46 protein-coding genes are annotated in these 57514 nt (G+C 71.5%); 17 read left to right on the top strand and 29 right to left on the bottom strand.

The annotated features are described in order from the left end of the window. The first annotated feature begins 47 nt into the window (after window positions 1-47). Both AB0M95_RS24130 and AB0M95_RS24125 read left to right on the top strand, forming a co-directional pair. Entirely contained in the window at window positions 48-887 is an 840-nt protein-coding gene (locus AB0M95_RS24130) for a transporter substrate-binding domain-containing protein (protein WP_363768583.1), read from the top strand. Between the two features lie 38 nt (window positions 888-925). Next, window positions 926-2845, top strand: a complete 1920-nt coding sequence (locus tag AB0M95_RS24125) for a prolyl oligopeptidase family serine peptidase (RefSeq protein ID WP_363768580.1) — start codon at window positions 926-928, stop codon at window positions 2843-2845. Window positions 2846-2866: 21 nt separating this feature from the next. Here AB0M95_RS24125 and AB0M95_RS24120 read toward each other — a convergent pair whose 3' ends face one another. Next, window positions 2867-3832, bottom strand: a complete 966-nt coding sequence (locus tag AB0M95_RS24120; protein ID WP_363768578.1) for a TIGR03557 family F420-dependent LLM class oxidoreductase — start codon at window positions 3830-3832, stop codon at window positions 2867-2869. A gap of 462 nt (window positions 3833-4294) precedes the next feature. Between AB0M95_RS24120 and rny the strand changes: the two genes are divergently transcribed. Next, a complete protein-coding gene (gene rny, locus AB0M95_RS24115) occupies window positions 4295-5914 on the top strand; it encodes a ribonuclease Y (protein WP_363768575.1) in 1620 nt (539 codons plus the stop codon). Window positions 5915-5950: 36 nt separating this feature from the next. On the opposite strand, the gene AB0M95_RS24110 is transcribed toward rny, so the two are convergent. Genes AB0M95_RS24110 through AB0M95_RS24085 form a run of 6 tightly spaced genes read right to left on the bottom strand, consistent with a single transcriptional unit; the run spans window position 5951 to window position 13286 of the window. Then, window positions 5951-7801, bottom strand: coding sequence for a prolyl oligopeptidase family serine peptidase (locus AB0M95_RS24110; protein ID WP_363768573.1), 1851 nt, complete (start codon window positions 7799-7801; stop codon window positions 5951-5953). A gap of 15 nt (window positions 7802-7816) precedes the next feature. Next, complete coding sequence (locus AB0M95_RS24105) at window positions 7817-8785, bottom strand: oligopeptide/dipeptide ABC transporter ATP-binding protein (protein WP_363768571.1); 969 nt, start codon at window positions 8783-8785, stop codon at window positions 7817-7819. Beyond that, window positions 8782-9768, bottom strand: coding sequence for an ABC transporter ATP-binding protein (locus tag AB0M95_RS24100; protein WP_363768568.1), 987 nt, complete (start codon window positions 9766-9768; stop codon window positions 8782-8784). The genes AB0M95_RS24105 and AB0M95_RS24100 overlap by 4 nt, the downstream gene beginning before the upstream one ends. Beyond that, a complete protein-coding gene (locus AB0M95_RS24095; protein ID WP_363768565.1) occupies window positions 9768-10619 on the bottom strand; it encodes an ABC transporter permease in 852 nt (283 codons plus the stop codon). The genes AB0M95_RS24100 and AB0M95_RS24095 overlap by 1 nt, the downstream gene beginning before the upstream one ends. Continuing rightward, on the bottom strand, window positions 10616-11584 hold the full coding sequence (locus tag AB0M95_RS24090) for an ABC transporter permease (protein ID WP_363768562.1): 969 nt from the start codon (window positions 11582-11584) through the stop codon (window positions 10616-10618). The genes AB0M95_RS24095 and AB0M95_RS24090 overlap by 4 nt, the downstream gene beginning before the upstream one ends. Window positions 11585-11594: 10 nt before the next feature. Next, window positions 11595-13286 carry a peptide ABC transporter substrate-binding protein gene (locus AB0M95_RS24085; RefSeq protein WP_363768559.1) on the bottom strand — a complete coding sequence of 564 codons (1692 nt, stop codon included), beginning with the start codon at window positions 13284-13286 and terminating at the stop codon, window positions 11595-11597. 178 nt (window positions 13287-13464) lie between these two features. On the opposite strand from AB0M95_RS24085, the gene AB0M95_RS24080 reads away from it, so the two are divergent. Then, entirely contained in the window at window positions 13465-14199 is a 735-nt protein-coding gene (locus AB0M95_RS24080) for a TetR/AcrR family transcriptional regulator (protein WP_363768556.1), read from the top strand. Here AB0M95_RS24080 and AB0M95_RS24075 read toward each other — a convergent pair. The 6 genes from AB0M95_RS24075 to AB0M95_RS24050 all read right to left on the bottom strand — a co-directional run bounded on the left by AB0M95_RS24075 (window position 14174) and on the right by AB0M95_RS24050 (window position 21025). Further along, window positions 14174-15256, bottom strand: a complete 1083-nt coding sequence (locus AB0M95_RS24075; protein ID WP_363768553.1) for a M20 family metallopeptidase — start codon at window positions 15254-15256, stop codon at window positions 14174-14176. The two genes, AB0M95_RS24080 and AB0M95_RS24075, sit on opposite strands and share 26 nt — an antisense overlap. After that, entirely contained in the window at window positions 15253-16134 is an 882-nt protein-coding gene (locus tag AB0M95_RS24070; protein ID WP_363768550.1) for an alpha/beta hydrolase, read from the bottom strand. The genes AB0M95_RS24075 and AB0M95_RS24070 overlap by 4 nt, the downstream gene beginning before the upstream one ends. Then, window positions 16131-17189, bottom strand: a complete 1059-nt coding sequence (locus tag AB0M95_RS24065; protein WP_363768548.1) for a tartrate dehydrogenase — start codon at window positions 17187-17189, stop codon at window positions 16131-16133. Before AB0M95_RS24065 ends, AB0M95_RS24070 begins: the two co-directional genes overlap by 4 nt. 634 nt (window positions 17190-17823) lie before the next feature. Continuing rightward, entirely contained in the window at window positions 17824-18483 is a 660-nt protein-coding gene (recX, locus tag AB0M95_RS24060) for a recombination regulator RecX (RefSeq protein WP_363768545.1), read from the bottom strand. Window positions 18484-19503: 1020 nt separating this feature from the next. Next, window positions 19504-20634, bottom strand: a complete 1131-nt coding sequence (gene recA / locus AB0M95_RS24055) for a recombinase RecA (protein WP_363768543.1) — start codon at window positions 20632-20634, stop codon at window positions 19504-19506. 196 nt (window positions 20635-20830) lie between these two features. Beyond that, entirely contained in the window at window positions 20831-21025 is a 195-nt protein-coding gene (locus AB0M95_RS24050; RefSeq protein WP_358517505.1) for a DUF3046 domain-containing protein, read from the bottom strand. 220 nt (window positions 21026-21245) lie between these two features. Between AB0M95_RS24050 and AB0M95_RS24045 the strand changes: the two genes are divergently transcribed. Further along, complete coding sequence (locus tag AB0M95_RS24045) at window positions 21246-25919, top strand: ATP-dependent helicase (RefSeq protein ID WP_363768539.1); 4674 nt, start codon at window positions 21246-21248, stop codon at window positions 25917-25919. 41 nt (window positions 25920-25960) lie between these two features. Here AB0M95_RS24045 and AB0M95_RS24040 read toward each other — a convergent pair whose 3' ends face one another. Together AB0M95_RS24040 and AB0M95_RS24035 are read right to left on the bottom strand one after the other, a co-directional pair. Continuing rightward, window positions 25961-26578 (bottom strand): M15 family metallopeptidase, encoded by a 618-nt coding sequence (locus AB0M95_RS24040; protein ID WP_363768536.1) that lies wholly within the window; start codon window positions 26576-26578, stop codon window positions 25961-25963. A gap of 208 nt (window positions 26579-26786) precedes the next feature. Further along, window positions 26787-28235 (bottom strand): ROK family protein, encoded by a 1449-nt coding sequence (locus tag AB0M95_RS24035; RefSeq protein WP_363768533.1) that lies wholly within the window; start codon window positions 28233-28235, stop codon window positions 26787-26789. A gap of 217 nt (window positions 28236-28452) precedes the next feature. Here AB0M95_RS24035 and AB0M95_RS24030 point away from each other — a divergent pair, with 217 nt between their 5' ends. The 4 genes from AB0M95_RS24030 to AB0M95_RS24015 are packed head-to-tail and all read left to right on the top strand — an operon-like array spanning window position 28453 to window position 33187. Next, entirely contained in the window at window positions 28453-29790 is a 1338-nt protein-coding gene (locus AB0M95_RS24030; RefSeq protein ID WP_363768530.1) for an extracellular solute-binding protein, read from the top strand. Further along, complete coding sequence (locus AB0M95_RS24025) at window positions 29790-30812, top strand: sugar ABC transporter permease (protein ID WP_363768527.1); 1023 nt, start codon at window positions 29790-29792, stop codon at window positions 30810-30812. The genes AB0M95_RS24030 and AB0M95_RS24025 overlap by 1 nt, the downstream gene beginning before the upstream one ends. Then, window positions 30809-31660, top strand: a complete 852-nt coding sequence (locus tag AB0M95_RS24020) for a carbohydrate ABC transporter permease (protein ID WP_358517494.1) — start codon at window positions 30809-30811, stop codon at window positions 31658-31660. Before AB0M95_RS24025 ends, AB0M95_RS24020 begins: the two co-directional genes overlap by 4 nt. 45 nt (window positions 31661-31705) lie before the next feature. Further along, entirely contained in the window at window positions 31706-33187 is a 1482-nt protein-coding gene (locus AB0M95_RS24015) for a glycoside hydrolase family 3 protein (RefSeq protein WP_363768524.1), read from the top strand. A gap of 93 nt (window positions 33188-33280) precedes the next feature. Here the strand turns inward: AB0M95_RS24015 and AB0M95_RS24010 are convergent, their stop codons facing one another. Beyond that, a complete protein-coding gene (locus tag AB0M95_RS24010) occupies window positions 33281-34954 on the bottom strand; it encodes a substrate-binding domain-containing protein (RefSeq protein ID WP_363768521.1) in 1674 nt (557 codons plus the stop codon). 181 nt (window positions 34955-35135) lie between these two features. Beyond that, window positions 35136-36314 carry an ROK family transcriptional regulator gene (locus AB0M95_RS24005; protein ID WP_358517488.1) on the bottom strand — a complete coding sequence of 393 codons (1179 nt, stop codon included), beginning with the start codon at window positions 36312-36314 and terminating at the stop codon, window positions 35136-35138. Between the two features lie 390 nt (window positions 36315-36704). Here AB0M95_RS24005 and AB0M95_RS24000 point away from each other — a divergent pair, with 390 nt between their 5' ends. Together AB0M95_RS24000 and AB0M95_RS23995 are read left to right on the top strand one after the other, a co-directional pair. Beyond that, on the top strand, window positions 36705-37154 hold the full coding sequence (locus tag AB0M95_RS24000) for an Rrf2 family transcriptional regulator (protein ID WP_114027184.1): 450 nt from the start codon (window positions 36705-36707) through the stop codon (window positions 37152-37154). A gap of 7 nt (window positions 37155-37161) precedes the next feature. Then, window positions 37162-37956, top strand: coding sequence for a DNA-formamidopyrimidine glycosylase family protein (locus AB0M95_RS23995; protein ID WP_363768517.1), 795 nt, complete (start codon window positions 37162-37164; stop codon window positions 37954-37956). 110 nt (window positions 37957-38066) lie between these two features. On the opposite strand, the gene AB0M95_RS23990 is transcribed toward AB0M95_RS23995, so the two are convergent. The 6 genes from AB0M95_RS23990 to AB0M95_RS23965 all read right to left on the bottom strand — a co-directional run bounded on the left by AB0M95_RS23990 (window position 38067) and on the right by AB0M95_RS23965 (window position 44808). After that, window positions 38067-38432, bottom strand: coding sequence for a helix-turn-helix transcriptional regulator (locus AB0M95_RS23990; protein ID WP_114027182.1), 366 nt, complete (start codon window positions 38430-38432; stop codon window positions 38067-38069). Window positions 38433-38685: 253 nt separating this feature from the next. Next, window positions 38686-39183 (bottom strand): nicotinamide-nucleotide amidohydrolase family protein, encoded by a 498-nt coding sequence (locus tag AB0M95_RS23985; protein WP_363768514.1) that lies wholly within the window; start codon window positions 39181-39183, stop codon window positions 38686-38688. Then, entirely contained in the window at window positions 39180-39785 is a 606-nt protein-coding gene (gene pgsA, locus AB0M95_RS23980) for a CDP-diacylglycerol--glycerol-3-phosphate 3-phosphatidyltransferase (RefSeq protein ID WP_358517481.1), read from the bottom strand. Before pgsA ends, AB0M95_RS23985 begins: the two co-directional genes overlap by 4 nt. Continuing rightward, the gene (gene rimO, locus AB0M95_RS23975) at window positions 39782-41191 is read right to left on the bottom strand and encodes a 30S ribosomal protein S12 methylthiotransferase RimO (protein ID WP_363768510.1); all 1410 of its coding nucleotides are present in this window, start codon (window positions 41189-41191) and stop codon (window positions 39782-39784) included. The genes pgsA and rimO overlap by 4 nt, the downstream gene beginning before the upstream one ends. A gap of 215 nt (window positions 41192-41406) precedes the next feature. Beyond that, the gene (locus AB0M95_RS23970) at window positions 41407-42147 is read right to left on the bottom strand and encodes a RodZ domain-containing protein (RefSeq protein ID WP_358517477.1); all 741 of its coding nucleotides are present in this window, start codon (window positions 42145-42147) and stop codon (window positions 41407-41409) included. Between the two features lie 99 nt (window positions 42148-42246). Continuing rightward, window positions 42247-44808, bottom strand: a complete 2562-nt coding sequence (locus tag AB0M95_RS23965; RefSeq protein WP_363768506.1) for a DNA translocase FtsK — start codon at window positions 44806-44808, stop codon at window positions 42247-42249. Between the two features lie 226 nt (window positions 44809-45034). Here AB0M95_RS23965 and AB0M95_RS23960 point away from each other — a divergent pair, with 226 nt between their 5' ends. Next, window positions 45035-45994, top strand: a complete 960-nt coding sequence (locus AB0M95_RS23960; RefSeq protein ID WP_363768503.1) for a sugar kinase — start codon at window positions 45035-45037, stop codon at window positions 45992-45994. Here the strand turns inward: AB0M95_RS23960 and AB0M95_RS23955 are convergent. The 4 genes from AB0M95_RS23955 to dapA all read right to left on the bottom strand — a co-directional run bounded on the left by AB0M95_RS23955 (window position 45984) and on the right by dapA (window position 50345). Further along, complete coding sequence (locus tag AB0M95_RS23955; RefSeq protein ID WP_363768500.1) at window positions 45984-46748, bottom strand: IclR family transcriptional regulator; 765 nt, start codon at window positions 46746-46748, stop codon at window positions 45984-45986. The genes AB0M95_RS23960 and AB0M95_RS23955 overlap by 11 nt on opposite strands. 127 nt (window positions 46749-46875) lie before the next feature. Continuing rightward, window positions 46876-47433: a DUF402 domain-containing protein gene (locus AB0M95_RS23950; RefSeq protein WP_358517470.1), complete on the bottom strand. Its 558-nt coding sequence runs from the start codon at window positions 47431-47433 to the stop codon at window positions 46876-46878. A 50-nt stretch (window positions 47434-47483) separates the two neighbouring features. After that, window positions 47484-49169 carry a ribonuclease J gene (locus tag AB0M95_RS23945; protein ID WP_363768497.1) on the bottom strand — a complete coding sequence of 562 codons (1686 nt, stop codon included), beginning with the start codon at window positions 49167-49169 and terminating at the stop codon, window positions 47484-47486. 261 nt (window positions 49170-49430) lie between these two features. Beyond that, window positions 49431-50345, bottom strand: coding sequence for a 4-hydroxy-tetrahydrodipicolinate synthase (gene dapA, locus AB0M95_RS23940; RefSeq protein ID WP_358517466.1), 915 nt, complete (start codon window positions 50343-50345; stop codon window positions 49431-49433). A 492-nt stretch (window positions 50346-50837) separates the two neighbouring features. Here dapA and AB0M95_RS23935 point away from each other — a divergent pair, with 492 nt between their 5' ends. Then, window positions 50838-51581, top strand: coding sequence for a GntR family transcriptional regulator (locus AB0M95_RS23935; protein ID WP_363768493.1), 744 nt, complete (start codon window positions 50838-50840; stop codon window positions 51579-51581). Window positions 51582-51906: 325 nt separating this feature from the next. On the opposite strand, the gene AB0M95_RS23930 is transcribed toward AB0M95_RS23935, so the two are convergent. Then, window positions 51907-52785, bottom strand: a complete 879-nt coding sequence (locus tag AB0M95_RS23930) for a DMT family transporter (RefSeq protein WP_363768490.1) — start codon at window positions 52783-52785, stop codon at window positions 51907-51909. 211 nt (window positions 52786-52996) lie between these two features. Between AB0M95_RS23930 and AB0M95_RS23925 the strand changes: the two genes are divergently transcribed. The 4 genes from AB0M95_RS23925 to AB0M95_RS23910 all read left to right on the top strand — a co-directional run bounded on the left by AB0M95_RS23925 (window position 52997) and on the right by AB0M95_RS23910 (window position 57004). Further along, a complete protein-coding gene (locus AB0M95_RS23925) occupies window positions 52997-54403 on the top strand; it encodes a PLP-dependent aminotransferase family protein (RefSeq protein ID WP_363768488.1) in 1407 nt (468 codons plus the stop codon). A gap of 181 nt (window positions 54404-54584) precedes the next feature. Beyond that, entirely contained in the window at window positions 54585-55241 is a 657-nt protein-coding gene (locus tag AB0M95_RS23920; protein ID WP_363768485.1) for a CGNR zinc finger domain-containing protein, read from the top strand. A gap of 168 nt (window positions 55242-55409) precedes the next feature. After that, window positions 55410-55994 (top strand): GNAT family N-acetyltransferase, encoded by a 585-nt coding sequence (locus AB0M95_RS23915; protein ID WP_363768482.1) that lies wholly within the window; start codon window positions 55410-55412, stop codon window positions 55992-55994. A gap of 140 nt (window positions 55995-56134) precedes the next feature. Beyond that, a complete protein-coding gene (locus AB0M95_RS23910) occupies window positions 56135-57004 on the top strand; it encodes a 1,4-dihydroxy-2-naphthoate polyprenyltransferase (RefSeq protein ID WP_363768479.1) in 870 nt (289 codons plus the stop codon). A 237-nt stretch (window positions 57005-57241) separates the two neighbouring features. On the opposite strand, the gene AB0M95_RS23905 is transcribed toward AB0M95_RS23910, so the two are convergent. Further along, window positions 57242-57514, bottom strand: a 273-nt coding sequence (locus AB0M95_RS23905; protein WP_363768476.1) for a zinc ribbon domain-containing protein, incomplete at its 5' end; no start/stop codon positions are given.

Here is a 57514-nt window from a genome sequence, read left to right as displayed (position 1 = left end):
CGCCTTATCGCGGGCGGGTGCGCGGCCGGGCGGCTCTAATACTGCGAATGAGCAGGACGCGGCCCCTCCCGCCACCGGCCACCCGCCGCCGGCCCGGCGCCGGGCCGTCAGGAGCGCTGCCGGCGGGGCTCGTGGCGGCGCTCATCGCGGCGCCGGCCCTCCTCGCGGGCTGCGGAGGCGGCCACGGCACGCTCGTGATCGGCGTGCACCCCGGACGTCCCGGGCTTGCCGATCTGTCGCCCTCCGGCGGCTACGCGGGCTTCGAGATCGAGGTCGCTGGCTACGTCGCGCGGCGGCTCGGCTACCGGGACGACCAGGTGCGCTACGTGACCGTCCCGGCCTCCCCGCCCGCCGACCTCAGCATGGGAGAACCCCTGCCCGCGGACGGCCCCGGCCCGGCGTCCGTCGCGGGGCCCTATCTGGTCTCCGGCGAGGACATCCTCGCGGGCGCGGGCGACATGTCCGTCCGCCGCCTGCGTGACCTCACCCAGAAGCGGGTCTGCACGGCCTCCCCCAGCCCCCTGGTGGCCCGGTTCGGCTCGGCCTGGCAGCGCGCCTTCCTGACCGTCTCGACGCTGGAGGAGTGCGCCCGGCGGCTCGCCTCCGGGCGGGTGCACGCGGTCACCGGCGAGGCGGCGGTCCTCGCCGGGTTCGCCGCCCGCTCGCCGGAGGCCGTCCGGCTGGTCGGGCACACCTTCGCGCGGCAGGCGTACGGCATCGCGGTCGCTCGGGACGACCTTCGCGCGGGCGTGGACGACGCCCTGCGCGCGATGTTCGACGACGGCGCCTGGCGGCGCGCGGTGATCCGCCATCTCGGCGCGCTCGCCGGGAAATATCCCTCCCCGCCCGCTTTGCGCACCCACCCGGGAACACGAGCGGCTCCGTAGCGACCACACCGCGTCTCGTTTTCCGGCAGGATTCGGCTATGCCCCCCGAGCGCATGTCCGGGCGCCCCGTTCCTCCGTTCGGTGCCTGGCCCTCGCCCATCTCCACCGCCGAGGTCGTCCGGTCCGGCGTGCGGCCCGGTAACCCGACGGTCATCGGCGACGAGATGTGGTGGGAGGAGGAACGGCCCACCGAAGGCGGCAGGCGCACCATCGTCCACCGCGACGCGGGCGGCACGTGCCGAGAGCTGCTGCCCGCGCCCTGGGACGCGCGCACCCGCGTCCACGAGTACGGAGGCCGCTCGTACGCCGTGACGCCCGAGGGCGACGTCGTGTTCGCCGAGCACGCCGACCAGCGGCTGTACCTGCTGCCCGCCGGCGGCGGGGCGCCCCGCCCGATCACCCCCGAGCCCGACGTCGCGCGCGGGCTGCGCTACGCCGACCTGACCGTCCACGCGGGCGTGGTGTGGTGCGTCCAGGAACGCCACGGCGGCGACGGCAAGGTGGCCCGGTCGATCGTGTCGATCCCGCTGCCCGGCGGTGGCGAGCCCTGGCAGCGGGTCACGGGCAGCGACTTCTACGCCTCCCCCACGCCCTCTCCGGACGGCGAGCACCTCGCGTACATCTGCTGGGACCACCCGCGCATGCCTTGGATCGGCACCGAGCTGCGCGTCACCAGGCTCGCCGACGGCGAGTCGTGGCGCGTCATGGGCGGCCCCGCCGAGTCGGTGCTGGCGCCCCGGTGGAACGGGCCCGGCCACCTCTACCTGCTGACCGACCGCTCCGGGTGGTGGAACCTGGAGGAGGCCGGCCTGGACGGCTCGTCCTCGCGCGCGCTGTTCCCCGCCGAGGAGGAGTTCGCCTGGGCGCCCCAGCAGCTCGGCGCCGCGCCGTACGCCGTCCTCGCCGACGGGCGGCTCGCGGTCGTGCACGGGCGCGGCGACCTGCGGCTCGGCGTCCTCGACCCCCGCACGGGCGAGATGACGCACCCGCCGCAGCCCTACGACGGCTGGGAGCCGTCCCTCGGCGCCGACGGCTCCACGGTGTGCGGCATCGCCTACTCCGCGACGGTGTCCCGGTCGGTGGTGCGGGTCGACGTCGGCACCGGCACCTCCGAGAACACCGGCGAGAACACCGCCGAGAGCCTGCGCAGCGACATCGGCGAGCCGCCCGACGCGGCCTACCTGCCGGTGCCCCTGCCCGTCGAGATCCACAGCCGGTTCGGGCGCCGCGTGCACGCCTACGTCTACTCCCCCGCCAACCCTGCGGTGACCCTCGGCGAGGTCGCGCCGCCGTACGTCGTGTTCGCGCACGGCGGCCCGGCCGCGCACGGCGTGACCGCCCTCGACCCGCACAAGGCGTTCCTCACCAGCCGCGGCATCGGCGTGATCGACGTGAACTACGGCGGGTCCACCGGCTACGGGCGCGCCTACCGCGACCGGCTGAAGGGGCGCTGGGGCGCCGTCGACGTCGAGGACGTGATCGCCGCCGCCGAGTGGCTGCTCTCCGCCGGGCTCGCCGACCCCGAGCGCATCGCGATCCGCGGCGCGGGCGCCGGCGGCTGGACGGCCATGGCGGCCTGCTGCGCCACCGGGCTGTTCTGCGGCGGCGTCTCGATCGCGGGCGTCAGCGCTCTCGCGCCGCTGGCCGCCACGACGCACGACTTCGAGTCCCGGTACGTCGAATGGCTGGTCGGCCCGGAGAACGCCGCGCTGTACGCCACGCGGGAGCCGTTGTCCCGGGCGGGCCAGATCGACTGCCCGATGCTGCTGATGCAGGGCCAGGACGACCTCGTGGTGCCGCCGGCGCAGGCCGAGGAGTTCGTGGCGGTGCTCAACGAGCGCGGCGTCCCGTGCACCTACCTGTCCTTCGAAGGCGAGGGGCACGGTTTCGGCCGCGCCGAGACCAGGAGCGCCGCCCTCGCCGCCGAGCTGGCGTTCTACCAGCAGATCTTCCGGTAACCCGTCGCGGGTCCTGGGCCGTCACAGATCGCGGAGCGCCGGGAGGAGTTCCTTCTCCGCCCAGGTGAGGAACTCCTGCTGGTGCTCGGCGCCGATCTGCACCAGCGCGACGTGCGTGAAGCCCGCGTCGATGAACTTCTTCACGGCCTCCACCACCTTGTCCGGGTCGTCGCCGCAGGGCACCTGGGACGCGACGTCGTCCGGGCGGACGAACTTCGCGTACGACGCGAAGTTCACCGGAGCCGGTAGCTCAGAGAGCACCTTCCAGTCCGCGGCGAACCACCTCCACAGCCGGTGGGCCCGCTCCTTGGCCGCCTCGACGTCGGTGTCGTAGGAGACCGCGACCTGGCCGTAGACGGGCTTCCCCTCGCCGCCGGTGGCGTGGAAGCGGTCGACCAGGTGGGCGTCGGGATGGACCGCGATCAGCGCGTCGCCGTACTCCGCGGCGAGGTCGGCCGACTGCGGCCCGGAGGCCGCGATGCCGACCGGCACCGGCTCGTCCGGGAGGTCGTACAGCTTGGCCGAGTCGACGGTGTAGTGGTCGCCCCGGTAGCTGATGTAGTCCCCGGAGAACAACGCCTGGATGATCTCGACGGCCTCGCCGAACATCTCGTGGCGGATGTTCACCGGGGGCCAGCCCCGGCCGACGACGTGCTCGTTCAGGTTCTCACCCGCGCCGAGTCCCAGCGTGAAACGTCCGTCCGACAGCGCGCCCATCGTGGCGGCCTTCTGGGCCACCACGGCCGGGTGGTAACGCATGATCGGGCAGGTGACGTAGGTCATCAGCGGGATGCGCTCGGTGGCGTGGGCTACCGCGCCCAGCACCGACCAGGCGTAGGACGAGTGGCCCATCTCCTCGAGCCACGGGAAGTAGTGGTCGGACATGGCCTCGTAGTCGAACCCCGCGCGCTCGGCGCTGACGGCGTCATCGACCAGCCGCCGGGTGGGAGTCTGCTCGCACATGAGCGTGTAACCGATCTCTGCCATGGCGCCCCCATACCCTCGCGCCCGGCGAACGTGCCGTGCCTGGCGAAAAATATCCGAACCGGGCGTGTACCGAGAGGCTGGGGCGAAGCACCGCCCGAGTGGCGTTAAGCAGACTTTTCGCCCCCTGTGCGACATAGTGGGATTCATCGGGCGCGATGTCGGTGGCGGCGGACCTCGTCCAGCCGGGCCTAGGGTACAAAACTGGCTTGACGGGCGGACTTTGCTTGCTCGTTACCTCTCTGACGCTTAATCTCGACCACAGTGAGGAGCTACTCCGCGCAGTGCGGATTGCCATAACGGTGTTCGACGGACGATTTAGACCGATCACACCCAGCGGCCGGATGCCTTCGTGTCCGGGCGTTGGACATATTTGTCTGACAAGAATCGCCCGCTCGGGCGAGTCCGTGCCGCGTGTGTGGCCCTCGCGTGCTCAAGCTCGCGACGCGAGGAGGGTTGGCGCGCATGGATTCGACGATCGTGATCATGCTGGCGGTAGCCGTTGTCCTGCTGGCGCTCATCGCGATCGTCGCCCTGGTCGTGCTGATACGCCGCATCGGCGGCGACCGCACCGGCAGGCGCGGCCCGACCGCCGAGCAGCTCGCGGACGTCCACGCCGAGCTTGAACAGGCGCGGCGCGAAGGGCTGGAGATCCGCGTCAAGGCCGAGACCGACGCCGGTGAGATGGTCGGCAAGGCCGAGGCGGCCGCCGAGAACGCCCTGCGCATGCGCAAGGAGGTCGAGGACGAGTCCCGCGTCCTCAAGACCGAGCTCAAGGAGCTCAGGTCCGACCTGGAGCGCCGGGAGCACCGCCTCGCCGAGCGCGAGGAGCGGCTCGACGAGGAGACCCGCAGGCAGGCCGAGACCGCCAGAAAGCTCACCGAGGCCGAGACCGAGCTCACCGGGCGGCGCGCCGAGCTCGACCACGTCGAGGACCAGCGCCGCGAGATCCTGGAGCGCGTCGCCGGCCTGACCGCCGACCAGGCCAAGGCCGAGCTGGTCACGACCATCGAGAACCAGGCCAAGCGCGAGGCCGCGCTGATCGTCAGGGAGATCGAGAGCGAGGCTCGCAAGGAAGGCGAGAAGCGCGCCACCAAGATCGTCACCTTGGCCGTGCAGCGCGTCGCCACCGAGCAGACCGCCGAGTCCGTGGTGAGCGTGCTCCATCTGCCCGGCGACGAGATGAAAGGCCGCATCATCGGCCGCGAGGGCCGCAACATCCGCGCCTTCGAGTCGACCACCGGCGTCAACCTGATCATCGACGACACGCCCGAAGCGGTGCTCCTGTCCTGCTTCGACCCGGTCCGGCGGGAGACCGCCCGGCTGACCCTCGAAAAGCTCGTCCTCGACGGCCGCATCCACCCGCAGCGCATCGAGGAGGCGTACGAGCGCAGCAAGGAGGAGGTCAAGGACCTCTGCGTGCGTGCCGGCGAGGACGCGCTGGTCGAGCTCGCCATCACCGACATGCACCCCGAGCTGATCATGCTGCTCGGCCAGCTCCGCTACCGCACCTCCTACGGGCAGAACGTCCTCAAGCACCTCGTCGAGTCGGCGCACATCGCCGGCATCATGGCCTCCGAGCTGCGCCTAGACCCGATGATGCTCAAGCGCTGCACGGTCCTGCACGACATCGGCAAGGCGCTCACCCACGAGGTCGAGGGCAGCCACGCCCTGATCGGCGCCGAGATCGCCCGCCGGTACGGCGAGCACGAGGACGTCGTCCACGCCATCGAGGCGCACCACAACGAGGTGGAGGTCCGCACGGTCGAGGCGGTGCTCACCCAGGCCGCCGACGCCATCAGCGGCAGCCGCCCGGGAGCCCGCCGCGAGTCCCTGGAGGCGTACGTCAAGCGGCTGGAGCGGCTGGAGGAGATCGCCCAGTCCTACGACGGCGTCGAGAAGGTCTTCGCCATGCAGGCCGGCCGCGAGATCAGGGTCATGGTCCGCCCCGAGGCGATCGACGACATCCAGGCCCAGGTCATCGCCCGCGACGTCGCCAAGCAGGTAGAAGAGGAACTGACCTACCCCGGCCAAATCCGCATCACCGTGGTAAGAGAATCCCGCGCCACCGAATTCGCCCGCTGACTCCTCCGCCGCCATCCACCTTGAGGTCTGCCGTGGTCACCCGGCCGGAGGGGGTGTCACGGGGCCGGTGGACCAGCGTTCGCCCCGCAGCGCCGACCGCACCAGGCCCAGCATGCGCCGCTGGTCGGCGATGGCATGGTCCCTGCTGCTGGTCTCGTGGCCGCCGATGAACCAGTCGAGGACGACGTCGCCACCGGCGCGCTCGACGGCCAGGGCGTAGTCGTGGACCTGACGCGCCGGGCAGCGGGTGTCGTGGGTGGCGTGGCTGATCCAGACGGGCGCGCGGACGTCGCCGACGTAGGTGATGGGAGAGGCCCTCCGGTACGCGTCGGGCATTTCGTCGGGGGAGCCGCCGATGAAGTACCGGCACGCCCGCCGCTGCGCGGGGTTCATGTCGTCGTAGGCGGCGAGCCAGTCGGCCATCGGCACGAAGGCCAGCGCGCCCGCGAACAGGTGGGGCCGGCGGCCCATCGCCAGCAGCGACAGGTAGCCGCCGTAGGAGACGCCCGTGACGAAGACCTGGTCCCTGGCGGCGATCCCCTCGGCCACCAGGCACTCGACGGCGGCATCCACATCCTCCAGTTCCCGGTCGCCGAGCGACGGGCGGAACCCCTCGCGGAAGTCGCGGCCGAAGGTGACCGAGCCGCGGTAGTTCAGCGCCGCGTAGCCGATGCCCTCGTCGAGCCAGGCCTGCGCCTGCGGGTTGTACCGGTCGACCGTCACCATGTTGGGGCCGCCGTGCAGGTAGAGGACGACCGGTCCGGGGGCGGTGGCGCCGGGCGGCGCGCAGGTCCACAGCTGTAGCGGCGTGCCGTCGGCGGAACGGATTGTGCGCGAGACGGCGCGGACACCGGCGGAGGCGGTGTCGGATCGCAGCACCGTGGTGGTGGCGCCGGCCCGATCGACGCCCAGGACGGTCAGGGGGACGTCGAAGCGCTGGCGCAGCAGCCGGATGCCGTCCGCGCCGTAGTGGGAGGCCCAGATGTTCAGGTGCGTCGCGGCGACGTCAGGTTCGAAGTAGGCGCCCGAGGGGTGGTCGACGGGTGTCACCTCCCCGGTGTGGACATCGAGTTCGAGCATGCGGTGGACGCCGCCGTCCACGTGCGCGAGCAGCACGCGCGCCGCGTCGTCGGACCAGTCCAGAGGCACGACGTCGCCGGTCAGGTGCGCGGCGTCGAGGTCCAGACGGCTCCCGTCGAGGGGGTTCCAGACGCAGGGCCGGGCGAACCCGGTCCGCTCCGTCGAGACGAGCACGCGCGGGTCGCCGGGCACGGGGGAGAAGCGCACCGCGCGCACGGGGCCGTCCACGCCGTCGGACAGGAACGCCAGGACGTTCCCGGAGGCGGTGTCGAGTACGGTCACCCCGAAGCGCCGCACGCTCGGGTTGTGGTCGGTGGTGTCGACGCTCGCCAGCGTCCCGTCGGCGGAGATCAGGCCGTTCCACGTCTCGTTCCGCGAGGTGAACAGCCGCCTGGGCGGTCCGCCCGCGACCAGCCACAGGCTGAACCCGTCCTCCGCGACGGCGGTGAGCACCACCTGGTCGCCCTCCCGGGCCACGTCGATGCCGCGCAGCGTGTACGGCGGCAGGTCGGGGGTCAGGTCGCGCACCGCGCCCGTCGCCAGGCAGGTCGACATGAGGTGGCCCATCTCGGAGCCGTCGTCGTCGGAGTGGTGGCTCAGCACGGCGTCGCCCGCGGCGGTCAGCACGGCGTTCTCCGCGTCGCCGACCTTCCCGGTCACGGGCCGGGTCACGTTCGCCCGTACGTCCCACACCGACGCTCGGGGGCCGTCCCCTGTGTCGTCCGCCAACAGGACGAGGTCTCCAGGCCCCCGGCCCCGGCGAAGGGTCAGGCACTGGCGGGCTTCGAAGAAGCGTTGCCACGACATGATCGATCGTTCCTCTCAGATGTCCGTTGGGAAGTGGCAGGCCACCCGGTGGCCCGCGCCGATCTCGGCCAAGACGGGCAGGTCGGTGGCGCACACGTCCTTCGCCTTCCAGCAGCGGGTGCGGAAGCGGCAGCCCGACGGCGGTGACATAGGGCTCGGCGCGTCGCCGTTCAGCACGATCCGGGTGCGCGCCCGCTCGGCCCTCGGGTCGGGGAGCGGGATGGCCGACAGCAGGGCGTGCGTGTAGGGGTGGGCGGGCGAGTCGTACAGCTGGTCCACCGGCGCCTGCTCGACGATCCGGCCCAGGTACATGACGGCGACCTCGTCGCTGATGTGGCGCACCACCGACAGGTCGTGGGCGATGAACACGTACGTCAGGCCGAACTCCTCCTGCAGGTCCTGCAGCAGGTTGAGCACGCCGGCCTGCACGCTGACATCGAGGGCGCTGACCGGCTCGTCCAGGACCAGGATCTCCGGTTCGACGGCGAGGGCGCGGGCGATGCCGATCCGCTGCCGCTGCCCGCCCGAGAACTGGCCGGGGAAGCGTCCCGCGTGCGCGGGGTCCAGGCCGACCAGGTCGAGCAGCTCGCGCACCCGCTCCTCCCGGCGTCCGGCGTGCAGCCCGTGGATGCGCAGCGGCTCGGACAGCGCGGCGCGCACGCTGAGGCGCGGGTTCAGCGACGCGTACGGGTCCTGGAAGACGAGCTGGATGCGGCGCCGCATCTCGGCCAGGGCCCGGCCGCGCGCCGTGGCGATGTCCGTGCCGCCGACCAGCACCCGGCCCTTGGCGGGCGCCACAAGCTTGACCAGGCAGCGCGCCAGCGTGCTCTTGCCGCAGCCGGTCTCCCCGACCAGGCCGAGCGTGCTGCCGCGCGGCACGGTGAAGCCGACCCCGGACACGGCCTGGACCGTGGCCCCTCCACGCCCCGACTTCAGCCGGTACTCGGCCACCAGGCCGGTAACTTCCAGTGCTGTGGTGCTCATGCGCGCATGCTCTCGATCTCGTGTACTCGCACGCAGGCCGTCGTGTGCTCCTCGCCGACCTCCAGCATGGGAAGGCCCCCCGCGCCGCAGGCGGCCGGTTCGGCGTACCGGCAGCGGGGCTGGAAGGCGCACCCGGCCATGCGGCCGTCCGGTGGCGGCGGCTGGCCGGGAATCTGGGCCAGGCGGCGCACCCGTTGGTCCACCCGTGGCAGCGAGGCGAGCAGGCCGCCGGTGTAGGGGTGCGAGGGCCGGTAGAAGATCGACTCGACCGGTCCCTCCTCCACCTTGCGCCCGCTGTACATGACCATGACGCGGTCGGCCAGCCCTGCCACCACGCCGAGGTCGTGCGTGATCAGCAGCACCGACGTGCGCGTGCGGGCCTGCACCCGTTCGATCGTGTCGAGGACCTGGGCCTGCACGGTCACGTCCAGGGCGGTGGTGGGCTCGTCGGCGATCAGCACGTCCGGCTCGTTGGCGATGCCCATCGCGATCATCACCCGCTGGCGCATCCCACCGGAGAACTCGTGCGGGTACTGGCCCATCCGCTCGGCGGCGGACGGGATGCCGACCAGGTCGAGCAGCTCGACGGCGCGCTCATGCAGGGCCTTGCCCGTCGTGGACCCGTCGTGGACCCGCATGCCCTCCACGAGCTGGGCGCCGACCGTCATCATCGGGTTGAGCGCCGCGAGGGCGTCCTGGAAGATGATCGAGATGTGCCGGCCGCGCACGGCCAGCAGCTCGCGTTCACGGAGGCCGAGCAGTTCCCTGCCCTTGAACCGGATCGAGCCGGTCACTTCGGCGGACCTCGGCAGCAGTCCCATGACCGCCAGCGAGGCGGCGCTCTTGCCCGAGCCCGACTCGCCGACGATGCCGAGGGTCTGCCCCTCGCCGAGCGCGAAGGTCAGGCCCTCCACGGCCGTGACAGAGCCGGAGTCCGTCCGGTAGCGGACGGTCAGGTCACGGACGGCGAGCAGATCGGTCATCACGGCCTCCCTTGAACGTCGAAGGCGTCGCGCAGCCCGTCGCCCACGAAGTTCACCGCGAGCACGGTGAGCAGGATCGCCACCCCCGGCGCGTACAGCAGGTACGCCTTCGAGGTGCCGATGAGGCCGGCGGCCTGGCTGAGCATGTTCCCCCAGCTCGACTGCGGGGGCTGGATCCCGAACCCGAGGAAGCTGAGCGTCGATTCGAGGATGACGGCCGCCGCGACCGTCAGCGACATGTTGACGACGACCACGCCGACCAGGTTGGGCAGCAGGTGCCGGACGATGATCCGCGGGTTGGACGCGCCCAGCACGCGTGCCGCGTCCACGAACTCCTTCTCGCGCAGGCTGAGCACCTGCGAGCGGACCACGCGGGCGACCATCGTCCAGCCCAGCCCGGTCAGCACCAGAATGATCGTGAACGGTGAGGATCCGAGCCCCTGGAGCGCCAGCGCCAGCACGGCGATGCCCGGCACGATCAGGAGCAGGTCGGTCAGCCGCATGATCACCTCGTCGGTCCAGCCGCGGGCGAAGCCGGCGACCGCGCCGAGCAGCGTGCCGATCGCCGTGGACAGCACGGCGACGCACAGCCCGATCGCCAGTGACAGGCGCCCCGCGTAGAGGATCTCGCTCAGGTAGTCCCGGCCGAGGTCGTCGGTGCCGAGCCAGTGCGTCGCGGACGGCGAGGTGGGGCCGAGCAGCAGGTCCTGGGCGTTGCGCGGGTAGGCGGCGATCCAGTTCGCGCCGAAGCAGCAGACCATGAGGGCGACCAGCGTGAGCAGCCCGGCCATGGCCATCCGGTGCCGGACGAACCTCCTGACGGCGATCCGGCCCTGGCTCACGTCCTTCATCGCAGGGCCACCCTCGGGTCGAGCGCGGCGTAGCCGGCGTCGGACAGCAGGTTGAGCAGGATCGTTGCCAGCGCGACGATCACCATCCACGGCAGCAGGACGAACACGTCGCCCGCCAGCATCGAGTCGAGGAACAGCCGCCCCATGCCGGGGATCGCGTAGATCTGCTCGGTGACGACCAGCCCTCCGAACAGGACCGCCGAGTCGAGCGCGACGACGGTGACGAACGGCGCGAGCGAGTTGCGCAGCGCGTGCCGGAGGAGCACCCGCCTGCCGGGCACGCCCTTGGCGCGAGCGGTGCGCACGTAGTCGCTGGAGAGCGTTTCGAGCAGCGACGCCCGGCTGAACCGCGACCAGCTCGCCACGAGTCCCACGGTGAGCGTGAGGACCGGCAGGGCCAGGTGGCGGAAGTAGTCGGCGTTGATCCCGCTCAGCCCCGGCGAGTGCAGCCCGACGAAGTAGAGGGGCGGCTCGGCCAGCCCGAACTGCTGCTTGGGCCAGACCGCGAGAGCCTGGATCAGGATCAGGCCGCACCAGAACGGCGGCAGAGCGATCCCGAGGTATGACAGACCGGTGAAGAGGTGGTCTCCGGCCGAGTACTGCCGGGCGGCGGAGTAGACGCCGATGCCGAGAGCCAGCAGGGCGGCGAACAGCACGCCCCACAGGATGAGCTGGAGCGTGGTGCCCAGCGCGGATCCGATCATCGGCAGGACGGCGCCGCCGGTCCTGGTGCTGACGCCCCAGTCGCCCCCGGCGAACTCCTTCAGCCACCGCACGTACTGCTCGAACACCGAGCGGTCGAGCCCGAGCCGGGTGATCTGGTACTGCAGAGCGCTCGGGTCGTGCCCCTGTCGCAGCTTGGCAAGGGGGTCGAAGGTGGCGCGCACCGCGACGAACAGGATGAACGACGCGACGACCACCACGGGGACCGAGTAGAGAAGCCTGCGCGTGACGAAGGTCAGCAAAGGTGCCACCTCACTGGGTCAGGCCCCATTCCGCAAGGTTCCACCAAGGCCCCTCGACCGGGTTGATGCCGATCGGGCCGCCGACCCGCTGGTTCCACAGCAGCACGTTGGGGACGGCGCCGAGCGGGATGGACGGCACGGCGGCGGCGATCAGCTCGTCGGCCTTGGCGGACGCCTCCTTGCGGGCGGTCTCGTCCAGCTGGGTGTCAACCTGTTCGAGCAGCTTGTCCAGCCCGTCCACCTTGGCCCTCATGAAGTTGATGCCGGAGCGGCCGTTGGCCTCGGTCGGGATCGAGGTGGAGCTGAAGGAGTTGCTGAGCGAGGGGTCGGGGAAGGTGTCCACGAGGGTCCACAGGCCCATCTGGAAGTCGCCCCCCGGGGCCAGCTTCCCGAAGATGTTGGCCGGTGTGGTGTTCTTGATGTCCATCTGGAAGCCGGCCTCCTTGAGCTGCGCCTGGAGCACCTGCTCGGTCAGCTCGCGGCGCTTGTTGCCCGCCAGCGAGACGATCGTGAACCGGGCGGGGCGGCCGTCCTTGGACCAGACTCCGTCCGTGTCCTTCGCCCACCCGGCGCCGCTCATGATCTGCTGGACCTTGGCCAGGTCGCGGGTGTACTTGGAGAAGGCGGAGGCCGCGTACCTCGAGAGGAGCGGTGACAGGAAGCTCTGCGCCGGCTGCTTGACCCCGAGCGAGCCGTACAGCCGTTCGATGATCGCTTTGCGGTCGACGGAGTAGGCGATGGCCTCGCGGACCGGCTGGGAGTCGAACGGGAACGTTCCGTTGTTCATCCAGATCGCTTCCAGGTTGCCCGTCTGCGCGTCCACCTGCGTGTTGGCGCCCGGCAGCCCGGACTTGATCTGCTCGACCGCGTCGAGCTGCGGCGTCGGGTAGATCGCGTCGAGCTGGCCGCTCTTGAACGCCTGGAAGGCGGCCGCGGTGTCGGGGGTGAACTGGAAGGTGACCTGGCCGAGTTTGGGGCGCTCGCCCCAATAGCGGTCGTTGGGGACCAGCGTCACGGAGGTGCCCCTGATCCATTGCTTGATCTTCCAGGGGCCGCCGCTGAAGTCGTAGCCGTCCTTCATGATGGCCTGCCGGTCCTTACCCTGCAGGAGATGCGAGGGCAGCACGCCGTACCCGGAGCTGAACAAGGTGCGCCAGCCCCCGTAGCGGGACTTGAGGGTGACGACCGCGGTCTTGTCGTCGGGCGTCTCCACCGAGGCGATCCGGTCATAGCCGGTCTTGTCGAAGATGTCCTTGCCGTCCCGCACCTGCAACGCGGTGTACTTGAGGTCGTGGGAGGTGATGGGCTCGCCGTCGGACCAGACGGCCTCGGGGCGCAGCTTGTACGTGATCTCGGGGCGGTCCTGGTCCTTGATCGCCGGCTCTGAGGCCATCAGTTCGGAGGCGACGGGAACCCAGTTGTCGCCCTGGCGGCGCACGTCGAACACTTTGGGGATCGTCGGGGTCTGCATGATGTAGGTGCCCCAGATGGATCCTGCACAGGTCGCGATCCAGTCGGCGCAGTCCGGTTCCTGCTCGGCGCCGATGACGATGGCGCCGCCTGTCCGTACGGGAACGGCCGCGGACGCGGACGGTTGCGGGGCGGGGGAGGTGTCGGCGGCGGTCGAGCAACCGGCCGACACGAGGGTGAGGGCGGCCAGACCGGCCAGCGCTGACGGGGGGTATCTGTGATGGTGGTTCATACGCCGCGCCTTCCTTGACAAACCGCCGAATCGGCGGAATGTGTCCCACATCGTAGGTACGCTGGTCATGCATAGCAAGGCGTCTAGGCAAAGTCATAGTCAACGGCGATGACTTGTGCTGAGGCCAATGTTTGGGCATGGTCGATTAGGCACTGCTAGGGCACGAGGAAGGAACCAGATGGGCACCAGCTCGGATCGAAGTGCCAAGTCCGCCGCGCGAGGGCGCGGCCGCCGGGCGCGCGACAGTCTGAGCAGGGCGATCATCCTGGAGGCCGCCGAGAAGATCGCCACCAGCGAAGGGCTGGAAAGCCTCACCTTCCAGGCGCTCGGCAAGGAGCTGGAGGCCCACCCGACCTCGATCTACCGGCACTTCCGGGACAAGGACGAGCTCGTCCTCGAACTCATCGACAGCCTGCGGTCCCGCTCCTACGGCGGCACCCTGAAGAAGAGCGACTCCTGGCGCGACGATCTCCGCTCCAGCGCCCGCCACATCCACGAGCACTACCTGCGCTACCCGCAGTTCGCCTTCCAGATGGCCGCGCGCACCACCCGCAGGCCGATGGAGTTCTCCAACGTGGAGTTCGCCCTGGACGCGCTGCTGCGCGCGGGGCTTTCACCCGAGGACGCGGCGCTCCAACTGCGGGTGTTCGGCAACATTGTGCGCGGCCTGTCGAGCATGGAGGCCAGTCTGCTGGCGCTGGACCCGGAGATCAGGGCGCGCGACGAACTGGCCTGGGAGGTGGAGTACCGCCAGCTCTCCCAGGAGGAGTACCCGCACATCTCGTCCATGGCCGGCCAGCTCGCCCACATCGGCGACCCGCGCATCTTCGACCTGGCGATCGAGCTCTACCTCGACGCCATCGAGCTGCGCGCGTCCCGCACACGCGTCACCCCCGCGGAGCCAGAGCCCTGATCAGCCCCGCCACGAGTGCGGCCCGCTCGCCGAGGGCGCGCGTGTCCACCCACTCGTGGCGGGCGTGCGCGCCGCCTCCGGCCGGGCCGAGGCCGTCCAGCGTCGGGACGCCCAGCGCGGCGGTGAAGTTCCCGTCGGAGCCGCCGCCCACGGCGGCCTCGCCGAGCAAGGGCAGGCCCGCCGCCCGCGCGACACCCCTGGCCGTCTCCAGCAGGCCGGCGGACCGGGCGCGTTCCAGCGGCGCCCGATTGACGCCGCCCGACAGCTCCACCGAGGCCCCGGGCAGGCTCGCGCGGATCCGCGACAGCCCACTCTCCACACGGTGCAGCTCCTCAAGGCGCCAGGCTCGCACGTCCACGTCGACGTGCGCCACATCGGGGACGCTGTTCGTCGTGGTCCCGGCCCTGGCGACCGTCGGGGTAACCGTCGTCCCGGCCTCCTGGTCGCCGAGCGCGGCAACGGCCAGCACCACATGGGCCAGCTCGACCAGCGCGTTCACGCCGGACTCGGGCTCCAGTCCGGCGTGTGCGGCCCGTCCCGCGACGGCCAGGCGGTACATCGCGCAGCCCTTGCGGGCCGTCTTGACCGCGCCGCCGTCCGCGCTCGGTTCGAGAACCAGCACGGCCGCGCAGTCCCGCGCGACCTCCTCCAGCAGGGGCCGTGAGGTGAGGGAGCCGACCTCCTCGTCGCCGGTCACCAGCATCCGCACGTGGCCGACGTCCCCTGCCAGCTCCAGCGCCTCCATGGCCATGACCAGCCCGGCCTTCATGTCGAACGCGCCGGGCCCGGTCATCCGGCCGTCCTCGACCCGGCACGGCCAGCCGGAAAGCGTGCCGCGTGGCCACACGGTGTCGGCATGGCCGAGGAGCAGCACGGACCCGTCGCCGCCGCCTCCCTCCCAGTACAGGTGCGGCACGCCGTCCCTGACGAGGCGCAGCGGACTCCCGAGCGGCGACCAGTCGCCCAGCAGCTCATAACACCCGTCCAGCCCGGCCGTGTCGCCCGACGGAGACTCGATCTCGACCAGTTCACGCAGTCGCGCCAGAGCGGCGGTCACAGCGCCCCTTCCCAGAACACGGAGAGCGCGTGGGCCACGTCCCGCGGCGCCTCCTCGCAGACGTAGTGGTCGGATCGCACAGGCACGCCCGTGACCCGTTCCGCGTAGCGCCCCCAGACGGCGGGCACGTCGAAGTTCCTGCCGACATAGCCCAGCTCGCCCCAGAGGGCGAGCAGCGGCGCACGCACCAGGTGCCCCTGGTCGCGGTCCGCCGCGTCGCGCTCCAGGTCGATGCCCGCGGCGGCCCGGTAGTCGGCGCAGGTCGCGTGGACCGAGAAACAGCGCTCGTACTCGGCCATGGCGCGCTCGTCGAACGGCCACGGGCCCGCGTGCCGCCCCTCGAACCGGCTGCGCAGCCACGTCGCCGGGTCGGCCTGGATCATGGCCTCCGGCAGGCCGGAGCCGAGGGAGAGGAAGAACCAGTGGAAGTAGCTGGACGCCATCGCCCGGTCCACGTTCTCGAACATGTGCAGCGTCGGCACGATGTCGAGCACGGCGAGCGAACGCACCCGCTCGGGGAAATCGAGCGCCATCCGGTGTGCCACGCGCCCGCCCCTGTCGTGCCCGGCGACCGCGAAGCTCGCGAAACCGAGCGATTCCATCAAGGCGACCTGATCGGCGGCCATGGCCCGCTTGCTGTACGGCTCGTGGGCCGGCGTGTCGGCGGGCCTGTCGCTGTCACCGTAACCGCGCAGGTCGGCCAGGACCAGAGTGTGCTCGCGCGCGAGCTCGGGAGCCACCCGGTGCCACATCGCCCGGGTCTGCGGGTAGCCGTGCAGTAGCAGGACAGGCGGGCCGTCCCCGCCGACCAGAGCCCGGACGCGCACGCCCTCGCGCACGCTCGACACCTCATCGAACCCGGGCAGCAGCGGCGTCATGCGCCGGACTCCAACCGCTCGACGAGCGCGTCGCACGCCTCGGCGGTGGAGAGGCGGCCGCCCAGGTCGGCGGTCACCAGGCCGTCGCGCACGGTCCGCTCGATCGCCGCGACCAGGTGGGCGCCGGCCTCGGCCTCGCCCAGGTGGTCGAGCATCATCGCGGCGGACCAGACCTGCCCGATCGGGTTGGCCGCGCCGGTGCCCGCGATGTCCGGGGCCGAGCCGTGGATCGGCTCGAACATGGACGGGTGCCGCCGCGTCGGGTCGATGTTGCCGCACGGCGCGATACCGATGCCGCCCGCGAGCGCGGCGGTGAGATCGCTGAGGACGTCGCCGAACAGGTTGGAGGCGACGATCACGTCGAACCGGCCGGGGTCGAGGACGAGGTGCGCCGCCAGCGCGTCGGCGTGGTAGCGGGTGAGCTCGACGCCGGGGTACTCGGCGGCGACCTGCTCCACGACCTCGTCCCAGAACGGCATGGTGTGGAAGATGCCGTTCGACTTCGTGGCCGAGGCCACCCTGCCTGAGCGCTCGGTGGCGAGCTGGAAGGCGTACCTGGCGATGCGCTCCACGCCGCGCCTGGTGAAGACGGCCTCCTGCACGGCCATCTCGTTCGGCGTGCCGTGGAACATCCGGCCGCCGATCTGGCTGTACTCGCCCTCGGTGTTCTCGCGCACCACCACGAGGTCGAACGGGCTGTCGTCGCGCAGTGGCCGACGCGTGCCCTCCAGAGGCCGCACCGGCCGCAGTGACACGTACTGGTCGAATTGACGCCGGATGGGGACGAGCAGCCCCCACAGCGACACGTGGTCGGGCACACCGGGCATGCCGACCGCGCCCAGCAGGATGGCGTCGGACTCGGCGAGCCGCTCCAGTCCGTCCTCCGGCATCATCGCCCCGGTCTCGGCGTAGTACGCACAACCCCAGGGATAGTCGGTCCAGGACAGCTCGAAGCCGTGCAGCCCGCCGAGGACGTCTAGCACGCGTTTCGCCGCGGGGAGGGTCTCCTGGCCGATGCCGTCGCCGGGAATGGCCGCGATCTGGTAGCCGCGCATGCGGCCTCCTCTGTAACACTTGTAGTCTATGACATTGACTACAGATATTGCCACAGCCTCACCACCTTCCGGCAAGTGTGTGCGGTTCCTGATTTCCGTCCAGCCGCCCTGGCGAGCCGCCGCTACGACCTGCTGACCGCGCGGCGGGCCGTGTCCGACATCTTCCTGCGCGCCCAGTCACCGGCCGCCAGCCAACCGCTGACCGAGCGCGATGATCGCCACGAGGGGCGAACGTGCTTCATCCACTCACCGCTACCGGATTCGTCCGTAGTGCTCCGGTCTTCAGGCCGTGGGTGAAGCGGACTCTCCCGCGTAGCGGGGCAGGGAAAGCCGATCCGCCGCCAAGGCGGATCGGCGTCTGTTAGCCTGCTCGCGTCAGGTACCGCCGGACGGGCGGAAACGGAGCCTTTGGGTTCGAAAGCCTGTGGAGACCCGGTAAGACCGCTTCGGTGGCGCAGGTCGGTGAAGCAGGAAGCCGCAGAAGTGCCGCACGCGCGGCACAGGCTGAATCTCCAGCATTCATGCCGGAGAGCGCGTCAATGACCTCGTTATGTGGTCGCGGGCGTTGCTCTGGCCGCGAGCGGGACCGCTTGCCCGGTTCGGGGTGAGGCACCCGCCCGCAGGGCAGCGGGGCTCACTCCTCGAACGTGTCCGGGAAGTCGTCGGTGGGCCGGCCCTCGGCTTCGAGGGCCTCGCGGACCACTCGGTAGGCCACGCTGCCGGAGTATCCCTTGCGGGCGAGCATGCCTGCCAGGCGGCGGATGCGGGCGGGGGGTTCCAGGCCACGTGTGCCGGGGAGCTTGCGGTCTACCAGCCTGCGGGCGGTCTCCAGCTCCTGGTCGGGGTCGAGGCGGTCGATCGCCTCCCGCACGGTGTCCTCTTCGACGCCGCGTTTGCGCAGTTCGGCGGCCAGGGCACGTCCCGCGAGGCCACGCCCGGCATGACGCGAGGTGACCCAAGCCTCGGCGAACGCCTCGTCGTCGATGAGACCGACGTCCGAGAATCTGGAGAGCACGGACTCGGCTGCTCCGTCCGGGATGTCCCTCCGGCGCAGGGCTTCGGCGAGTTGCGCCCGCGTCCGCGGCGCCAACGTCAGCAACCGCAGGCAGACGGCCCGCGCCACCGCCTCAGGATCACCCGGAGGCCCCTGAGCCGCCAGAGACCCCTCGACAGGCCCGTCGAACCCCCGCCCCCGCGCCTCACGACGCCCCCGCCGCTGCCCCCTGCCCTTGTGCCCTGACGCCCCTTCGAAAACCGGCCCCGCGGCCTCCCCCCGAGACTCCCCCGCCGCCATACGAGGCTCACCCGACTCAAGCGGAGAAACTCCAGGCACCGCCCAAAACTCACCGCCCCCGCCCGAAGCAACCCCGGGCACCGTCGGAGAATCCTCCGACTTCGCCGGTGGCTCGTCTGGTGGTGTCCAAGGCTCGTCGGGCTGTGTCCGGGGTTCTGCCGAGTCGTCACGAGAGTCGGCCGAATCCTGGAAGCGGCCCTTCGCCTCCGGGCGAAGCCGTACTTGCTCGCCGGAGGGGTCACCGCTCTCACGCCGAAAATCCCCGAACTCGGGTGAGGACTCCCCTGGCTGCGGCCAAGCCACCTCCGCCTCGTCGTACAAACCCTCCGGCCCATGATGAGAGCCGCCAGATTCCCCCCAGTCAGAACCGGACTCTTGCCGGCCAAAAGAGGAATCGGCGTGGTTGTTCCGCCAGTCCTCGGGTTGCGCTCCCTCTTGTTGCGCTACCTCGGGGTGCCGGTCTTGCAGAGGTTCGGGTGGGGATTGGTCAGGTTGGGAATCTTTGGGTTGGAGTCCTTCGGGCTGGTGGGGAGGTTCTGTCGGGGTTTGACGGAGGCTTCTTGGTTGCCAGCGTGTCGCACCTGGGTCCCAGGGGAACTTCGCCTGCTCTCGCCCAGGGTCGTCCGGCTTGCGGCGGAAGAACTCGTGGGTCTTCGACTCGTCCCAGGGAGCCGGGGTCAGAAAATCGGGACTCGGCCTGCCTTGGGATCCGTGCGGCGAGCCTTGGGCGTCCTGCGGCCGGGCCCAGGTTCCCCGGGACCGGGCCTGATTTCCCTGCGGCCTGGCCTGGGTTCCCGGGGATCCGGCCCCCTGGGCGCCCGGGGATCGGTCTCGGGGATCTTGGAGCTGAGGGTCTTCCTCGGACGAGCGGGAGCGACGGTTTCGGTTCTGGGCGCGGCGTGGGCGGGAGCCGGTGCGTGAGGCCGGGTCCGGGGAGTCCTCTTCGATCCAGGCTCCCCAGTCCCCCGGCCTCACGCGGCCAGGGGACTCATCGCTGGCAGGCATGCGAGATCAGCTCGATCAGACGTCACCCGGCTTGGGAGCCTTGGCGCCACGGCCTGCGGCCGCCGGAGCCGCCGCCGCACCGCGCCCAGCGGCCACCGGGGCGGGCCCGGCCGCCGACGGAGCCGCGGGAGCCTCGGCGGGAGTGTCGAGGCGGGGCCCGACGCCGAGCTTTTCCTTGATCTTCTTCTCGATCTCGTTGGCGATGTCGGGGTTGTTCTTCAGGAAGTTGCGGGCGTTCTCCTTGCCCTGCCCGAGCTGGTCGCCCTCGTAGGTGTACCAGGCGCCGGCCTTGCGGACGAAGCCCTGCTCGACGCCCATGTCGATCAGGCCGCCCTCGCGGGAGATGCCGATGCCGTAAAGGATGTCGAAGTCGGCCTGGCGGAAGGGCGGGGCCATCTTGTTCTTCACGACCTTGACCCGGGTGCGGTTGCCGACCGGCTCGGTGCCGTCCTTCAAGGTCTCGATGCGGCGGACGTCCAGACGCACGGACGCGTAGAACTTGAGCGCCTTGCCACCCGTCGTGGTCTCGGGCGAGCCGAACATCACGCCGATCTTCTCGCGGAGCTGGTTGATGAAGATGGCGGTGGTGCCGGTGTTGTTGAGCGCGCCGGCCACCTTGCGCAGGGCCTGGGACATGAGGCGGGCCTGGAGGCCGACGTGGCTGTCGCCCATCTCGCCCTCGATCTCGGCCTTGGGCACGAGGGCCGCGACCGAGTCGATGACCAACAGGTCGATGGCACCGGAGCGGATCAGCATGTCGGCGATCTCCAGCGCCTGCTCACCGGTGTCCGGCTGGGAGACCAGCAGCGCGTCGGTGTCGACGCCGAGCTTTCTCGCGTACTCGGGGTCGAGGGCGTGCTCGGCGTCGATGAAGGCGGCGATGCCGCCCGCGCGCTGCGCGTTGGCGACGGCGTGGAGCGAGACGGTGGTCTTACCGCTGGACTCGGGGCCGTAGATCTCGACGATGCGGCCGCGGGGATAGCCGCCGATGCCGAGCGCGACGTCGAGTGCGATGGCCCCCGTGGGGATCACCTCGATGGGGGCTCGTGCGTCATCGCCGAGGCGCATGACAGAACCCTTGCCGAACTGCCGCTCGATTTGAGCGAGAGCAGTCTCAAGGGCCTTCTCGCGGTCGTTGGCTGCCATGGAGTGCCCCCTGGAGGGTGTGTCGAAGGTCTTTTTCCGTCGCTGGCAAGCTACGGGGTGCCACCGACATTTTCGCGGAGCGGGCCCACGGGCGTCGGCAAGTTCAATATAGCCGAACGATTGTTCGATCTCTGCTTGACGCGGCGAACACCTCGTGCCAGGCCGCGGGCCGGATGCGCCGGATGAGCGGGCCGGGTCAGCGAAGGCGCGAGTCCACGTCGGTCACGCCGCACACGGCGTGCCAGACCTCCTTGGCGGCCACTCCTTCGTCGAGCGCCTGGGTCACCGTCCGGCCGCCCAACTCGGCGATCACATAGTCACGCGCCCAGGACTCGGCGTACTTCTCACCGAAGTGGCGGTTCATCCGGTTCCAGAAGTCCGTCAAGCGCATGCTCCCCAGTATGGTCCCCACCCGGGGCGATCGGACCACCGCCGCGCTATCAGGAGAAACGGGTCACCAGGTAACCGGCAGGGGCACCGGCCCCCGGACGACCATCCCGCTCTTCCAGCGCGGCGGCTCGCCGGTTGACGGCTCGAACACCATGCGCCGCCCGATCCGCCGGGGACGGGCGGCGGCGATTTTTGTCGGTGGCGGGTTGCATGATGAGGGCATGACCGGATCCGCGCTCGACCACTTCAGCCCTGTGACCAGGCAATGGTTCACCGGTGCCTTCGCCGCGCCCACGGCCGCGCAGGACGGGGCGTGGCGGTCGATCGCGCGCGGAGAGAACACTCTGGTGGTCGCCCCGACCGGCTCTGGCAAGACACTCGCCGCCTTCCTGTGGTCCCTCGACCGCCTGGCCGCCGAGCGGGCCGCGGAGGCGCCCGCGGAAGGCGAGGCCGAGCCGGCCGCCGAGCCCAAGGGCCGCGGGAAGGGAAGGCCCCGGCCCCCGCGCCGCTGCCGGGTCGTCTACGTCTCCCCTCTCAAGGCGCTGGCCGTCGACATCGAGCGCAACCTGCGCGCCCCGCTGGCCGGCCTCAAGCAGACCGCCCGCCGCATGGGCCTGCCCGTGCCCGAGATCTCGGTCGCCGTGCGTTCGGGCGACACCTCGGCCGAAGACCGGCGCCGCTTCGCCGCGCACCCGGCCGACATCCTGATCACCACGCCCGAGTCGCTCTATCTAATGGTCACCAGCCAGGCCCGCGAGGCGTTGCGCGGGGTCGAGACCGTCATCGTCGACGAGGTGCACGCGGTGGCCGCCTCCAAGCGCGGCGCCCACCTCGCGCTCACCCTCGAACGGCTCGACGCGCTGCTGCCCTCCCCCGCGCAGCGGGTCGGCCTGTCGGCCACCGTGCGTCCCGTGAGCGAGGTGGCGGCGTTCCTCGGCGGCCCCCGGCCGACGACGGTCGTGCAGCCGCCGTCGGAGAAGGTCATCGAGGTCGACGTCGTCGTCCCCGTCGAGGACATGACCGAGCTCGACCCGGCCCCGCGCCGGTCTCCCGGGCTCGACGGCGAGGAGGCCCCCTGGCAGCCGGAGCCCGCGCCCCGGCGGTCGATCTGGCCTCACGTTGAAGACCACCTGCTCGGCCTGATCGGCTCCCATCGCTCGACGATCGTGTTCGCCAACTCGCGCCGCCTGGCCGAGCGGCTGTGCGCGCGGCTCAACGAGCTGGCGCTGGAACGCGCCATGGGTGAGGGGAACGGCCAGAGCGGCCCGCCTGCCTCCTCCGCGCCCGCGCAGGTCATGGCGCAGGCCGGGTCCGCCAAGGGTGCGATCCCCGAGATCGTCCGCGCCCATCACGGCTCGGTGTCCAAGGAGGAACGGTCGCAGATCGAGGAGGCCCTGAAGTCCGGGCGCCTGCCCGCCGTGGTCGCGACCTCCAGCCTGGAGCTCGGCATCGACATGGGCTCGGTCGATCTGGTGGCCTGCGTCGAGGCGCCGCCCAGCGTGGCCAGCGGGCTCCAGCGCATCGGCCGGGCGGGCCACCAGGTCGGCGCGGTGTCCAAGGGCGTGATCTTTCCCAAGTACCGCGGCGATCTTGTCCAGACGGCGGTGGTGTCCGAGCGCATGAAGGCCGGCCAGATCGAAGAGATGCGCTACCCGCGCAACCCTCTGGACGTGCTGGCCCAGCAGATCGTGGCGATGTGCGCGCTCGACGAGTGGACGGTCGACGAGCTCGAGACCGTGATCAGGCGGGCCGCTCCCTACGCCACCCTGCCCAGAAGCGCCCTGGAGGCCACGCTCGACATGCTGGCGGGCCGTTATCCGAGCGAGGAGTTCGCCGAGCTGCGCCCGCGCATCGTGTGGGATCGCGTGACCGGCCGCGTCACCGGCCGTCCCGGCGCCCAGCGCCTGGCGGTGACCAACGCCGGCACGATTCCCGACCGCGGCATGTTCGGCGTCTTCCTGGCCGGCGGCGACACCGGGCGAGGTGGGCGCCGGGTCGGCGAGTTGGACGAAGAGATGGTGTACGAGTCCCGGGTGGGCGACGTCTTCCTGCTCGGCGCGACCTCCTGGCGCATCGAGGACATCACCGCCGATCGCGTGCTGGTCTCCCCCGCCCCCGGGCAGCCGGGCAAGCTGCCCTTCTGGCATGGCGACACGCCCGGCAGGCCCGCCGAGCTCGGCCGGGCGCTCGGCGCGTTCCTGCGCGCGCTCTCGCGGGGCGAGACGAGCCGCCTCGCCGAGGCCGGGCTGGACGCCTTCGCGGCCGGCAACCTCCTCGCCTACCTCGCCGAGCAGCGCGAGGCCACCGGCTACGTCCCCGACGACCGCACGCTGGTGGTCGAGCGCTTCCACGATGAGCTCGGCGACTGGCGGGTCGTCATCCACACCCCGTACGGCGCCCGCGTCCACGCTCCGTGGGCGCTCGCGATCGGGCGGCGCCTGCGCGAGCGCTACGGCATGGAGATCCAGGCCATGCACTCCGACGACGGCATCGTCCTGCGCATTCCGGACACGCTGGAGGGGGCTCCGGCTGACGTCGCCGTCTTCGACCCCGACGAGCTCGAGCAGATCGTCGTCGAGGAGCTCGGCGGATCGGCGCTGTTCGCGTCGCGGTTCCGCGAGTGCGCGGGCCGCGCTTTGCTGCTGCCCCGCCGTAACCCGGCCAGGCGGTCGCCGCTGTGGCAGCAGCGCCAGCGGGCGGCCAGTCTGCTGGCAGTCGCGAGCAAGTACGGCTCATTCCCGATCGTCCTGGAGACGATGCGCGAGTGCCTGCAGGACGTCTTCGATGTGCCGGGGCTGGTGCAGATCATGCGTGACATCGCCGCGCGGCGGGTGCGCGTGGTCGAGGTCGAGACCGAGCAGGCGTCCCCGTTCGCGGCGTCGCTGCTCTTCACCTACATCGGCGCCTTCATGTACGAAGGGGACGCGCCGCTGGCCGAGCGGCGGGCCCAGGCCCTGGCCCTCGACACGCGGCTGCTCGCCGAGTTGCTGGGCGAGGCCGACCTGCGCGAGCTGCTCGATCCCGACGTCGTGGCCGACACCGAACGCGAGCTCGCGCGGCTCGACCGGCCGCTGCGCGACGCCGAAGACCTCGCCGACCTGCTGAGAACGCACGGGCCTCTCCAGGCCGAGGACGTCACGGTCCGCGAGGGCGATCCCGCCTGGCTGGCCGATCTGGAGGCCGCGCGACGCGCGATCCGCGTCCGGATCACCGGCGTCGAGCAGTGGGCCGCCATCGAGGACGCCGCCCGGCTGCGCGACGCGCTCGGCGTGCCGTTGCCGGTGGGTGTGCCGCATGCCTTCCTGGAACCCGTGCCGGACCCGCTGGCCGACCTGCTGGCCCGGCATGCCCGCACGCGTGGGCCGTTCCCGGCGGCCACCGCCGCGGCGCGGTTCGGCCTCGGCGTCGCGGTCGTGGTGGACGGGCTGCGGCGGCTGGCGTCGCCGGGCAGGGTGGTGGCGGGCGAGTTCCGGCCGGGCGGCTGGGGGGAAGAGTGGTGTGACGCGGGCGTGCTCCGGCTGCTGCGGCGCAGGTCGCTGGCCCGGCTTCGCAAGGAGGTCGAGCCGGTCCCGCCCGAGGCGCTCGGCGCGTTCTCCCCGGCCTGGCACGGCATCACCGGCGGGCGCACCGCGCGCGGCATGGACGCGCTCGTCCATGCCATCGAGCAGTTGCAGGGCGCGGCCGTGCCGGCGTCCGCGCTCGAGACGCTGATCCTCCCGACCCGGGTGCCGGGCTACGAGCCCGCCATGCTGGACGAGCTGACCGCCTCGGGCGAGGTGATCTGGTCAGGGCAGGGGTCGCTGCCGGGCGGGGACGGCTGGGTGTCCCTGTTCTTCGCCGACACCGCGCCGTTGCTGCTGCCGCCGCCCGCCGAGATCACCATGACGCCGTTGCACGAGAAGGTGCTGGAGGTCCTGGGCGGTGGGGGCGCGCTTTTCTTCCGTGATCTTTCCGGGCGGGTGGGTTCTCTGGACGACACGGCGCTCGCGGGCGCGCTGTGGGACCTGGTCTGGGCGGGCCGCGTCTCCGGGGACACGCTGGCGCCGCTGCGGGCGGCGCTCGGCTCCGGGCGACCCGCCCATCGTCCGACGTCCACCCGCAGGCGGCGGGCCGTGCTGCCGACGCGGTCGGGGCCACCCACGGTCAGCGGGCGGTGGTGGCTGCTGCCCGAACCCTCGTCCGACGCCACCCAGCGCGCCCACGCGCAGGCCGAGGTCCTGCTCGAACGACACGGGGTGATCACCAAGGGCGCCGTCGCGGCCGAGCGGCTGACCGAGGGGTTCGCCACGGTGTATCCGGTCCTGCGGGCGTTCGAGGAGACCGGGCGGTGCCGTCGCGGCTACTTCGTCGAGGGCCTCGGGGGCGCCCAGTTCGCCCTGCCTGGCGCCGTCGACCGCATGCGCGCCCTCGCCGCCACGCTCTCCTCTGCCGCCGCGCCGCCTTCGAGGCCCCGGGCGGCCTCGGAGCCGTGGGAGAGAACATCCGCGGAAGCCCCCAATCACGAAGGATCGCGCACGCGCGCCTCGGAGCAGCGGGCGGTGGTGCTCGCGGCGACCGACCCGGCCAACCCGTACGGCGCGGCCCTGCAGTGGCCGGCCCGCCCGGGAGAGGTCACGCACAAGCCCGGGCGCAAGGCAGGCGCGCTGGTTGTGCTCGTGGACGGCCGGCTGGTGCTGTACGTCGAGCGCGGCGGCAAGACCCTGCTGTCCTTCGCCGACGACGACCGGCTGAGCCCGGCGGTCGACGCGCTGGCCCTGGCCGTACGCGACGGCGCCCTGGGCAAGCTGACCGTCGAGAAGGCCGACGGCAGGGCGATCGTCGACTCCCCCCTCGCCGCCGCCCTGGAGGCCGCCGGCTTCCACCCCACCCCCCGCGGCCTCCGCCTCCGCGCCTGACCGAAAGGCGTGAGTCCGGCCTGGTAAGGGCGGAGGGGTGGTCAGAAGGGGTAGGGGCGAGGGCCGTAGAGGGCGGTGGGGGTGTTGGTGGTCAGGGCCCAGTAGCGGTCGCCGTAGGACCAGTGCCACCACTCGGTGGGGTAGTTCACCAGGCCGGCGCTTTCGAGGGCGCTGCCGAGGATCTTCCGGTGGTCGCGGGCCTCGGCCGAGATGTTGGGCGCGGCCGTGTAGCAGGCGCCGTCACTCTGCTCGGGGGTGGCGTTCACCGCGGTGCCCATGTCGAGCGCGGTCCCGTCGTCGGTGGCCAGCGTCAGGTCCACCGCGGCACCCGCGGTGTGCGGCGCGACCTCGACCGGGGACACGTACCGGCTGGCGGCCACATGCAACTCCGCAGGCGACATTTCTGGATATGCCACCCGGAGCTCGTCCTTGTACTCCTCGAAAATCCGCTTCTGGAGCACCACGGGACGGTAGCCCTCGACCACGAGCAGCCGGTACCCGAACGGGAGCGCCCGCTGGGCGTCCACGAGCCGGGCCAGCACGCCCTCCCGCAGGTGCGCGAAGGCGCCCTGCGGGTCGGCCAGCATGCCGTCGACCGCCAGGACGCCCCGGACGTCGACCAGAGCCTCCCCGTTCTCCTCCACGGCGATCGAGGTCACGCGAGGGTCAGAAATCAGCACGATGTCATGCACGACGAGCAAGTCTCGCACAAGGCGACATCCACGCATCGGTCAGGACTCGGCAAAACGCGCACCCCGACTGTGAAAGCCCTGGGAAGTGTAGGTCGACCGGCGCCCCCGCCGCCGCCCGTACTTCCCGTCCCCCAACGTGGAGAATTCGCCGCGAAGGAAGGCGCGGACGCGGGGATCAGGTGTCCACGGTGCTGCTGAAGACTTCTTCTCGGGCTTGTTCCAGGGCTGCGGTTACGGCGCCCCTCAGGACGGGGTTGCCTTTGACTTCGGTGACCGTCACTCGGGGGCGGCTGGGGCAGATTTCGGCTACCGCCTTTTCGATCCTGCCAGCGAGGGCGCGCCCGCCCGCGCGGCCGACGTCGCCGCTGAGGACGACCAGCCCGGGGTCGAGCACGACGGTGACGGCCGCGACGCCGATCGCCAGCCGCCGCGCCAGCTCGTCCAGGAAGTCCTCCTGACCGGCCGCGACGGCCGCGGACACGAGTTCGGCGGAGGACTGCGCGGCGCGGCGCGGCGGGTGGGTACCGGGAAGGTCGGGGACCTCGTCGGGGACCTCGTGGGAAACGGCAAGAGGCGGGACGGCGGGGAGGCCGGGAACCTCGGGGACGTCGTGCGAGCCGGAGAGGGCGGGGGCACCCGGGACGTCGTGAGAGGCGGCGAGACCGTGGGCGGCGGACACGCCCTGGGAATCGGACACGCCCTGCGCAGCCGACATGTCCTGCGCAGCCGACATGTCCTGGGTAGCCGAGCCGTCCTGGGTGGCCGGCACGTCCTGGATGGTGGGGAGGCCGTGGGTGGTGGCGAGTTCGGTTACGGCGGCGGTGCCCACCAGGCGTTGGAAGGAGCCGGACTGCGGCTCGTTGACGTCGATGGGCAGCGGCTCCCCGGGCACCGGGAGCCAGCCGATCTCGCCCGCGCCTCCGGTGAACCCGCGGTGCAGGCGGGACCCGAGCATGACGCCGAGCCCCTGCCCGATCCCGGCCCAGACGAGGACGAAGTCGTCGACCCCGCGCGCCACGCCGTACGCGTGCTCGGCCAGCGCGGCGAGGTTCACATCGTTCTCGATCATGACCGACGACCCGAACGTGGCCCGCAGGTCGTCGAGCACTCCGGCGTGCCAGGAGGGCAGGTCGAAGGAGAAGCGCACGTCGCCCGTGCGCGGGTCGACGACGCCGCGCGTGCCGATGACCAGCGCGCGCAGCCGGGACAGGCTGACGTTGGCCGAGTCGCACACACGGCGCACCGCGTTGTGCACGGTCTTGACGGGCTCGCCGCTCTCTTCGGGGTCGACGGTCACCTCGGCGATGATCTCGCCGGTGATGTCCGCGACGCCCGCGGTGACACTTTCCGGTAACACTTCGAGCCCCACGACGTACGCACTGGAGGGGACCACCGCGTAGAGCGCGGCGTTGGGCCCGCGGCCGCCGGGGCGTTCTCCCGAGACGGCCACAAGTCCCCGGTCCTCCAGCCGCGCGAGGAGCTGACCGGAGGTGACCTTGGAAAGTCCTGTGTACTCCCCCAGTTCGGCCCGGGTCAGCGGGCCTTTGGAGAGCAATAGTTCCAGCGCGGCGCGGTCGTTGAGCTGACGCAGTAGCCGGGGTGTCCCGGGGTGTCGTCTGGGCATGGGGTCGGGCCCCTCTCGTCACGATCCGCTAACGGGCGTTTCTTTTAAGAAAGTTTCTTGTTAGTTTAGCCGCAGTCACCCCGCAGGCAAGCGATCAGGCCTCGGGATGTCGAGCGCAGAGCACGAGGATGGCGCCCTTCGCCAGGTACACGGCACCTGACGTGCACCTTTAGATGAGCGCGAGCCCGACGCGAAGCCGAGAAGGGAGAACCCAAACGTGAAATTCGGAAAGATCGCTGCCACGACGGCCACGACCGCCGTTCTCGCCATTGGTGTCGCCGCGTGTGGTGGTGGCAGTGAGCCCGCCAAGACCGAAGCCCCCCAGGCGTCGGCGGCCGCCTCCGGTCCCAAGTTCGCCGGCCAGACCCTCACCGTCTGGCGGCTGGGCGCGCCCAACGACGTCCAGACCAAGTACATGACCGACCTGGACGCCAAGTTCAAGGAGCAGACCGGCGCCGAGGTCAACCTCCAGTGGATCCCGTGGCCGGACGCGCAGAAGAAGTGGACCGCCGCGCTGGCCGGCGGCGAGGGCCCGGACGTCACCGAGTTCGGCAACGACCAGGTCGCCGCGTGGGTCGCCCAGGACGCCCTGGCGGACATCACGGAGATCACCAAGTCCACCCCGGACTTCCAGCAGATCCCGCAGAACCTGTGGGGCTACGAGACCATCGACGGCAAGATCTATGCCGCGCCGTGGGGGGGCGGCACCCGCGCCGTTCTGTACCGCAAGGACTGGTTCGACGAGCTCGGCATCCAGCCGCCCAAGACCTGGGACGAGCTGGTGGCCGCAGGCAAGAAGATCGTCGAGAAGAAGGGCAAGGACGTCGACGGCTTCGCCTTCAACGGCGGGTCCGACGCCAACATGTCGCTGTCGCCCTTCGTCTGGTCGGCCGGCGGCGACTTCGCGGCCTTCGAGGGCGGCAAGTGGGTCGGCAAGCTGACCGAGCCCGGCTTCAAGGAGGGCTTCCAGTTCTACACCGACCTGGTCGCCAAGGACGGGGTGTCCGGTAAGGGCCGCCTCAGCCAGAACTCGGTGGACATCGCCCAGCGCTTCGCCGCCGGCAAGGTCGGCATGTACGTGACCGGCGGGTGGGACATCGCCACCATCAAGGAGCAGAGCAAGGGCAAGGTGGGAGAGGACAAGATGGCCTTCTTCTCCCTGCCCAACAAGGAGGGCAGCGGCCCGGCCCCGGCCTTCCAGGGCGGCAACGACATCGCCATCTGGAAGGACGCCAAGAACCCCGAGCTCGCCGCCGAGTACCTGAAGCTCGCCGCCGGCAAGGAGTTCGGCACGCGGTACGCCAAGGACGGCGGCCTGCTGCCGCTGTACCCGGACGCCCTGGCCGAGTACGCCAGCGACCCGGTCCAGGCGCCGTTCGCCGAGACCTTCAAGGTCGCCAAGGGCTTCCCGGCCTCCCCGAACTGGGCCGAGGCCAACGACACCAAGGCCGTGCTCCAGAACGCGGCCCGCGCCGTCATCGAGGGCAAGAAGAACGCCGACACGGCCCTCGCCGACGCGAACACCGAGCTCGAGACCATCCTGAACCAGCAGTAATGATGGCGCAGACGTCAACGGTCGCCCGGGACGGAGGCAACCCCTCCGCCCCGGCGCGGCGCCGTTCCCACCAGCCGCCGCCCCGCCGTAGCGGGCTCCCCACCTGGGTCGTCCCCTACGTGCTGCTCGTCCCGGGTCTCCTGGTCATCGCGATCCTCCTGCTCTACCCGCTGTACCAGATGGTCGACATGTCCTTCCACAAGGTGGGACTGCGCCAGATCCGGCCCAACCCGCAGCCCGCCGAGTTCCTCGGGGCGCAGAACTACTCCGACGTCCTCGCCTCGGACCTGTTCTGGACCTCGCTGCGCAACACCGTCGTGTTCGCCGTGGTCACCGTCGCGCTGACGCTGATCCTCGGCACGCTGGTCGGCCTGCTGCTGAACAAGCTCGGGCGCAAGATGTCGACGTTCCTCGTGGTCGGCATCATGGCCGCCTGGGCCACCCCGCCCACCGCCACGGCGATCATCTGGAAGTGGCTGTTCGACTCCGACGCGGGCGTGGTGAACTGGTCGCTCAACCTCCTGCCCGACGGCCTGTCCAACCTGATCTTCGGACGGTCGGACTGGTCGGGCCAGCCCTGGCTGAACGCCCCCTCGACGATCTACGTCGTGCTGGTCATCGCGGTCGTCTGGGCGTCGTTCCCGTTCATCGCGGTGTCGGTGCTGGCGGGTCTCAAGAGCATCCCGTCGGAGCTGTACGAGGCCGCGCGGGTGGACGGGTCGTCGGCGGCAGTCACCTTCAGGAGGATCACCTTCCCGCTGCTGAAGCCGGTGTTCTCCGTCCTGCTGGTGCTCTCGATCATCTGGGACTTCAAGGTGTTCACCCAGCTATACGTGCTGGCCGGCGGCACCACCAACCGGGAGGCGTTCAACCTGTCGCTGTGGGCCTACACCGAGGCGTTCAGCGCGCCTCCGAAGATGGGCTTCGGCGCCGCCATCGCGGTCATCCTGACCGTAATCATGCTCGTCATCACGGCCGTGTACGTCCGGCAGATCGTGCGAACGGAGGCGGACGTGCGATGAAGCCGCAAACCGTCAAGCGGGTCAAGGCGTCCGGGCTGAACACCGCCGCCATCGTGATCTTCCTGTTCGCGGTGTTCCCTGTCTACTGGATGGTCGCGACCGCGTTCAAGCCCAACGACGAGATCTTCACCACCCGGTTCATCCCGTTTCCGCTCGCGCCGACCATGGACCACGTGTCGCGGGTGCTCACCCAGGGTGTGGCGGGCCACTCCATCTGGCGCTACCTGTCCAACAGCGCCATCGTCGCGCTCGGCACGGTGCTGATCGGCGCGGTCTTCGCGCTGCTCGCCGCCACCGCCGTGTCGCGCTTCCGCTTCCGGTTCCGCACGAGCTTCCTGATCCTCCTGCTGATCGTGCAGATGGTGCCGGCCGAGGCGCTGCTGATCCCGCTGTTCCTCATGGTCAAGCGGCTCGGACTGTACGACCAGCTCGTCGGGCTGATCATCGTGAACGTGGGCTTCACGCTCCCATTCGCGATCTGGATGCTGCGGACGTTCGTCGCCGCGGTGCCCAAGGAGCTGGAGGAGGCGGCGGCCATCGACGGCGCCGGCCGCTTCGTCACCTTCTGGAGGGTGCTCTTCCCGCTGGTCGCCCCCGGCCTGGTGGCGACGAGCATCTTCTCGTTCATCACCGCGTGGAACGAGCTCGTCTTCGCGCTGACGCTGATCAACGACCAGGGCAACTACACGATGCCCGTCGCGTTGCAGTTCTTCACCAGCCAGCGCTCGACGGACTGGGGCGGCATCATGGCCGCCTCGACGCTGATGACCATCCCGGTCATCGTCTTCTTCCTGCTGGTGCAGCGGCGCATGGTCTCCGGTCTGGTCGCCGGCGCCGTGAAGGGCTGACGTTCCCCGCCTTCCCACCTTTGAGCTAAGGAGTCGAATATCGCCATGTCTGAGTTCTCCGCGGGCGCGTCCTCCCAGGGCGAGTTCTCTGTGGACGGCGATCGGGGTCTGCACCGCCTCGCGGCCGGAACGCTGCTCGCGGCCTTCCCCGGCACCACCGCTCCCGACTGGATACTTGATGAGCTCGCCGGCGGTCTCGGCGGCGTCACGCTCTTCGGGTTCAACGTCGAGGGGCCCGAACAGCTTCTCGCCCTGACCAGCCGGCTCCGCGGCGCGGGCGACCCGGTCATCTCCCTTGACGAGGAAGGAGGCGACGTCACCCGGCTCGCCTACCACGTCGGCAGCCCGTACCCGGGCAACGCAGCGCTCGGGGCCGTGGACGACGTCGAGCTGACCCGCCGGGTGTACCGCGCGATCGGCGACGACCTCGCCCGGTGCGGTATCAATCTGGACATGGCTCCGGACGCGGACGTCAACACTGCGGACGACAACCCCGTCATCGGCACCCGTTCGTTCGGATCCGACCCCGGCCTGGTGTCGCGGCACACCGTGGCCGCCGTGGCGGGGCTCCAGGACGCGGGCGTGGCGGCCTGCGTCAAGCACTTCCCGGGGCACGGCGCGACCCGCCAGGACTCCCACCTGGAGATCCCCATGGTCGACGTCTCCCGCGAGGTCCTGTGGGAGCGCGAGCTGGTGCCGTTCAGGGCCGCGATCGAGGCGGGCACGAAGTCCGTCATGACCGCTCACGTGCGCGTGCCCTACCTGACCGGTACGGACCCCGCCACGCTCTCGGCCCCCGCGTTGACCGAGCTCCTCAGGGGTGAGCTCGGATTCGACGGCGTGGTGATCTCCGACGCCCTGGACATGCACGCGATCACCAAGAGCGTGGGGCTCGGCGGGGGCGCGGTGCTCTCGCTGGCCGCGGGGTCGGACCTGCTGTGCCTCGGCCCGCTGCCGACGCGCGAGCAGATCCAGGAGGTCAAGGCCGAGATCGTGGCGGCCGTGCGCGACGGGCGGCTGCCGCTGGCCCGCCTGGAGGAGTCCGCCGAGCGCGTCGCCCGGCTGCGCGGCTGGTTCTCGCTGCCGCGCGAGGTCCCTCGGGACGGCAACGTGATCGGCCTCACCGCTGCCCGCCGCGCGGTGAGCGTGTCCGGCACGGCCGCCCCTCTGGTCAACCCGTTCGTGGTCGAGGTCGAGACCCCGCCCACGATCGCGGTCGGCGACGTGCCGTGGGGCTTCGCCCCGTGGCTGCCGGACGCCGAGATCGCCCGGGTCAAGCCGGACGACGCCGACGCGACGAGCCTGCTGGAACAGGCCATCGGGCGCTCGCTGGTCATCGTGGTGAAGGACGCGCACCGGCACCGGGCGAGCCAGGACATCGTCTCGGCGCTGCTGGCCGGACGGCCGGACGCGACCGTCGTGGAGATGGGCCTGCCGATCTGGCGCCCGCCGGCGGCGACCTACATCGCGACCTACGGGGCCGCCCGCGCCAACGCCCAGGCCGCCGCGGAGCTCTTCTCGGCCTGACCTCCGCCTGGCCCCCGCGGACCCGGCCCCGGTGCGTGTCGAGAAGGACGCCGCGCACCGGGGCCGATCAACGCCCACGGGGTGACGGCCGTGTCAGCGCAGGTCGCACGTGGGTGGAGACGGCTGCGGCGGCGTCGGGCAGGCGGCGAACCCCGCCTGGCCGAGCCGCGAGTGGCCCCGCACGAACGTGAAGAAGGCGTCCGTCAGGGAGCCCTGCTTGGGCTCGCCCACGGTGTAGAGGTACTCCACCGTCCAGTACGGGTAGCCGGGCCGGGAGGTCGCGTAGTCGAACTCCTGGCCGTCCAGGGTCAGCGCCGTGATCGCGTTGTCGACGGCGCCGTCCTGGCGCGCCTTCCTGATCGAGTCCAGGTCGGCGTACCCGATGGCGCCGGCACCCTTGGCCACCGCCTCGATGACCTTCTGGTTGTTCGCCTGCTCGCAGCGGATCACGGGCGTGTCGGAGGGACGGGTCTTCGCCAGGCAGTCGTCCGAGGTGAGCGACGGCTCGCCGAAGCCGAGCACGTGCTTCTCGAACACCTCCCGGGTGCCGGAGGCGTAGCCGCGCCCGACGATCCTGATCGGCAGGTCTCCGGCCTTCGCGCCGGGGACCTGGTTCCAGTTCGTCCAGGTGCCCTTGTAGATCTTGCGCAGGTCCTCGACGCCTATCGTGGTCAGGCCCACCCCGCGGTTCACCACCACCTTGAACACGACGATCGCGACCTTCTGGGCGCGCAGCCGTGACGTGGCGGCCAGGCTCTTGCCGTCCGACAACGCGACGACCTCCGGTGACTGCCCAGGGGCGGACGCCCCCACGTCCCGGACGCCGTCGAGAGAGCCGTTCGCCAGCGTGTCGATCCGCGCGTCGCCGCACGTCTTGACGTACTCGTCCCGGATCGCCACCAGCGCCGGCATGAACGCGCTGGAGCCCTCGACCCGCAGATGGCCGGATGCGCACCCCACCGTCGGATCGCCGGACCTGGCGGCTATCTGGCTCACCACCAGCACGATGGTCAGCAGGGCGGCCAGCGCGCCGCTGACCCTGGGCAGGGTGAGGCTGCGGGTGTCGCCCTCGTCCTTGATCAGGCCGTTGTCCTTGAGCCTGCCCCCGTGGGCGAGGTCCTTGGTGATCTCGTCGCCGTAGTTGGACGGCGGCTCGCGCAGGACGACGACGAGCTTGGCCTTCTGCCCGCGCCGCAGGGACAGCCCGTCCATCCACACGCCGTACCAGTGCGGCTCGGCGGCGTCCTGGCCGGTGGGAGCGCGCAGGAGGCGGCCCATCCTCTCGGCGAGCCGTCCGCGGACGGTGAGGAGGTTGTCGCGGGCGGCGCGACCGTCGTCGGCGAAGAAGCGCAGCGCGTTCCTCAGTTCCTCGCGCAGCGCGGTGTTGCTCGCCTCGGAGATGCGGGCGTTCCAGACGACGCGCCCGCCGAAGGTGAACGACAGCGGCTTGGCGAAGTCCTCGGGGTCGATGTCGTAGCTGCCGCTGTTGCGGATGCGGATGACGACCACGCTCATCCGGTCGAGCAGGCGCACGACCTGGCGTAACTGGCGGGGCCCGGAGTCGGCGGGGTCGGCGCCGTCGTGCAGGCGCTCGGGCCCGATGCCGATCTTGGAGTTGTACAGCACGCGGAAGCCGAGGCGTTTGCGCCGCACCAGCAGCCGATCGACGAAGGGGGCGGCGACGAACAGGGCGATACCGAACAGGACCGCACCGGCGCCATCGCCGAGGAAGCCCACGAATCGCTCCAGCCACCCCAGTGCGTCCACCAGGCCCTCCCTCGCAACCTGGTTCAATTCTGGCGACAGCACCGCATACACCTGGGGCGTCGCGGATCAGTTCACGCGGAGTTCCCCTGGCGGACATCCACCGGCCCGAAAGTGATCAGCCGCGTGTCAGGGAACGCGGAAACCGCCGTCAAAGAACGCCCGGCCGTGCACATCCGGGGTCTCAGGACGCGAAAAGCTCCTCACGGGCACGCTCCAACGCGGCGAGAATGGCCCCGCGCAGCACCGGCCGGACCTTGACCTCGCTCACCACGACCTCGGGCCGGATCGGGCAGATGCGCGCCACGGCCTCCTCGACCCGGTAGGTCAGCGCGGCGCCGCCCGCCCGGCCGACCTCGCCGTTCAGCACGACCAGCGAGGGGTCCAGGACGACGCACACCGACGCGACGCCGAGCGCCAGGCGGTGGGCGAGCTCGTCCAGGAACGCCGAGCCGGCCTCGCCGCTCTCGACGGCCGCGCGGACGGCGTCGGCGGCCGAGCGACCTGGGAAGCCCTGCCGCTCGGCGAGCTCGGCCACGGCCTCGGCGCTGATGAGGGACTGCAGGCCGCCCGCCAGCGACGGCATCCGCCCCGGCACCGCCTTGACGTCCCCCGCCAGGGGCACGCCCGGCACCGGCAGGTAGCCGATCTCGCCCGCGGTGCCCGACCGGCCGCGGTGCACCCGCCCGCCGAGGAAGACGGCGAGGCCGACGCCGCGCTCGACCCACAGCAGGACGAAATCGTCGACGTTCTTGGCCGCGCCCTCGGAGCGCTCGGCGATCGCGGCGAGGTTCACGTCGTTCTCGATCGTGACGGGCCGCCGCAGGTCGCGGGCGAGGGCCTGGTGACTGCCCTCGTGCCAGCCGGGCAGGTCGAAGGAGAACCGGACGTCGCCGCTGCGCGGGTCGACCACGCCGGGCGTGCCGATGACGATGCCCTTGAGGCGCGACAGGGCGACCTTGCCCGAGCGGCAGGCCTTCACGACCGCGTTGTGGACGAGCGCGACGGGGTCGTCGTGCCCATTGGTGGAAACCGACACTTCTGCCACGATTTCCCCGTTGATATCGGCGATCGCGGTGGTCACCGAATCAGGACCCACGTCGAGCCCCGCGACATACGCGGAAGAGGCGATCACGCCGTAAAGGGCCGCATTGGGCCCCCGGTTCCCGGCCTGTTCTCCGACCACCTCGACGAGCCCGCGCTCCTCCAGCCGCGAGAGGGTCTGAGAGGCGGTGACCTTGGACAGGCCGGTCATGTCGCCGATCTGTCCCCTGGTCAGCGGGCCCGAGGAGAGCAGCAGCTCCAGCGCGGCCCGGTCGTTGATCTCCCGTAGCAACCTGGGCACGCCAGGACGTCGCTCCATCGCATGCTCTCTTGTCGTCGGTCCCCGTTTGGATTTATCACAAACCAGCGGCGTGGTGTGACACAACCATTCCTCAGTAAAGCTTCCTGCCAGTTTAGCGGCACCGCAGGTAGGGAACGGCTCCGGCGGCACGCCGCGCGCGCTCCATTTCCCCCAGAGGCCCGCGGAGCGCCCGCCGCCCGCCAGGACCCCTGATCGCCCCAGGGGTTCCCTAACGCCGGGCGGGCGTCCCCGTGAAGCGGATCGGCCGCACACCGGTCACCCGGCGGGCCGGCACGGTCACGTTCGGTGTTCGTGCGGGGCCAGCAGGGCCGTACCTTTCTCAGATCATCTGCCTGTTGTGGTGCGGTTGCGGCTAACCACGCTTTAGCAGGCGGGATAATCGATAACATGCGTCTTTCCGCCCGTGTCGACTACGCCCTCCGCGCCGCCGCCGAGCTGGCCGCCTCCGGCAGCGGTCCCACCACCGTGGGCGAGCTCGCCAAGGAACAGGAAATGCCCCCCAAGTACCTGGAGAATATCTTGCTCCAGATGCGCCGGGCCGGGCTGGTCCGCGGCCAGCGGGGCCCCGAGGGTGGGTACGTCCTGGCCAGGCCGGCCACCGAGATATCCCTGGCCGATGTGATCCGCGCCGTGGACGGTCCGCTGGCCAACGTCCGGGGCGAGCGCCCCGAGCACGTCGGCTACCGCGGAGCCGCCCGCTCCTTGCAGCAGGTGTGGATCGCCCTGCGCGCCAGCGAGCGCGCCATCCTCGAGGAGGTCACCCTGGACCAGATCGCCTCCGACAGCCTGCCCCATCGCGTGATGGAGCTCGCCGCGGACCCGGCGGCCTGGGACTGAGCGTGCCATGCCCGAGGGCGACGCGGTCTACCGGACGGCGGTCACGCTGCGGGCCGCCCTCGACGGCCGGGTGCTGACCCGGTCGGACTTCCGCGTGCCCCGGTACGCCACCGCCGACCTCACCGGGCGATCCGTCCTGACCACCGTTCCCCGGGGCAAGCATCTGCTCACCCGGGTCGAGGGCGGGCTGACCGTCCACACCCACCTGCGCATGGACGGAACCTGGCGCGTCCAGCCCGGGGGGACCCGCCCGCCGGGCGGCCCGGACGCCGTCCGGCTCGTGCTCGCCAACGCGCGGTGGCAGGCGGTGGGGATCAAGCTCGGCATGGTCGACCTGCTGGCGACCGCGCACGAGGACCGGGTGGTCGGGCATCTGGGGCCCGACCTGCTCGATCCCGGCTGGGAGGACGGGCACGCGGCGCGAGCGGCGCGCAACATCGCGGCGCGTCCCGAGGTGATGATCGGAGAAGCGCTCCTGGACCAGCGCAACGTGGCGGGAATCGGCACGATCTGGCGCGCCGAGACGCTGTTCCTGTCGGGGATCTCACCGTTCACGCCCGCCGGGGACGTGCCGGACCTGACGAAGATGATGACGCTCGCCCACCGCCTGCTGGAGGCGAGCAAGGACGAACGGGGAGGCCCGCTGACGACGGGCGACCGGCGCCCGGGGAGGCGCCTGTGGGCGTACGGCCGGGCCGGGAGGCCCTGTCTTCGCTGCGGGGGGAAAGTGGTCGGCGGCGAGCTCGGGGCACAGCCATACGAACGTGTGGTCTTTTACTGTCCCGCCTGCCAGCCGCGTTGAACACGCCGACCCACCGGGTGCGGCGTCCGGGACGTCAGGACACAGCCCATCGCGAATTCGTGGCGTCGTGACGGGCCGCGGGTCAGGACGGAAAGGGGGCGACCGCGGACCTACGCGGCGACCATGTCCTTGACTTCGGGGAAACCGTCGAACTCTGGGCCCGAGATCGTGGTGGAGACGGTCTCGGCGATGGGAAGACGCTCGTGCTCGGGCGCATCGGCCAGCACGGGCGCGTGTTGAAGCTCGGCCAGCGCGAACTGGTCGGACACCTCGCGGAGCACCTGCGAAAGAGGCACGCCCAAGGCGCCGCAGATCGACGCGAGCAGCTCGGAGGACGCTTCCTTCTGACCGCGTTCAACCTCGGACAGGTAGCCAAGGGAGACACGGGCCAGTGTGGAAACCTCACGCAGGGTGCGTGCCTGCCGCACCCGCAGCCGCCGCAGCACGTCACCGAGCAGCTGACGCAGCAGGACCATCTGTCGCTCCCTCCCGGGCGCAGGCGCCTTCACGACACTCCGCGCGGTCGGTTCGTATCGCCCGTTCTTCGGATGCCCTTCGTACATGCTCCTCGCCGTCATCATTGGTTCGCTCGGCGCCTTCGCCGGGCGCTCGCCGGACCTGCTCCTCACCGATGGGTCACGGACCTCGCTCACAGCTCCACCGTACCCGCATCGGCCAACAGGGCGGCAGACCGTGACGAGCATGTTCGCTGGTGACGTAACGCGGTAATCATCCGGAATGTTCCCCCACATCGGCCTCCAGCACACCTCGCAGGAGATCCAAACCCTCCCGCACTGTTCTTTTGCGGATCTCTTCCCTGGATCCCGAAAGAACCACGTCTCGCCCCCAGATTCGCCCATCCGGTCCCCCCACGGCGATGTGGACGGTGCCGACCGGCCGCCCGTCCTGAGGGTCGGGCCCCGCCACCCCCGTGACCGCGAGGCCGTAGGTCGCGCCGGTCAGCCGGCGCACCCCGGCCGCCATCGCGGAGGCGACCTCCGGGTGCACCGCTCCCTCCCGATCGAGTAGATCTTCCGGGACGTCCAGCAGGCCGGCCTTCAGCTCGGTCGCGTAGGCGATCACCCCGCCCCGGAACGCGGCCGAGGCCCCGCTCGGCGTGGTGAGCGTGGCACCGATGAGGCCGCCGGTCAGCGACTCGGCCACCGCGACCGTCGCCCCCCGGCGGACCAGGAGGGACAGGACCTCGGCGGCGAGCGCCGCGCTCATCCGCCCCGCGCCTTCTGGGCGACCTTGCGCAGCCGTACGGCCCTGACGACGTAGTCGGCCCCGGTGACCACGGTGACGGCCAGCGCGGGCCCCATGACGGCCCAGCGCAGCGGCCCGGGCACGCCGGGCAGGACGTACAGGGCGATGGCGGTGATCTGCAGGACCGTCTTGACCTTGCCGCCGTAGCTCGCCGGGATGATGCCGTGCCGGATCACCGCGAAGCGCAGCGCCGTCACCCCGGCCTCCCGGACGAGGATCGCGCCGGTCACCCACCAGGACACCTCGTCCAGCAGCGACAGCGTGACCAGCGCCGCGCCGATCAACGCCTTGTCGGCGATCGGATCGGCGATCTTGCCGAAGTCGGTGATCAGCCCGTACCGGCGGGCCAGCCAGCCGTCGAGCTGGTCGGTCAGCGAGGCGAGCAGGAAGACCACGAGCGCGGTCCACCGCCCCCCTGTGCCGTCCACGAACATGCAGACGACGAAGAACGGGACGACCACGAGCCGGAGGACGGTCAGCACGTTGGCGATGTTCCACGGGCTGACGCGCCGAGCCGCGGAGGAAGCGATCGGCTCGGTGCCGGCCTCCGGCTGGTTCGTCATGGCGAGGCCTTGATGCGGGCGATCAAATCGACCCCCTCGGCGTCCACGACCGTGGCGCGCACGATCTGGCCGGGGAACAGGCCGATGCCCTGGACGGTCACCGAACCGTCCACCTCGGGCCCTTGGTGGGCCGCGCGGCCCTCGTAGCCGCCGTCGCCGAGGTCCTCCTCGATGAGGACCTCGACCTCGGTGCCGATGCGCTCCTCGGCCCGCTGGGCGGTCAGCTCCTCGGCGAGCTCGGTCAGCGCGGCGACCCGCTCGTCGATCGTCTCCTGGTCCAGCTTGCCCCCGAGGCGGGCGGCCTCGGTGCCGTCCTCGTCGGAGTAACCGAAGACGCCGGCGACGTCCAGCCGGGCCTCCTCCAGGAAGCCGGCCAGCTCGGCGAACTCGGCCTCGGTCTCGCCGGGGAACCCGACGATGAAGTTGGAGCGCACGCCCGCCTCGGGCGCGTGCTCGCGGACGGCCGCCAGCAGGTCCAGGAAGCGGCGGGGATCGCCGAAGCGGCGCATCCTGCGCAGGACCGTCCCGCTGGCGTGCTGGAACGACAGGTCGAAGTACGGGGCCACACCGGGGGTGCCGGTGATGACCTCCAGCAGGCCCGGACGCAGCTCGGCGGGCTGCAGGTAGCTCACCCTGACCCGCTCGACGCCCTCGACGGCGGCCAGGCGCGGCAGGAGCTTCTCCAGGGCCCGCAGGTCGCCGAGGTCCTTGCCGTAGGAGGTGGAGTTCTCACTGACCAGGACGAGCTCCTTCACCCCCTGACCGGCGAGCCACGCGGCCTCGGCCAGCAGGTCCTCCGGAGCGCGCGAGACGTAGGCGCCGCGGAACGCCGGGATCGCGCAGAAGGAGCAGCGGCGGTCGCACCCCGAGGCGAGCTTCAGCGGGGCCATGGGGCCGCCGGAGAGCCGCTTGCGGAGCGTACGGGGGCCGCTGGCGGGCGCCACGCCGTCGGGCAGGGCGTCACCGTGGCCGGGGACGGCGGTCGTGGCCGCGGAGCGCTCGACCGGGGTGATGGGCAGCAGCGTGCGGCGGTCGCGCGGGCTGTGGGCGCCGAGGGACCTGCCCTCCAGCACATCGTCCAGCCGCGCGCCGATGTCGGCGTAGTCGTCGAAGGAGATGACGGCGGAGGCTTCGGGCAGCGCGTCCGCGAGCTCCTTGCCGTAGCGCTCGGCCATGCAGCCCGCGGCGACCACCTTGGCCCCGGAGTCGGACGCGGCGAGCAGCGTGTCGATGGAGTCCTTCTTCGCCGAGTCGATGAAGCCACAGGTGTTCACGACGATGACGTCGGGATCATCGTCGGCGAGGCTCCACCCGGCGGCCTCCATGCGCGCGGCGAGCTCCTCGGAGTCGACCTCGTTGCGCGCGCAGCCCAGTGTGATCAGCGATGCGGTTCGGCGGGAAGACATGATGGACTCTACGGTATCGGGAGTTGGCCACCATCTGACGCACTCCCCCCGTACTCGCGCGCGCGAACGGGCCGCGCGGCCACCGGTGATCATCATGGGCGGGCCGCGCGGATCGGACCGCGCCGCGAAGCGGGTCACAGAACGTCAGCGAACAGGCTCGGAAAAGCTTGGTCAGATTAAGTCAGATCAGGTCAGAGAGTATGTCACGCCGGCGGTCACCGCGCGCCGGGCGTTTCCGGGCCGAAGGACTTGTGGACGAGCTGGCCGATCTTCCCCGGCACGCCCAGGTGCTTGCCATTGACCTCCAGGTCGACGCCACCGGCGTTGCCGATCGTGACCCGCACCTCCTTGTGCGCCTTCCACGTCGAGGTGCGCCCCGCCGGCAGCGTGCCGCGGAACATCTGCTTGCCCTTGCCGTCGCTGACCTCCAGCCAGGACGGCTTGGTCGCCTTGACCTGGAGCGTCACGACGTCGCTCTCCGGCTTGGCGGCCTTCTTCGCGTCACCTTGGGACTTGCCGACCGGGACGGGCGCCTTGGGGACGCCGGCCTTGGGCTCGGCGGTGGTGGTGTCGCCGGACCCGCTCATCACCCGGGCGACCCCGAAGACGGCGACGATGGCCAGGGCGATCGCCATCGCCGTCGACCAGTTGGGGCTGCGGCGCTCGCGGAGCTTGATCGTGCTCTCGGCCTGGAAGACGGCGGCGGCGCGCACGGGCAGGGGAACCCCGCCGTGTTCCTCGTCGAACTGGTGCACGATCGCGTCGGGATCCAGCCCGAGAGTCTTGGCGATGTTGCGGACGTGACCCCTGGCGTAGAAGTCGCCGCCGCAGAGCGAGAAGTCGTCCCGCTCGATGGCATAGATGACCGTTTCCCGGATACGCGTGCGGCCGCTCAGCTGAGCGACCGTCATGCCCGCCGCGTGACGTGCCGCGGCCAGCGTCACTCCAATGCTCATACGTCCCCCTCGCCGTGCACCTGCGCTACGCGCCCGTATTCCGACGATGCGTAGTCATTCACATTCAACCAGTTACCGAGGGGGTCGGTCGCGGAGGGGTCACTCTCCCCGCAAGTCGGCGAGCAGGCCGGGCAGGTCGTCGGGCTTCACCATCACCTCGCGCGCCTTGGAGCCCTCGCTGGGGCCGACGACGTTCCTGCTCTCCAGCAGGTCCATCAGGCGGCCGGCCTTGGCGAAGCCGACGCGCAGCTTGCGCTGGAGCATCGACGTGGAGCCGAACTGCGTGGTGACGATGAGCTCGGCCGCCTGGATCAGCAGGTCAAGGTCGTCGCCGATGTCCTCGTCGATCTCGCGCTTGGCGGCCGCGGTGGCGGCGACGTCCTCGCGGTACTCCACCTGCATCTGCGCCTTGCAGTGGGCGACGACGTCGTGGATCTCCTTCTCGGAGACGAACGCGTTCTGCAGCCGCATCGGCTTGCTGGCGCCCATGGGCAGGAACAGCGCGTCACCCTGGCCGACGAGCTTCTCGGCGCCGGGCTGGTCCAGGATGACCCGGGAGTCGGCCAGCGAGGACGTCGCGAACGCGAGCCGGGACGGCACGTTGGCCTTGATCAGCCCGGTGACGACGTCCACCGAGGGGCGCTGGGTGGCGATCACGAGGTGGATGCCGGCGGCGCGGGCGAGCTGGGTGATGCGGACGATCGAGTCCTCGACGTCGCGGGGGGCGACCATCATCAGGTCGGCGAGCTCGTCGATGATCACAAGCAGGTAGGGGTACGGCTGGTAGACGCGCTCGCTGCCCGGCGGGGGCACCAGCTTTCCGGCGCGGACGGCCTTGTTGAACTCGTCCACGTGCCGGAAGCCGCTGGCCGCCAGGTCGTCGTAGCGCCGGTCCATCTCCCCCACGACCCATTCGAGGGCCTCGGCGGCCTTCTTGGGGTTGGTGATGATCGGCGTGATCAGGTGGGGGATGCCCTCGTAGGTGTTGAGCTCGACCCGCTTGGGGTCGACGAGCACCATGCGCACCTCGTCCGGGGTCGCGCGCATCAGGATCGAGGAGATGAGCCCGTTGACGCAGACGGACTTTCCCGCGCCGGTGGCGCCGGCGATGAGCAGGTGGGGCATCTTGGCCAGGTTGGCCACTATCGTGCGCCCCTCGACGTCCTTGCCGAGGCCCACGATCATCGGGTGCTGGTCGGCCTGGGCGACCTGCGAGCGCAGCACGTCGCCAAGGCTGACCAGGTCCTTGTCGGTGTTCGGGATCTCCACGCCGATCGCGGACTTGCCGGGGATCGGCGACAGGATGCGCACGTCGGCGGACTTGACGGCGTAGGCGATGTTCCTGGTGAGCGCGGTGACCTTCTCGACCTTGACGGCGGGGCCCAGCTCGATCTCGTACCGCGTGACCGTCGGGCCGCGCGTGAAGCCGATCACCTGCGCGTCGATCGAGAACTGCTCCAGCACGCTGGTGAGCGCGTTGACGACGACCGTATTGGCCTTGGTCTGGGGCTTGGGGGCCGTGCCGGAGCGCAGCGTGGAGACGTCCGGCAGGATGTACGGGCCGGCCTGCGGGGACAGCACGAGTTGCTCGACCTTGCGCGGGGCCGGCGAGGGGTCGGGAGGCTCGGAGACGGCGGGCCTCGGCGGCTCGTCCTCCTCGTCGACCAGGCCGGGCACGATCTCCGGGGAGTGGTCGGGCCGGGCGGGCGGGGCGCCGGGCGCGTCGGCGACCAGGGGCGTGTCGTACGGCTTGACCAGGTCGGCGGGCTCGGCGCCGCCCGCGCCGTCCTTGCCGGTGGCCGCGCCCTTGCGGGTGCGGCGGGCGGGCTTCTTCTCCCCCGGCTCGCCCCTCACGGCCTTGTCGGAGGACTTCTGGAACAGCATGTGCTGGATCTCGGCCAGCCGCTCGGGCACGCGGTGGACCGGCGTGGCGGTGATCACCAGCACGCCGAAGCCCGACAGCAGCAGCAGCAGCGGGATCGTGATGAACGCCGGGAGGATGCTGGAGGGCGGCGCCGAGACGATGAAGCCGATCATGCCGCCCGCGGCCGAGACCTTGTCCATGCCGTCGGTCTTCGCTGGTCCCGAGGGGTACGGGGTGGCGTGCGCGACGTGGATGATGCCGAGCAGGCCCGCCAGCAGCGCCGCCCAGCCGATCATGATGCGGCCGGTGTCGGCGTGCTGGTCGGGGTGACGCAGCAGCCGCCAGGCGACCAGCCCGAGCATTAGGGGCACCGCCCAGGCCAGGGACCCCACGGCGCCGCGCAGGACGGAGTTCACGATGGTCGCGAACGTGCCCTGGGCGGAGGTGCGCCAGGTCATGGCGGCCAGGACGATGGCGGCGCCGAGGACGGCCAGGCCGAGCCCGTCGCGGCGGTGGGCCGGGTCCAGCTCGCGCGCCTGGTTGCCGAAGGCCCGCGCGGCGGTGCCGATGCCGTTGGCGATGAGCAGCCATACGCCGACGAAAAGCTTCCCGATGGCGATGAAGACCCAGCTGATCGGGTCCGGCGGCGCGGCGGCGGGACGGCGCGCCGGGCGGCCCTGCGGACGCCCCGCCGCGGCCCGCGCCTGCGGGCGCTTGGCGGAGGGACGCGACGATGAGGACGGAGTGGACCGCTTCGCCGACCCCTTCGGGGTGGTTTTCGACGTACGGGTGGCCATGGTACCGAGGGTACGCATGAGACGGACCGGACTCCGGGAGCGACGCGCCGGACATGAACGTGTTCTATGTATTGATTTCATATTTTATGTAATGAAATTCCCGCTGACACTGGTCCAGGGTGCGCCCGGACAAGAGTTCCACGGTGATGTTTGGCATGATGTCCTCCGGATTCATTCTGTTGCATTACATGAAATCAGATCCCGTTACATGAATCAGGAGCCCGCCATGGACGTGATGGTGATCGGTGAACCGCTGGTCGAGTTCTCGGCGTCGGGCCCGCTGACCGAGGCGGACACCTTCCGGTTGTCGTTCTCCGGCGACGCCCTCAACGCCGCCGTGGCCGCCGCCGCGACCGGCGCGCACGTCGCCCTGGTGACGCTGGTGGGCGACGACGAGTTCGGCGAACGGCTGGTCCGCTTCGCGGCCGCGCACGGCGTCGACACGCGGTGGATGCGGCACGGCGCGGGCTCGACCGGCGCCTACGCCGTCGGTGCGGACCCGGGCGGCGAGCGGGCGTTCACGTACATGCGGGCGTGCAGCGCGGCCTCCCGGATGGGCCCGGACGACGTGGTGGCGGCGCCGCTGGAGGAGACCGCCGTCCTGCTGGTCAGCGGCGTCACGGCCGCCCTGTCGCGGTCCTGCGCGCAGGCCGTGCTGCACGCGGCCCAGACCGTGGACGCCGCCGGGGGCAGGGTCGTCTACGACCCGAACTACCGGTGGCGACTGACCGGCCCCGAGGCAGCCGCCGCCACGCTGGCCTCCGTCGCGCCCTGGGCGGCCCTGGTGACCCCGTCCAGCCCCGGCGACACCCTCCCCCTGCTCGCCACCGCCGACCCCGCCGAGGCCGCGCGCGCGTGCCTGGCGCTCGGGGCGCGGGCCGTGGCCGTCACCCGCGGGCCCGACGGGGTGCTGCTCGCCGACGGCGAAGGGACTCCGGAGGACGTGCCCGCGATCCCGGCGGCGGCGATCGTCGACCAGACGGGCGCGGGCGACGCGTTCGCGGGCACGCTCGCCGCGCGGCTCGCCCTCGGGACGCCCCTGCGTGAGGCCGTGCGCGCCGGCACGGCCGCCGCCGCCATCAGCCTGGCGGGCCAGGGCGGCACCGGGCGCGTGGCGACGCCCGAGGAGATCGAGCGCCTGCTCGCCGGCAGCCCCGGCGTCGCCGGCAACGGGCTCAGCGGGTGAGGGCCGCCGTCGGGGCGCCGAGGGCCAGCGAGACCTCACGGGCCGCGGCGACGACCACGGGGGCGAGCGCCACCAGGGCGTCGCGTTCCATGTCCATGGCCAGCGTGGAGATGGATATTCCGCCCAGCACCCGGCCGGTGTGGTCGAACACGGCCGCACCGACGCAGCGGACGCCGGGCTCGTTCTCCTCGTCGTCCATCGCGTAGCCGAGTTCCCTGACCTTGCCGAGGTGGGCGAGCAGATCGCCCACCTCGGTGAGGGTGACGCCGGTGAGCCGCGCCAGGCCGGCGCGGGCGGCGATGGCCCGCACCTCGTCGTCGTCCAGCTCGGCGAGGACGGCCTTGCCGATCGCGGTGCTGTGCAGGCGCAGGCTCATGCCCACCCGCGAGGGCATCTGGTACGGCCTGCGCCCTTCGAGCTTCTCGACGTAGACGGCCTCGTCGCCGCCGCGGATGCCGAAGTTGGTGGTGTAGCCGGTGCGCTCGTGCAGCGCGCGCAGGGCGGCCGACGCCTGGTGGGAGGGGTCGAACCGGCTCATGACCTTGCCCGCCAGGGTGAGGATGCGCGGCCCCGGCTCGTACCCCCCGGCTCCGTCGGCACGGGCGAACCCCCACTCGATGAGCGACTGGAGGATGCGATGGACGGTCGACTTGGAGACGCCCGTCGCCACCGCGATGTCCGTGACGCGGTGGTGCTCGGCGATCGCCTCCAGCACCGCCAACGCCTTGTCGATGGAGCTGCCTTCCCTGACCACGCACCGAGCCTACTAAGACCGGACCTACCAAGAGCGGCCGCCGCCGGGAGTGCCCGACGTCATCGGGCGAGCCGGCCGCCGTCCACGGCGAGCACGTGCCCGTTCGCCGCCGGGCTCGACCCCTCGCTCAGCGGACCTCGGCGAGCCAGCGTTCGTGGGCGCCGTCGAAGGGGGACGTGCGGGCGGCGATGGCGGTCATCAGCCAGGCGGCCGCGCTCTCCGCCTGGCCGATGACCTCGCCCGGATAGCCGTAGCGGGCGAGGTGCTCGGCGAACTCGTCCTCGTCGTCCACGAACAGGCGCCCGTCGCGCATCAGCAGCACGTCCAGGTCCAGGTCGACCATGGTGACCCGGCCGTCGGCCCAGCGCGGCACGGTCGTGATGTCGCAGTAGATCGCGCACCTGCCCGGCCGGTCGTTGAAGGTCGCGGTGTACCACGCGTCACGCGGGAACAGCATCACGAACGCCTGCTCCCAGACGACCGGCGGCTCGGAGCCCCGGGCCCCGCTCGTGCCCGCCGGGCACCCGAGCCAGGCCCCGTGCTCGTCCTCCCCCAGCAGCCACCCCTCGTGGTGCCAGTGGAGCGACCCGTCGTACTTCGTGTACACGACCTCGGCGGCCGTGCCGGTGACGCCGACCGTGGAGGCGGGGGCGTTCACCGGCGATCCGGCCCGGTTCTCAGGCATACGGCTCCTCGTGCGCGGGTTCGAGTGGCGGCACGTGAAACCTACGCCGGTCAGACCTCCACGACCACTGGAATAATCATGGGACGGCGGCGGTAGGTGTCGCTGACCCAGCGGCCGACGATGCGGCGGGTCACCCTGCGCATCTGCTGCAGGTCGGCGACGCCGTCGGCCGCGGTGCCCTCCAGCGCGCTCTCGATCAGCGGGATGACCTCGTCGAACGCCTCGATCTCTATGCCCGACCCGCGCGCGTAGACCTCCGGCCCGCCGGTGACCTTGCCCGTCGTCGAGTCGACCACCACGACCACGGAGATGAAGCCTTCGTCCCCGAGGATGCGGCGGTCCTTGAGCGCGACGTCGGTGACCGCGCCGACCGAGGAGCCGTCGACGTAGACATAGCCGCACTGCACGTTGCCCACGATCTTCGCCCGGCCGTCGACCAGGTCCACGACCACGCCGTCCTCGGCGATGACGATGTGGTCGTCGGGGACGCCGGTCAGCGCCGCGAGCTTGGCGTGGGCCCGCATGTGGCGCCATTCGCCGTGCACCGGCATGAAGTTGGACGGCTTGGTGAGATTGAGGACGTACAGCAGCTCACCGGCGGCGGCGTGACCCGAGACGTGGACCGTGGCGTTGCCCTTGTGCACCACGCGGGCGCCCCAGCGGGTGAGGCCGTTGATGACCTTGTTCACGGCGGTCTCGTTGCCCGGCACCAGCGACGACGCCAGCACGACGGTGTCGCCCTCGGCCACGCGGATCGGGTGGTCGCGGTTGGCCATGCGCGACAGCGCCGCCATCGGCTCGCCCTGGGACCCCGTGCAGATGAGCACGACGTCCTCCGGCGGCCATTCCTCGATCTCGCGGGAGTCCACCAGCAGGCCCGCCGGCACGCGCAGGTAGCCCAGCTCGCGGGCGACCCCCATGTTGCGGACCATCGAGCGCCCGATGAGCGCGACCTTGCGGCCGTTCTCCTCCGCGGCGTCGAAGATCTGCTGCACGCGGTGGACGTGCGAGGCGAAGCAGGCCACGATGATGCGCTTGGTCGCGCTGCGGAAGACCTCGTCGATCACCGGGCCGATGGTGCGCTCGCTCGGGACGAAGCCCGGCACCTCGGAGTTCGTCGAGTCCGACATCAGCAGGTCGACGCCCTCGGAGCCGAGCCGGGCGAACCCGCCGAGGTCGGTGAGGCGGCCATCGAGGGGGAGCTGGTCCATCTTGAAGTCGCCGGTGTGCAGGACGATGCCCGCGGGCGTCCTCAGCGCGACGGCCAGCGCGTCGGGGATGGAGTGGTTGACCGCGAAGAACTCGCACTCGAACGGGCCGAACCGCCGCCGCGTCCCCTCGGCGACCTCGACCTTGACCGGCTGGATGCGGTGCTCGGTCAGCTTGCTCTCGATGAGGCCGAGCGTGAGCCGCGAGCCGACCAGCGGGATGTCGGCGCGCTCGCGCAGCAGGTAGGGCACGGCGCCGATGTGGTCCTCGTGGGCGTGCGTCAGGACGACGGCCTCGATGTCGTCCAGGCGGTCCCTGATGTAGGTGAAGTCGGGCAGGATCAGGTCGACGCCCGGCTGCTCGGGCTCGGGGAACAGCACACCGCAGTCGACCACCAGCAGCCGGCCGTCGAACTCGAACACCGCCATGTTGCGGCCGATCTCGCCGAGCCCTCCGAGCGCGACGATGCGCAGGCCGTTCTCCGGGAGCGCCGGAGGCGGCCCGAGCTCGGGATGCGGATGACTCATGCTCTACCCCCGTGTCCCACGGCCTGCCGCGCGCGCACGACTCCCTCGCCGAGCCGTCCGGCGCCTCGCGGGCCGCGTTCTCTGTTTCCGATTCTCAAACCCCTCTGTTCCTCCCCACCGCGCCGTCGCGCGGCCTGTAGCGGTCCCGCATGTCCCCGCCACTCGCGTCCGTCCGTCTCCCCTACGGGAGGGACGGGCGGACGCGCGGCGGTCACGTCATCGTGGCGCCCTTCACGGCCCTCGCGGACGCCTGCCCGGGCGTCAGCCGGGCAGCTTCACCCCGCCCGCGAGCAGGTCCTCCCTCAGGACGGCGATCTGTTCCGGGGTCGCGTCCACGAGCGGGAGCCGCACGGGGCCGGCGTCCCTGCCGAGCAGGCCGAGGGCCGCCTTCGCCATGATCACCCCTTGGGTGCGGGTCATGATGCCGGTCACCACGGGCAGCAGGCGCCGGTTGACGTCACGGGCGCCCTCGGCGTTGCCGGAGCGGAAGAGCCGGATCATGGACGCGAGCTCGGAGCCCACGACGTGGCCCACCACGCTGACGAACCCGACGGCCCCGGCCGCGAGCCAAGGCAGGTTGGAGGCGTCGTCACCGGAGTAGAACGTGAGCCCCGTGGCCGCCATCACCTGGGCGCCGGCGAACAGGTCGCCCTTGGCGTCCTTGACGGCGACGATGCGCGGGTGGTGGGCCAGGCGCAGCAGCGTCTCGGTGGCGATGGGCGTGCCCGTGCGCCCGGGGATGTCGTACAGCATCACCGGCAGGCCGGTCGCATCCGCGGCGGTCGTGAAGTGCCGGTACAGCCCCTCTTGAGGGGGCTTGTTGTAGTACGGCGTCACCAGCAGCAGGCCGTGGGCCCCCACGCGCTCGGCGGCCTTCGCCAACTCGACCGTGTGGCGGGTGTCGTTGGTGCCCACCCCGGCCACGACGGTCGCGCGGTCGCCGACGGCCTCCAGCACCAGGCGCAGGATCAGCTCTTTCTCCGCGTCGGTGGTGGTGGCGGACTCTCCGGTCGTGCCGCTCACGACCAGCCCGTCGTTGTCCTGCTCGTCGACGAGGTAGGTCGCCAGACGCTGGACGCCTTCGGCGTCGACGGCGCCGTCTGCGGCGAAGGGGGTGACCATGGCGGTCAGCAAGCGGCCGAAGGGCGCGTCGGAGGTTCCTGTTGGCGATGCCATAGACGGAACGGTACCCGGATCCGGCGGGATCGGTGGACCCCGCCACCCCGGATCCGCATGCGAGGAGCGTTCGGTGGGGCTTATATGGCTTCACCGGTAGTTGCCCGACTAGGCCGGGAGATGGATAGAGGCCGCCGATATGTGCTCGGGGGTACACACATCGACGACCTCTGTCCGTGTTATCGACGTGGCTTACGTGGGTGTTACACGACTCTGAGGAGAATTTTCCGGCGATCTTCGCGCGCCTCCCCGCACCCTCTGGCCGACCGCGTCTCCGCAGGTCCTGCCGGAGGTTCCCACGGAGGCCCGCGCGGCAGGTCGCCACGGCGGGCCCGGAGGGCGGGGCCGGTCGCGCACGGGCCCGCGCCGCCGTCCGGTGGCCGCGAGACGGCGTCCGTAAAGTTGGGACCCCAACCCGTCTCCATTACTCCCCGCTGTCTCCCGATTACGGCAAGATAAGAAAACGATCTCGCACGCCCCAGGGATGGACGGATGACTGGAAACGACCCGGTGTACCTCCGTGTTGTCGAAGAGTTGCGGGCGCAGATAGCCGACGGCACCCTGCCGCCCGGGGCGCCGATCCCGTCTCGCGCCCAGCTCACCCAGCGGTTCCGCGTCGGCGAGACCGCCGCCCGCCACGCGTTACGAGTACTGGCCGCCGAAGGGCTGATCATCGGCCGGGTCGGCTCCGGCCACTACGTCCGCGAGAAGTCCGTGCTCTATCCCCTCCAGCGTTCCCGCCACACCGACCACGACGCCCCGTTCGCCGCCGACATGCAGGCGGGCGGCCACCGCGCCACCTGGGACTGGCGCAGCGAGCCCGTCCGCGCCGGGCGCGAGATCGCCCGGCGCCTTCGGCTGGAGCCCGGCGACCCGGTGATCCGCACGCGCTACGTCTTCCGCGCCGAGGGCAAGCCGATGCAGCTCGCCACCTCCTACGAACCCGCCGAGCTCGGCAAGGGGCAGCCCGTCCCCGAAGAGGGCACGAACAACGGGCGCAAGAGCCTGCTGTCCCGCATGTCCGCCGCCGGTGTCAAGATCACCGACATCCGCGAGAGCGTCCACACCCGCGTCCCCCAGCCCACCGAGAGTGACCTGCTCGACCTCCCCACCGGCGTCCACATCCTCCACGTCGAGCGCACCCACTGGGCCGGCGACCGCCCCGTCGAGACCAGCGACATCGTCGTCCCCGGTGACCGCTTCCGCCTCGTCTACTCCGTCCCCCTCGGCGCCTGACCACCCACCATCCCCTTCACCACCTGACCGGCCCACCCCGCCACTCCCGGGTCCGCTTGTGGGGAGCTCCACCTTCCGCGCCCACGTGGCCCCTACCACCCGCCCCCACGGACCGGCTCCTCACGGCGCCGCGGCGGCGGGTCGGGACGTCGGCGAAGTCGGCGCCTCATACGGCGAAGCACCACGGGGCCCTTCGTGACCGGGCGGTATCGCGTACCAGGCCCGGCGGGACGCTGTGGGCGCGCTGTGCGGGGCTGGGAGGGGTTTTGAGGGGCGTGACATTCCTCGGGATGAGGGCGGGGGGATTCGCGGCCTGTGGAGGCGTTCAGGCGCGTGTGCGCTGGGTTGTGGCGACGCACAGCAGGACGGCGAGGGCTCCGGCGATCGTGGCGGCTTCCAGGCGCTCGCCGAGCAGGAGCCAGGCCCACAGCAGCGACAGGAGCGGCTGCACGAGCTGGGTCTGGCCCGCGCGGGCGATGCCGCCGGCGGCGAGCCCGGCGTACCAGGGGATGAATCCCAGGAACATCGACACCAGGGCCACGTAGGCGAACCCGGCCACCGACCCGGCCGTCGGGTGCGACGGCGTGACCACGGCGAGCACGAGCGTGACGGGGACCGATACCGGGGCCGCGATCACGAGAGCGTACGAGATGACCCGCCAGCCCGGGGTGTGCCGGGCCAGCCTGCCACCCTCGGTGTACCCGGCCGCCGCGCAGAGCAGGGCCGCGAGCAGCAGCAGGTCGGCGAAGGACGGGCGCCCGCCTCCCCGGCTGAGCGTGAACACCGTCACCGACACGGCCCCTGCGGCGCAGGCCACCCAGAACAGCGGGCGCGGCCGCTCCCCCGCGCGCAGGACGGCGCACACGGCGGTGGCGGCCGGGAGCAGCCCGATCACGACGGCGGCGTGCGACACGCTCGCCCCCGTGCCCAGCGCCAGCCCGCTGAACACCGGGAACCCGAAGACCACGCCGAGCCCGATGACCGCGTACGACCGCAGGTGGGCGCGCGGCGGGAGGAGCGGGGCCCCGGCCGCCACCAGGCAGACCCCCGCGACGAGCGCCGCGACGGCCGCCCTGCCGATGGCGACCAGGTAGGGATCGAACCCCCGCATCGCGAACTCGGTGGCCGGAAAGCTTCCGGAGAAGGCCAGCACCCCGAGCCCGGCGAGCGCCGTACCCCTCCAGACGCCCCCGCCGCGCGGCACGTCACGGACGACCGGACCACCCGCCCCACCGAGCCGCCGTCCGCCTCCGGCGTTCCCCGCCTCTTCAGGGCCACGGGGTGTCGCCTCTTCGGGGCCGCCCGGCGTCGCACGCCGTCGCTCCCGGGGATCGGGCGTCGCACGCCCCTTCTCCGCTGAACCCGGCTTTTCAGGCGATACCGCCGAGGGGACGATAGCGCTATTCTTGTCTCTCATGGATGACGATAGCAGTATCGCCCGGCTCGCGGGGCTGCTGCGGGACGAGGCCGCCCGGGTCGGGCCCGGCGGACGGTTGCCGTCCAGCCGGGAGCTGACGCGGCGGCACGGGGTCAGCCCCGTCACGGTCTCGCGGGCGCTCGCGGCGCTCGCCGCCGAGGGCCGGGTGGTCACGCGACCGGGCATCGGGGCCTTCGTCTCCGCCCCGCCCTCGGCGACGGCGGGCGACGGCACGGACGTGTCCTGGCAGACCGTGTCCCTCGGCGACAGGTCCGTGGACGACACGGCCGTCAGCGGCCTGCTCACCCCACCGCCCGAGGGGGTCATCCCGCTCACCGGCGGCTACCTGAACCCCGGCCTGCGCCCGTCCAAGGCCCTGGCCAACGCCGCCGCGCGCGCCGTGCGCCGCCCGGACGCCTGGGCGCTGCCCCCGCTGAACGGCCTCGCCGAGCTGCGCCGCTGGTTCGCCACCGAGGTCGGCGGCGGGGTCACCCAGGCGGACGTGCTGATCACCAGCGGCGGCCAGGCCGCGCTGACCCACGCCTTCCGCGCCCTCGCGGCCCCCGGCCAGGCGATGCTCGTCGAGACCCCGACCTACCCGGGCGCGCTCGCCTCGGCGCGGGCCGCCGGGCTACGCGCGGTCGCCGTGCCGATGGACCGCGACGGCGTGCGGCCGGAACTGCTGGCCGAGGCGTTCGCGGTCACCGGCGCGCGGGTCTTCTTCTGCCAGCCGACCGTGCACAACCCCACCGGCGCCGTGGTCCCGCCCGCGCGCCGCGAGCAGATCCTCGCCGTGGCGAGGGCCGCGGGCGCGTTCGTGATCGAGGACGACTACGCCCGCTACCTGACGACGGAGCCCGTGCCGCCGTCGCTCGTCACGCTGGACACCCACGGGACGGTCGTTCACGTCAACTCGCTCAGCAAGATCACCGCGCCGTCCATGCGGGTGGCCGCGGTCATCGCCCGGGGCCCGGCCGCGCGACGGCTCAGGGCCTCGCAAGTCGTCGAGTCGTTCTTCGTGGCCCGGCCGCTTCAGGAGACGGCGCTGGAGTTCCTGGGCTCGCCAGGCTGGCGCCGCCACCTGGCCGGGGTCGCGGCGGAGATCACGGTGCGGCGGGACGCACTGGCGTCGGCCCTGGCCCGCCACCTGCCGTCCGCCGTCGTCCGGCCGGTGCCGCAGGGCGGCCTGCACCTGTGGGTGCGGCTGCCGCGCGAGGTCGACGAGACCGCCCTGGTCGAGAGTGCGCAGCGCGCGGGGGTGCTGGTGAGCCCCGGCGCTATCTACCACCCCGCCGAGCCTCCGGGGCCGCACATCCGCGTGACGCACATCGCGGCGGCGCACGTCGCCGAGCTGACGGAGGGGGTCCGCCGCCTCGGCGCGGCCCTGGACGCCCACCTGTCCTGACCGTTCCGTCCCCTGCGCGAGTGCGCCTTCCCGGTCACCGGGCGGCACCATCCCGGCCCGGGGGGGTACGGGGCGCCTTCCCGGTCACCCGGCGGCACCATCCGGGCGCGGGAGTGCGGGGCGGGAAGGGGCCAGGGCGCTCGATACCAGGCGAAACCCTCTACTGGCTTACAGTGGTCACATGGACGCGCCGGCCGAACTGCTCCGCGACTTCGTGAACACCTACGACGTCCAGGGCGACACCGACGAGCTGGCCTCACCCGCCGAGCTCGCCATCTGGCTGCGGGAACGCGGGCTGATCTCCGAGGCGGACCGCGCCGTGGACGATGACTGGGCGCTGGCCGTCAACCTGCGCGAGGGCCTGCGCACCGCCCTGCGGCACGAGCACGCGCCCGACGCCACCCGCGACGCTCCGGCGCCCGGCCCCGTGGCAGATACTCGGGGGCCCGGCCCGGCGACCGAGACGCCGGCCTCCGGCCCGGTCGTGGAGGCCCCCGCGCCCGGCCCGGTGGCCGAGGCCGCGTCCACCCGGCTGGAGGCCGCGCTCGCGGCGCTCCCCCTGCGGATCACACTGGTGGACGGCGCGCCCGCTCCCGAACCGCTCGCCGAGGGCGCGGCGCGGGGGCTCGGGCTGATCGCGACGGCCGTCCTGCGGGCGCACGCCGACGGCTCGTGGCCGCGACTGAAGGTCTGCGCCGACAGCACCTGCCAGTGGGCGTTCATCGACTCCTCCAAGAACCGTTCGCGCGCGTGGTGCTCGATGCGGGTGTGCGGCAACCGCACCAAGACCCGCGCGTACCGCGCCCGCCGCCAGCAGAGCGCGCCGCGAGCGTCCTGAACCCGGCCCGCGAGCGCGTCGGGGCGGGGACGTTCACCGGGCCTGCCGTCCCGCTACGGCGCGGCAATCACCCGGCGTTCCCCGGGCAGGCGATCATCGGTGGCGGGTTCATGGTCGCCCGGTGGACCCGGATACGGTGTGGGGGCCGAGGAAAGGAGGCCTGCCGGTATGGCAGACGTGGGGGTACGGCCCGCGCGGCGTGAGGACGTCCCGGCGGTGACGGCCACCCAGATCAGGGCGTGGAAGAGCGGCTACGGCCGGTTCATGCCCGAGGAGCCGCTGGAGCAGATGACCGGGCCGTCGGCGCGGGAGCTGTGGAGCCGCCAGTGGGAGGAGGCCGTCGTGGCGCCGCCCTCGCCGCGCCACCGCCTCCTGGTCGCCGTCGAGACCGAAGACCTTCTGACCTCACTCGCCGAGAGCAGCGGCGAGCCCGGCGGGCAACTCGTGGTCGGGCTGGCCTCGCACGCCCCCGCCGAGGACCCGGACCTCGACCCGTCCACCACCGCCGAGCTGCTCACCCTGCTCGTCGACCCCGACCACACCCGCAGGGGCCACGGCAGCCGGCTGCTCAACGCCACCGTCGACCACCTGCGCGAGGACGGTTACGCCTCGGTCGTCACCTGGGTCTTCGCGGACGACCACGCACGGCTGGGCTTCCTGACCTCGGCAGGCTGGGCCCCGGACGAGGCCGAGCGCGTCCTGGACATGGGCCGCCCGGTGAAGATGATCCGCCTGGCCACGGACATCAGCTGATCACGCCCGTCCGCGCGGCGCTCAGGCGAGGCACCGTCGTACGACCCGGACGGTCATGAAATACCCTGCATAGGCGAATCCGGCCTGAAACGGGGTTCCCCGCCCGGCCGCGGACCGAATCGGTGGAAGAGGAAACGACGTTGGCGACACCCGCTCAATGGCTGGCGGGGGCACGACCCCGCACCCTCCCCGCGGCGGTGGTCCCCGTCGCCGTGGGCACGGGCGTGGCGGTCTCGTACGGCGCGGCGAGCTGGTGGCGGGCCGTGGTCGCGCTGCTGGTCGCGCTGATCCTCCAGGTCGGCGTGAACTACGCCAACGACTACAGCGACGGCGTGCGCGGCACCGACGAGGCGCGGGTGGGCCCGCTGCGGCTGGTCGGCTCGCGGGTGGCCTCGCCCCGCTCGGTGCTGCTGGCGGCCTTCGGGTGCTTCCTGGCGGCGGCCGTCGCGGGCCTGGCACTGGTCGTGGCCACCGGAGCGTGGTGGCTGCTGATCGTCGGGGCGCTGGCCATCGCCGCCGCCTGGTTCTACACCGGAGGCTCACGGCCGTACGGCTACCGGGCGCTCGGCGAGATCTCCGTGTTCGTGTTCTTCGGCCTGGTGGCCGTGGCCGGCACGACGTACGTCCAGATGGAACGGCTTCCGTGGCTCGCGGTCGCGGCGGCGGTGCCGGTCGGGCTGCTGGCCTGCGCGCTGCTGGTGGTGAACAACCTGCGCGACATCACCACCGACGGCCCCGCGGGCAAGCGCACGCTCGCGGTCGTGCTCGGCGACACCCGCACACGCGTGCTCTACGTCGCCTGCCTGCTGGTTCCGTTCATCGTCGCCCTGGCCCTGGCCTTCGTACGACCGTTCGCCGCGCTCACCGTGCTGGCGCTGCCGCTCGCCCTGGTGCCCGCCAAGGCCGTGCGGGACGGAGGGAACGGGCGGGCCCTGATCGCCACACTGCAACAGACCGGCCGCCTCCAACTCGCCTTCGGCCTGCTCTTCACGATCGGCCTCGCCCTATAGCCAAACCACTTGGGCCGCCGTAGCGAGGTCCTGGAGAAGATGAAACTGGAGGCCGCTGCGCCCGAGCATCCGAAACGACCCGTGACAATCCACCACCGGCCCTTTCGCTTGGCGCTACCCGGATTCGTCCAGGACGATCCTGGTAGCGCGGGTGGACGGGCAGGGCGGATGCGTCATTGCCTGGCCGTTGAACTCCTCCCCGGCCTGAAGGCCGGAGGTTCTCCCGTCGCGTCGCGGTCAAGCGGCGCGCGGGGGTTGACGCTTCGCAGACCGGGCAGCCCCGAGGTCTCCACGTCCTGACACCACAGTTCCTGCGGCGTTGCGAATGTTGATCGCGGCGTTGGTGTCGGCGTGGCCGGTCCACCCGCATCCGGGGTCGGCACAGGAGAACCGGGTGCCGTCACGGGAGGCCGCATCGCGGTGCCCGCACCGGTGGCAGGTCTGCGAGGTGCCCGGGGCGGGCACCTTCACCACCAGCCCGCCGCGATCACGGGTCTTGTACTCCAGCAG

The sequence above is a fragment of the Sphaerisporangium sp. NPDC051017 genome (assembly GCF_040683095.1).
In the GTDB taxonomy this organism is placed as follows: Bacteria; Actinomycetota; Actinomycetes; order Streptosporangiales; family Streptosporangiaceae; genus Sphaerisporangium.
Note: the sequence above shows the minus strand (reverse complement) of the source record. Positions and strands in the feature narration are given on the sequence as shown.

Coding starts and splice junctions, on each gene's coding strand:
- AB0M95_RS23970 (WP_358517477.1), bottom strand. CDS start 42,147: ATGAGCATTGGAGTGACGCTGGCCGCGGCACGTCACGCGGCGGGCATG.
- AB0M95_RS23990 (WP_114027182.1), bottom strand. CDS start 38,432: ATGGTCCTGCTGCGTCAGCTGCTCGGTGACGTGCTGCGGCGGCTGCGG.
- dapA (WP_358517466.1), bottom strand. CDS start 50,345: ATGGCATCGCCAACAGGAACCTCCGACGCGCCCTTCGGCCGCTTGCTG.
- AB0M95_RS24025 (WP_363768527.1), top strand. CDS start 29,790: ATGATGGCGCAGACGTCAACGGTCGCCCGGGACGGAGGCAACCCCTCC.
- AB0M95_RS23935 (WP_363768493.1), top strand. CDS start 50,838: ATGACTGGAAACGACCCGGTGTACCTCCGTGTTGTCGAAGAGTTGCGG.
- AB0M95_RS24100 (WP_363768568.1), bottom strand. CDS start 9,768: ATGACCGATCTGCTCGCCGTCCGTGACCTGACCGTCCGCTACCGGACG.
- AB0M95_RS24035 (WP_363768533.1), bottom strand. CDS start 28,235: ATGCCCAGACGACACCCCGGGACACCCCGGCTACTGCGTCAGCTCAAC.
- AB0M95_RS23965 (WP_363768506.1), bottom strand. CDS start 44,808: ATGGCCACCCGTACGTCGAAAACCACCCCGAAGGGGTCGGCGAAGCGG.
- AB0M95_RS24005 (WP_358517488.1), bottom strand. CDS start 36,314: ATGGAGCGACGTCCTGGCGTGCCCAGGTTGCTACGGGAGATCAACGAC.
- AB0M95_RS23950 (WP_358517470.1), bottom strand. CDS start 47,433: ATGCCTGAGAACCGGGCCGGATCGCCGGTGAACGCCCCCGCCTCCACG.
- AB0M95_RS24050 (WP_358517505.1), bottom strand. CDS start 21,025: ATGCGCTTGACGGACTTCTGGAACCGGATGAACCGCCACTTCGGTGAG.
- AB0M95_RS24015 (WP_363768524.1), top strand. CDS start 31,706: ATGTCTGAGTTCTCCGCGGGCGCGTCCTCCCAGGGCGAGTTCTCTGTG.
- AB0M95_RS24000 (WP_114027184.1), top strand. CDS start 36,705: ATGCGTCTTTCCGCCCGTGTCGACTACGCCCTCCGCGCCGCCGCCGAG.
- AB0M95_RS24085 (WP_363768559.1), bottom strand. CDS start 13,286: ATGAACCACCATCACAGATACCCCCCGTCAGCGCTGGCCGGTCTGGCC.
- AB0M95_RS24080 (WP_363768556.1), top strand. CDS start 13,465: ATGGGCACCAGCTCGGATCGAAGTGCCAAGTCCGCCGCGCGAGGGCGC.
- AB0M95_RS24070 (WP_363768550.1), bottom strand. CDS start 16,134: ATGACGCCGCTGCTGCCCGGGTTCGATGAGGTGTCGAGCGTGCGCGAG.
- recA (WP_363768543.1), bottom strand. CDS start 20,634: ATGGCAGCCAACGACCGCGAGAAGGCCCTTGAGACTGCTCTCGCTCAA.
- AB0M95_RS23960 (WP_363768503.1), top strand. CDS start 45,035: ATGGACGTGATGGTGATCGGTGAACCGCTGGTCGAGTTCTCGGCGTCG.
- AB0M95_RS24120 (WP_363768578.1), bottom strand. CDS start 3,832: ATGGCAGAGATCGGTTACACGCTCATGTGCGAGCAGACTCCCACCCGG.
- AB0M95_RS23985 (WP_363768514.1), bottom strand. CDS start 39,183: ATGAGCGCGGCGCTCGCCGCCGAGGTCCTGTCCCTCCTGGTCCGCCGG.
- AB0M95_RS24065 (WP_363768548.1), bottom strand. CDS start 17,189: ATGCGCGGCTACCAGATCGCGGCCATTCCCGGCGACGGCATCGGCCAG.
- recX (WP_363768545.1), bottom strand. CDS start 18,483: ATGGCGGCGGGGGAGTCTCGGGGGGAGGCCGCGGGGCCGGTTTTCGAA.
- AB0M95_RS23915 (WP_363768482.1), top strand. CDS start 55,410: ATGGCAGACGTGGGGGTACGGCCCGCGCGGCGTGAGGACGTCCCGGCG.
- AB0M95_RS24130 (WP_363768583.1), top strand. CDS start 48: ATGAGCAGGACGCGGCCCCTCCCGCCACCGGCCACCCGCCGCCGGCCC.
- pgsA (WP_358517481.1), bottom strand. CDS start 39,785: ATGACGAACCAGCCGGAGGCCGGCACCGAGCCGATCGCTTCCTCCGCG.
- rny (WP_363768575.1), top strand. CDS start 4,295: ATGGATTCGACGATCGTGATCATGCTGGCGGTAGCCGTTGTCCTGCTG.
- AB0M95_RS23945 (WP_363768497.1), bottom strand. CDS start 49,169: ATGAGTCATCCGCATCCCGAGCTCGGGCCGCCTCCGGCGCTCCCGGAG.
- AB0M95_RS23925 (WP_363768488.1), top strand. CDS start 52,997: ATGGATGACGATAGCAGTATCGCCCGGCTCGCGGGGCTGCTGCGGGAC.
- rimO (WP_363768510.1), bottom strand. CDS start 41,191: ATGTCTTCCCGCCGAACCGCATCGCTGATCACACTGGGCTGCGCGCGC.
- AB0M95_RS23920 (WP_363768485.1), top strand. CDS start 54,585: ATGGACGCGCCGGCCGAACTGCTCCGCGACTTCGTGAACACCTACGAC.
- AB0M95_RS24020 (WP_358517494.1), top strand. CDS start 30,809: ATGAAGCCGCAAACCGTCAAGCGGGTCAAGGCGTCCGGGCTGAACACC.
- AB0M95_RS24095 (WP_363768565.1), bottom strand. CDS start 10,619: ATGAAGGACGTGAGCCAGGGCCGGATCGCCGTCAGGAGGTTCGTCCGG.
- AB0M95_RS24125 (WP_363768580.1), top strand. CDS start 926: ATGCCCCCCGAGCGCATGTCCGGGCGCCCCGTTCCTCCGTTCGGTGCC.
- AB0M95_RS24045 (WP_363768539.1), top strand. CDS start 21,246: ATGACCGGATCCGCGCTCGACCACTTCAGCCCTGTGACCAGGCAATGG.
- AB0M95_RS24105 (WP_363768571.1), bottom strand. CDS start 8,785: ATGAGCACCACAGCACTGGAAGTTACCGGCCTGGTGGCCGAGTACCGG.
- AB0M95_RS24110 (WP_363768573.1), bottom strand. CDS start 7,801: ATGTCGTGGCAACGCTTCTTCGAAGCCCGCCAGTGCCTGACCCTTCGC.
- AB0M95_RS23995 (WP_363768517.1), top strand. CDS start 37,162: ATGCCCGAGGGCGACGCGGTCTACCGGACGGCGGTCACGCTGCGGGCC.